Here is a 55,713-nt window from a genome sequence, read left to right as displayed (position 1 = left end):
CCCGCGCCGTCGTCGACGACGAGGACAAGCCATGGCGGTAGAGGAACGCGACCCTCACTCGGGTTACCTGACCACCGGTCACGAGTGGAACGGCATCAAGGAACTGAACACACCGGTGCCGCGCCCCGTCTACCTTTTCCTGGCCCTGACCGCCCTCTTCGCCGTCGTGTACTGGGTCCTCATGCCCGCATGGCCTGTCGGGCGGACCTACACCAAGGGGCTCCTCGGCATGGACCAGCGCACGAGCGTGACGAGCGAATTGAAGCAGGCTGCGCTTGAGCGATCCGCCTGGATGAAGCGCATCGAGACGGAAGCGCTCCCGGCGATCCAGGCGGATGCCGGTCTCATGCAGCGCGTGCGGGAAACCGGGCGCACGCTGTTCGCCGACAATTGCGCCGCTTGCCATGGCCGGGAAGCGAGGGGCGGGCCCGGCTTCCCCGACCTGACCACTTCATCGTGGCTATGGGGCGGCGACCCGGAGACCATCGCGGAAACCATCCGGGTGGGCGTCAACTCCGCCCACAAGGACAGCCGCGTCTCGCAGATGCCCGCCTTCGGCCGGGACAAGATGCTTGAGCCCCGGCAGATCGAGGACGTCATCACGTATGTGCGCTCCCTGTCCTCGCAGCCGAGATCGGCGCCGGCGGCGCAGGTCGAAAGCGGCCGCGATCTCTTCGCCGCGAACTGCGCCGCTTGCCACGGTGACGACGCGAAGGGGATCGGCGCCGGCGCGCCCAACCTGACGGACTCGTTCTGGCTTTACGGCGGCGACGTCGAGTCGCTGCGCCGGACCCTGACGCAGGGACGCCAGGGCCACATGCCGACCTGGGAGGCCAGGCTGACGGAGGCCGAGCGCAAGCTGCTGGCGCTGTACATCGTCGATCTTCGTCGGAAGGAGCAGCCGTGAGTACTGCCTCCCCGCCTGAGCGTCGCCCGATCAGGCTTTCGGTCGCGATCGCCGTCGCGATCGGGTTCGCGGTCGTGGCCGGGGCGAACGCGCACCTGGTCTATGTGGCCCTCACGTCGGAGCCTGGGTGCGTCCCCCACGTCCGGAGCGGCGAGTCCGCGCCCGGGCGCGCCTTTGGCGCCGCGCAGTCCGCCTGTACGCCCTCGCGCTAACGAGTAAAGCCCATGACCCTCCTTCCGGCAACGCAGCCGCCTCTCCCCCGCCTGCGCCCCTTCGAGCGCCACTTGCCTCCGACGCGAGCGTGCGCTTGGCTCGCCGGCGGTTGGAGCGACCTCTGGGCCGCTCCTTGGCCGAGCCTTGCATACGGCTTCGCGATCTTCTTCGCGTCCGCGTCGCTCGTTGGCGGCATGCTTTTCTCCGGATGGGACTACATCCTGTTCCCCGCTCTGGCTGGCTTCATGGTCGTGGGCCCGCTGCTCGCGACGGGCCTCTATGAGAAAAGCCGGAGGCTCGAGGCGGGCGAGCCAGTCCGGCTGGCCGATCTGCTTCGCGTGCGCGCGGCGTCGGGGGGACAGATCTTGTTCGTCGGGGTGCTCTTGTGCGTTCTGTTCCTGCTCTGGATGCGGGCCGCGGTCATCGTCTATGCCCTGTTCTTCGGGCTGCGCCCCTTCCCTGGCTTGGGCCACGTCACCGCGATGCTGTTCACCACGCCCACAGGTTGGACCATGCTGGTCGTCGGCTCGGTCGTGGGTAGCCTTTTCGCGTCATTCGCCTTCGCCGTGAGCGTCATCGCAGTTCCTATGCTGCTGGCCGAGCAGGTCGACGCGTTCACCGCCATGGGGCGGAGCGTGGCTCTGGTCTGGAACAATCTTCCTGTGATGCTGGCCTGGGGCGTCATCGCCCTCGCAGTCTTTCTCCTCTGCGTCGCGAGCGGCATGGCGGGTCTCGTGATCGGTTTTCCGCTGCTCGGGCACGGCACGTGGCGCGCCTACCGGGACGTTTGGTCACGGTCCTGAGCGTGCTGCCGATCTTGGCCACTTGCCGCCGCAGTGGCCGCCTGCGCCGCTTTCCTGACTGAGTTTCACGAGCATCCTGGGGCAGGTGAGCGCGGCGTTGAGCGTCCGGTTCACCCCGTGCCCGAAGCTCCGCCAATCGCACGCCATGGAAGGAGCCGTTTGCGCCGGTTGGCCAAGAGCCACCCATGACAACTTGCGACCGAGGCACTAGCTTGCCTGCGGGCGGGCCGCGTCGGTGTGCTGCCATTCGCGGAGGATGCTGATGGACGCGCCCGGCCAACCCGGAATCCCGCCGACCTGGACGAGCAGCGCGAAAGACATGGTCGGGACAGCGCTCGGCCCCTCGCGGCTGTGGTTCACGATCGGCTACGGCATCGTCAACGAGGTGTACTACCCTCGGGTCGACAGCCCCCAGATCCGCGATCTCGGCTTCATCGTCAGCGACGGCGAAGGCTTCTGGATAGAGCTGAAGCGCAACGCCGACTACATGCTGACGACCCCGGGCCCGGGCGTGCCGGCGGTCCAGATCCTTCACCGCCATCCCCGTTTCGAATTGGCGCTCCGCATCTGCCCCGACCCGGACAGGGACGTGCTGCTGATCGAAGCGCGCCTGACTGGCGATGATGAGCTCGGGCTCTACGTCCTGCTCGCGCCGCATCTGGGGGGCACCGGGTTCGATAACACCGCCCGAGTCTTCATGAACCGCGGCCGCACCGCCCTGTGCGCCGAGCAGGGCCCGTTTGCGCTGGCGCTTGCATGCGCCGATTCTCAGACGCAAGGCGACGCTTGGGGCCGCGCCAGCGCAGGCTATGTGGGGGCCAGCGACGGATGGCAGGATTTTGCCCAGAACGGCCGCATGACCTGGGCTTGTGAGCGCGCCGGGCCGGGCAACGTCGCACTTCTCGGTGAGGTGAAAACCCGGTCGGCGGTTCTCGCCCTTGGCTTCGGCCGGGAAGAGGAGGCCGCCGCGACGCTCGCCATCTCCGCGCTGCTCCGGCCTTTCGACATCGTGTGGCGTCGGCACGTGCGGGAATGGGAGCGATGGCAGGCCGACAGCGTCGATCCCGAGCGATGCCCCGACGAGTTCGGAGAGGCCATCCGGGTGGCTGCCATGATCCTGCGCACGCACCAGGACAAGACCTACCCGGGCGCCATGGTGGCCAGCCTCAGCATCCCATGGGGCAGCAGCACCGACGACACTGGCGGCTACCACCTGGTCTGGCCCCGCGATCTTGTGGAAAGCGCTGGCGCGCTGCTCGGGCTTGGCGCCGAGCGCGAAGCTCGCGACGTCCTCCGCTACCTCATCGCAACGCAGCACGTTGATGGCAGCTGGTCGCAAAACCAGTGGCTGGGTGGCCGGCCTCATTGGTCCGGGATCCAGCTCGACGAAATCGCCTTTCCGGTGCTGCTGGCGCACGCTCTCTCGGAAGCCGACGCGCTCGACGGCATCGTGGTCGAGGAGATGGTCCGCCGGGCGCTGCGCTTCGTCGTCCTCAACGGCCCTTGCAGCGACCAGGACCGCTGGGAGGAGACGCCGGGTATCAACGCGTTCACGCTTGCCGTCGTGATCGCCGCGATGGTGTGCGGCGCGGATCTGGCGAACCTCAAGCATCGGCGGGACCTGCTGCTGCTGGCCGATGACTTGAACGCCCGCCTCGAGGATTGGCTGGCCGCCTCGGACCCTGACCTCTGCGCTCGCCACGGCGTTTCGCGCTACTATGTGCGGTGCGCTCCGGCGGCGGTGATCCAGGTCCATGACGCCATCACGAGTCCGGTTCCCGTCCGCAATCACGCGGGCGAACACCTGGTGCCGGCTTCCCAGCTGATCTCGACGGACGCCCTGCAACTCGTTCGCTTCGGCCTGCGCGCGCCGGACGATCCTGTCGTGCGGGACACGCTGACGTTGATCGACGCGCTGCTCAAAGTGGAGACGCCATCCGGCCCGTCTTGGAAGCGCTACAACGGGGACGGCTACGGGGAGCACGAGGACGGCTCGCCCTTCAACGGCACAGGCATCGGACGGCCCTGGCCGTTGCTGACCGGCGAACGGGGCCATTTCGAATTGTGCTCAGGAAATTTGGAAGGAGCCCGGGGCCTTCTCCGGGCCATGTTGGGCATGGCCGGCCGGTGTGGCCTGATCCCCGAGCAAGTTTGGGACGCGGCGCCTTTGCCGCGCTTCAACCTGCAGGCCGGCAAGCCGTCGGGCTCGGCCATGCCGCTGGTGTGGGCCCACTCGGAATTCGCCAAGCTCGCGCTTGGGCTCAGGCTGGGTCGTCCGATCGATCGCCCTGAAGCCGTCTGGCTTCGCTACGGTGGCCGTACCCCGGTTTGGGAATGTGCGCATTGGACACGCCGGATGCCGGTGGCGACGATGCGCCGGGGCCAGGCTCTCCGTTTCATCTTCGAGGGTCCCACACTGGTGCATTGGAGCAAGAACGACTGGTCGGCCGCTACCGACGCTGTTTCCCGCTCGGCCATGCTCGGCTTGCACGTTGTCGAACTTGGTCCCGAGGAATTGGGCGACGCAAGCTTTATCGTCTTCTCGGTGCAGGATCTTACGAGCGGAGAATGGACGGACGCCGACCGGCGCCTGAGCATCACGCCAAACGCACCCTGTCGACGTGGCTAGAAAGGATCTCCTGGCTGCGCGGGCCCGGCGAATTGCGGAGGGGACGGACCATTCAGCTCCGCTTCGTTTGCAAGGAGCGAGGGGCAGGACGCGAGCCGCCTGATGCGGGCCCCTGGCAGGCAGGACCTCTTCAGGGTGCGTCAGCCACGCTGGTCACTTGGGGTAAGACGCCGAGATGCCCAGGACGCTGTGTCAGCCGAAGCAGAACGTCTTCTGGCGCGAACAGCCGGGGCCGAGTCCGAACTACCGCGTGATCGCCGCAGTCGGAATGGCGCTGGCCGTTGTGGGCGGCCTCACTCGGCAGAACGCGTCTTCTCGCGCAGCTGCTCGATCTCCTCGGGCTCTTGGTCGTCGACGTGGGTGAGCTGCGAGTTCATCTCGCCCCGGGCGCGAAGGATCTCGTCGAGTTTGGCGTGGATGGCCTGAGTGTCGCGATGCTCCGAACGCTGGATGAACAGCGTCATCGCCCAGGTCGCGGCCGTGGCGATCGCGTGCCACTCGAACAGCGACTCGCGCGAAAAGATCAGCCAAGCCGCCACATAGGCCGCAAAGAGCGCGAACGCGCCCGGCCGGGCCAACCACGTGCCGGCGCGGGTCATCAAGGAACGAGGCGAAGTCATCCCGCCCAATCCAGGCTGGCCCGGACTGTTCCGACCGCGGCGCTCCCAATGGCGTGATCTCCCGGCTCGGGGGCAGGGTCCAGGCTCAATCCTGAAGGATTGCGGGGGGAGCCAATTCTGCCGCGCTTGTAAGGCCCAGGCGCCATCCTCAGCCTCGCCGCGCCACAGCGTCGATGCCACCCGGGAAGCCATCCTCCATAGAACGCCGATTACCGGGATTGCGGAGGCTCATCGCACGCTGATTTCCTCCCCCTGGGCCTACCCTGCCACCCAAAGCCTCAAAGCGGTGGCTGGACGATGACTCTTGCAAGCCTGCCGGGTTCTAAACTGGTTCTTAACCTGCATCAGTCATTTCCCTGCCAAGTTGTAGTTTAGCGGGGACACCCGCAAGGATGGCAAGCCATGCGGCTCATCGTCGGCACAATCCTCGTCTTCGTCTGCGTCTTCGGCAGCTACGCGGTTATGGGTGGCCACCTCGAGGTCCTTTGGCAGCCATTCGAGTTTGTGATCATCCTCGGCGCCGCGATCGGCGCCTTCATCATCGGCAATCCCGCGCCGGTGCTCAAGGCCGTGCCCGCCATGATCGGCACGCTCGTGAAGGGCCCCAAGCACAAGCAAGAATGCTATGTAGAACTGCTGGCGATGCAGTTTTCCCTCTACAAGCTTGCGAAGCAGAAGGGCATGACCGCGATCGAGCCGCACATTGAAAATCCGAGCGAGTCGACCCTGTTCAACGCCTTCCCGACTTTTGCATCCAACCATCATGCGGTCGAGTTCGTCTGCGATTACATGCGTATGCTGACGATGGGCGCCGACAGTCCTTATGAGATCGAAGCTCTCATGGACGAGGAACTGGAGACGCACCACCAGGAGCAAGAGCGCATCGTGGCGGCCATGCAGTCGCTCGCCGATGGGACGCCGGCGCTCGGCATCGTCGCCGCCGTGCTCGGCGTGATCAAGACGATGGGGGCGATCTCCGAACCCCCGGAGGTGCTGGGACATCTGATCGGTGGCGCGCTGGTCGGCACCTTCTTCGGCGTCTTCGTCGCCTATGGCTTCTTCGCGCCTATGGCGGCTTCGCTTAAGAGCACCTTCGAAGCGGAATCCAAGTACTACCTTTCGCTCAAGGCAGGCCTTCTCGCCCATATCGGCGGTCAGCCGCCGGTGATGTCGGTCGAATTCGCCCGCAAGGCATTGTTCAGCGAAGTCCGGCCGACCTACAGCGAAGTGGAAGCGGCCATGGCCGATCTCCCCGCCACCGTTTGACCCCATCGCCAGCAGGATCCTCGATGGCTAAGTCCACCCAGCCGATCATTATGGTCAAGAAGGTCAAGAAGGCCGCTCATGCGCACCATGGCGGGGCCTGGAAGATCGCCTATGCGGACTTCGTGACCGCCATGATGGCGTTCTTCCTGCTGATGTGGCTGATCAGCATGACGACCAAGGAGCAGAAGACCGGCCTGGCGAACTACTTCTCGCCGCCGAATGTGAGTCCCACCACCAGCGGCTCTGGCGGCGTCCTGTTGGGCACCACCATAGACAAGGCAGGCGCCAAGGCGTCGGATCCCCGCGACACGCCATGGAGTCCGAATCGCGCCAGCGCCCGCGAGGTCAGCCGCCCGACCGCCAGCGACCGTGAGGTCAGCGACCCGGCCGCCAGCGACCGCGAGGTCAGTCGCCCGGCCCCCAGCGAGCAGGCCAACCAAAGCGCCGCGGCCAGCATCCGGCAGGCGCTTCAGAAAATGCCCGATTACGCCGAGGTGTCGCGAAACATCGTGATCGAGTCCACCAAGGAAGGATTGAACGTGTCCCTCACGGACCAGGACGGCCGCTCCATGTTCCCCGAGGGCTCGGTGAACCCCTACGAGCGCACCCGTCGCGTGCTGGAGACGCTCGCGCCCACCCTGCGCCGGATGCCCAACCGCCTGTCAGTCACCGGCCACACGGCCGCCGCGCGCCCGGGCTCGCGGGCCATCGATTCCTGGGGCCTCACCGCCGGGCGCGCGATCGCCGTGCGCGAGATCCTGTCGGGCGCCGGGTTCCCCGGCGACCGCTTCACCTTCGTGGCGGGACGCGCCGAAACCGAGCCGGTCTTCCCCGACAATCCTTACCTCGCGTCAAACGGACGGGTGACGATCACGCTGATCAACGAGGCGCCAGCGCTGTCCCCGGGCGCCTTTCGCTGACGACAAGGCGCTTCGGCCGCCTCAGAGTCGCGCGCTGCTGGCTTTTATGGTGGGGCTCCTGCGGAAGATTGAGCTCGCCGGAGTTGTTCTGCGAGCCGCTCCAGAGCTGCGTCGTCCGGTTCCAGAGTGCGCAGCCGCTGGGCGTGCTGTATCGCCGAACGAACATCTCGGTTTTGCAGGGCGACCTGGAGCAGGGCGGATTGCAGATCAACGGCCCACGGCGAGATCGCGGCGGCCGCCCGCAGGACAGCCAGCGCGTCGTCAGGCCGTCCGGCTGACTGCAGCCCCAAGGCGTACACGAAACCGAAGCGGGGCTGGGCGGGAGCGAGCTCGTATGCCCGCCGGAGAGGCTCCAGAGCCTCCGGGAGACGGTGCTGGCGAATAAGAGCCAAGCCAAGCGCATGGCGGGGCTCTGGAGCGTCCGGGGCGAGGCTGACGGTCTGGCGCAGCAGCAGTTCGGCGTCGTTTTCGCGCCCAAGGACCCGAAACAGGTCCGCGAGCCCCACGCGGGCCGCGACGGCAGGCCCCAGCCGCATCGCGGCCCGGAACTCGCTCTCCGCACGGTCCGGCTCCCCTATCTGAGCCAGGAAACGGCCCAGGTTGGCCCGGCTTTCCACCCGGTCGGCGTTGAATCGTTCGGCGCTGTCGTACTCGGCGGCGGCATTCGCGAAGGCTTGGCGACCCACTTGGTCGGCGGCCGGCGCGCCGGCGAGCGCCGAAGCGGCCTCGATGCGCACCGCGCGGATGGGATCGGCAAGAAGGCGGCCCAATACGCCCCAGCGCCGCTGCTGGGGCAAGCTGGCCGCAGCCTCGGCGGTGGCCAAGCGAACGAGGGGATCCGGGTCCCTCGCCGCGCGCCCCCAGGCGGCTTCCACCGTGGCCGCCGGCCAGGCTTGCAGCAGCGCCAGGGCGGTGGCGCGCGCGACCGCGGGCGAGCCCGGTTTCTCGGCGGCGTCCAGCAGCAACGATCGGGACTGCTCTGAACCCGTGCGCGCCGCGTGGAACGCCGCCGCGTAGGTCTGAAAGCCCTTACGCTCCGACCCATGCCAGCGCTCGACGGCCGCCGCCGCCCAAAGAGCGGGTTTATCGGCGTGGCATCCCGCGCACGCGCTGGGAACGCCGAGCGATGCGGTCAGATCGGGCCGGGGTACGCGAAACCCGTGGTCATGCCGTCGATCCACCACCATGTAGGTGCGCGCCGGCATGTGGCACGCGATGCAGTCAGGCTGCCCGGCGTCCGTGTGGCCACTGTGCGCCGCGGTCGCGAACCGGGCGGGCGCGTGACATTGAGCGCACACGGAGGACCCGCCAGCCTTGAGCCGCCCGGAATGGGGATCGTGGCAGTCGCTGCATATGACGCCCTTGGCGAACATCTTGCTTTGCTGGAACGAGGCGAGGTTGAAGACCTCGTCCTTCATCACGCCATCGTCCTCGAACAGGTCGGGCGTCAGGAACACCGGCCGGTAGAAGTCCATGAGGGGCTGCCCCGGGGTCCATCCTTCGGCGAACTGTCCCCGGCGCGAATGGCATGTGCCGCACGTCTCCATCTCGTCCGCAGCGGGACGGGGGACGCCCTGGGCTGGGCTGCCCGTAACCGGATCGGGAGTCCAGTCCGGCTGCGGCCGGCGCGCGGTCGCATGGGCGAAGCCCTTGCCGGTCACCTTGTTATCGCGTCCCCCGGTCGCCCACCCGACGTGGCCCGCTCCCGGACCGTGGCAGGCCTCGCAGCCGACGCTGATCTCCGAGAAGGTCGTTCGAAAGGTGTTCGCGGCGGCGTCATAGCCTTTGCGCACCGCAGTCGAGTGGCAATCGGCGCACATGTAGTTCCAGTTTTGCTGCGGTCCCTTCCAGTGCAGGAGGCTGCCCGCCACAATCACCTCGTCCGGATAGAGATTAAACCAGCGCTGCCCGCCCTGGTCCTTGGGTCTCGAGTCCCACGCATAGGGGAGCGCCTGCAACCGCCCGTCGGGCGACCCGACCAGATATTGCTGCAGCGGAGCGACGCCGAAGGTGTGGCCGATCTCGAAGACCGCGCTCTTGCCGTCCGACTCCTGGATCTCGACGAGAAAGCGCTCGCCGTCTCGGAAGAAGCGCGCGCGGGATCCCTTATGTTGGATGGTGACGTCTGAGAAGTCGCCCAGAACCGTCGCGGCAGTCGCCTGCTTCATGGCTTCGGCGTGATGCGACTGCGCCCAGGCCGTCGCCTCCGGAGCGTGGCAGCCCGCGCAGGCGTTGGATCCTGCGTAGCCGGCCGGAGCCTGCGCGCTCAGGGCGCCGACGCCCCCCGGCAGCCGAAATGGCGACGTCTGGCCGTGCACGGCAAAGACCAGCAAGGTCGCGGCGAAAGCCGCGAGGACGCCCCAAAGGCATCTCAGGTTGTGGGAGGGCTGCACCGGTCGCCTCGGGAAACGGAGCGGGCGAGCCATCGCCCGCTCCCGTGAGAGCCTACGGCTACTGCGGCGCGGGCTGCAGGTGATGAATCGGCCTTCCGTCCACCGCGACCGCCTCCGCGTTCTCCAGCTTCTTGATGTCGGCTTCAGAAAGCTGAGGTCGATCCACCTTCAGAGTCAGCCTGACCAGCTTGGCGGTCAGCCTGAACGGCGGCGTGTAGTCGGCGTCATTGACGCCGGTCAGCGTGTCAGAGCCGATGTCGAAGCTCTCGTCCCACTGCAGGATCATAGGAAGGGTGCGCGGCAGCGCCTGGGTGTCGACGACCTTGCCGTCGACCTTGAGCACCCCGGCGCCGGACCGGCCCAGGCCACTCATGTTGTTGAAGGCAAGCGTACCCGCCCCCAGGCCATCGTAGCGGAAATCGAACTCGATCGTGTGCCGGCCGGGGCTCAGGGGCGCTGGTCCTTCCCATTTCACCCGCTTGAGGTCGACCAGGTTCCACAGGAACACGGGCTTGCCCTGGAGCAGATAGAACCCGTATCCCGCAAAGCGCCCCCCAGAGGTCACGATCATGCCTTCGGCGCCGCTTTGCGGCACGTCGAGTTCAGCTGTGATCGTGTAGGAGGTGTTGAGGAGTGATGGGGAATCTCCTTGCGGCAGCCCCACCATGGGATGGGTGTAGACGAATTCCGTGCGTCCGGCCGTGATGTTCGGCCGCGGCGCCACGATCCGGGCCGCCACGGACGCGTCCATCGGGAACACGCCGTGCTTGCGGGCTTCCTCGATGAACCTCGCCTTCATCTCCTTGACCTTGTCGGGGTTCTCGGCCGCAATGTTCTTGGACTGGCTGAAGTCCTTGTTCAGGTCATAGAGCTCCAGCACCTGGTTGTTGAGCGGGTCGGGGTTCGCTTCGCCGAAGGCTTCCCAGGGCGCGCGGTTCACCTGCGTGCTGATCAGCCAGCCCTCGTGGTACAGCGCCCATTGGCCCATCATCTCGAAGTACTGTGTCGTGTGCCGGGTCGGCGCCTTGGCGTTCTCCTTGTCGAAGGTGTAGGCGAAGCTCGTTCCCTCGATCGGCGCCTGCCGTATCCCATCGACGGTGTCGGGCGCGCGAATGCCGGCAACCTCCAGGATGGTGGGGACGACGTCGATGACGTGGGTGAACTGCTCGCGAATCCCGCCCTTGTCCAGGATCCGCGCTGGCCAGGAGATCGCCATGTTCTGCCCGATGCCGCCGAGTTTCGAGGCGTTCTGCTTGAACCAGGTGAATGGCGTGTCGAAGGCCCAGGACCAACCAGCCGACATGTGGTTGTAGGTCTGCTCTGTGCCCCAGACGTCGTACCACTTCATCTGGTCCTCAACCGGCATCATGTTGACGCCGTTGAAGAAGGCCACCTCGTTGGGGGTGCCGAGCGGGCCGCCCTCGGCGCTCGTCCCGTTGTCGCCGTTGATGTAGATGATCAAGGTATTGTCGAGCTTGCCCATGTCCTGGATGGCCTGGACGACGCGCCCGATCTCGTGGTCGCTGTAGGCGACGAAGGCGGCGAACACGTCCGCCTGCCTGACGAAGAGCTTTCTCTCCTGGTCGCTCAATTCGTCCCAGTTCTTCAGGACCTTGGAGGGCCAGGGCTCGAGCTGCGTGTCCTTCGGGATAACTCCGAGCCGCTTCTGATTTTCAAAAATCTGATCGCGCAGCTTGTTCCAGCCCGCATCGAAGAGGTGCATGGCGCTGATCCGGTCGACCCACTCCTTGGTCGGGTGGTGCGGCGCGTGCGTGGCGCCCGGCGCGTATTTCATGAAGAACGGCTTGTCCGGCGCGGTCTGGTTGAGGCGATTGAGGTATTCGATGGCGTCGTCCGCCATGCCCGTGACCAGGTTCCAGCCCGGCTTGCCCCCGAAGGGATAGATCTGCGTGGTGTTGCGGAACAGGTTCGGCTGCCACTGGTTCGCGTCGCCCCCCACGAACCCGTAGAAGTATTCAAAGCCCATGCCGGTGGGCCACTGGTCGAAGGGCCCGGCCTGGCTCGCTTCAAATGCCGGCGTGTTGTGGTCCTTGCCGAACCAGGAGGTGGCGTAGCCATTGTCGAGCAGGATCCGCCCGACCGTCGCTTTGTCCTTGCCGATGATGCTGTTGTAGCCGGGGAACCCTGTCGACTGCTCCGAGATAACCCCGAAACCGACCGAGTGATGGTTCCTCCCCGTGATCAGGGCGGCGCGGGTGGGCGAGCACAGCGCCGTCGAGTGCAGGTTGTTGTAGCGCAGGCCCTCGTTGGCGATGCGGTCCAGGGTGGGCGTCGGGATGACCCCGCCAAAAGTGCTCGGAACGCCGAACCCAGCGTCGTCCGTGATGATCAGCAGGACGTTCGGAGCTTGCGCCGGCGGCACGATTCGGGGCGCCCACCACGCCTTGGACTGGAGCGCGTCGTTCCGGATGACGCCCCCGAACTCCGGGTCGGGCGCCGGAAGCTGGCGTCCATCAATGGTTCTTGTCGCGTCGGGGGACCCTGGCGGGGGCGGCTCTTGCGCCGACGCTGCGCCCGGAGCCAGCAGGATGGCGCCCCACAAGGCGAACACGGCCAGCGTTACACCACGTAGCCCTACACTGAGGCGGTGCGTCATGCGCCACTCCCTTGGCCCGAGATGAGGGCATCGCGGTCGCGAGTCCCCGGTTTCTGAACTCAAGAAGCTGGGCTCACAGTCGGCTGTCGTGCATACCCGCAGACAGGCCTGCTGTGGTCCGGGCCACGCGCGCTCACAAAAGCGCAGGCGGCGCGATTTCCATCATGCGGCTTGGAGGATGGCCGCATGTCTCCCGCACCAAGCCGTTTGCCGCTCGGAGACTTGGGTCAGTATTGCGCCAGCGTTGGTTGGCCATACTGACGAAGATCAAGCGATATGGTTAGACCGATGCTCCTGGCGAGTCCGGCCGCAGCAACCCGGGCAGCCGCATCTGGAAGCCCCAGCCGGAGGCGGCGCCGATCAGGTAGCTCGGCGCCCGCGGCGGGCCCGGCCGAGCGGCCGCCGCCTCGCGCGGCGGCTCGGCCGCGATCTCTTCAGCGGGACCGCCGTCGGGTCGGGCCGCTGGTACATTTCCTGGTACAGGCACGGCAAAACGCTCCGGATGGGCGTCCGCGGCGCGTCAAGAAGGCCTGGTTTCGCAGGGCTTTGCCGGTTTCAGGAGATGGGGAAATTGGCGGAGAGGGGGTCCGCCAAACTAAGGCTCGCCATCGTCCGCTGACAATCACGAACCGATGCCTACATTGCGGAAAACGCAACAGATTTGATTGCACTTCGTTCGCGTGCCACCGTTGTACCTCGGCCTGAGCCGCCCCATGTAGTGGGGCCGGAAGTGGGGCCGGATCAGGCCCAATGGCGGGGTTTCTGATGGCGCGGGTGTTGCACAGGCTGACCGCGAGACAGGTCGAAACGCTCGGCGCTGGGCGGCATTCCGACGGGGGCGGCCTCTACCTGGAGCGCGACGGCGAGGGCCGTTCGCGTTGGCTGTTCTTCTGGACGGCCAATGGGAAGAGGCGCGAGATGGGCCTTGGCCGAGCCGGGAAGGGTGGGGTCACGCTCCACCGCGCGCGCGAACTGGCCGCCGAGGCCCGCATGCTCGTCAAGGAGGGCAAGGACCCGATCGAGGAGCGCCGGAAGCGACAGGCCGAGAGCGCGACAGATACGCCCCGCGTTCCCACATTCGGCGAAGTCGCAGATGCGTTCATTGCCGGGAACGAGGCATCGTGGCGCAACCCGAAGCATCGCCAGCAGTGGCGCAACACGCTCCGGGACTACTGCGGTGAGCTTCGCGCCCGACCCGTCAACGAGATTACGACCGCCGACGTCTTGGCCGTCCTCCAGCCCATCTGGCTGGCCAAGCCAGAAACTGCCTCCCGCCTGAGGGGCCGAATGGAGCGCGTCCTCGCGGCGGCCACAGCGCAAGGCCACCGTTCCGGGCCAAACCCAGCCGCCTGGCGCAACCACCTCGACACACTACTGCCGCCGCGGCACCGGCTTTCTCGCGGCCATCACGGAGCCATGCCCTATGCCGAACTGCGCAAGTTCGTAACGCGCCTGCACGAACGGGGCGGCATCTCCTGTCTCGCGCTGGAGTTCCTCGTCCTCACGGCTGCGCGCACCGGCGAGGTCTTGGGAGCGACCTGGGCGGAGATCGACTTCGACCGCAAGCTTTGGATAGTGACCCCTGGCCGCATGAAAGCCGGCAAGGAGCACCGCGTTCCCCTCGCGCCCCGCGCAGTCGAGATCCTCCGTGAGATGGCGAAGCTTGGAGGCGATGCAGCATCGCACATCTTTCCAGGACGCCGGAGCGGCGGCGGGCTGTCCAACATGGCTCTCGACATGCTGGTCCGGCGGCTCGGCCTGAAGGAACGCGGCCTCACCGTCCACGGCTTCCGCTCGTCCTTCCGGGACTGGGCGGGTGAAGAGACCGAGTTCGCCCGTGAGGTGATAGAAGCAGCGCTGGCGCACGTGGTCGGAGATCGGACCGAACGGGCCTATCGGCGAGGGGATGCCCTGGAGAAGCGGCGGAAGCTCATGGAGGCTTGGGCGGCCTACTGTGCGCTCCCGACCACGCAGAAGCCCGGCCGTCCTGACCGCACGCCACCCGGGCCGCTCTCGTAGAGGCTGTGGCAAAACCCGAACTGCCCCGTGACAGACGCTTGGCCCGCGTGACAGGCGGCCACGTACTCTGTGTCGCCGACCCCAACGGGGCCCGGCGGGACCATACGGTCAAGTAATTGAAATTCCTTTGGCTGTCACAGCTGTCACGGCATAAGCGACGCCGATACTTTCAGTACCTGCGGCGTGGCAGGAAGCGTGACAGAAAATCGGATGGATCTATTTTGTTTTACCCTCTTGTCGCATGTAAATCCATGCATACGTGTGGCTCATGGCCGTTGCGGCTCGCGAGCGATCGCGATGGATACTTTGTCGGCGACGTGCCGATAACCGGGAAATAACCCATGAAGTACGCAATCAGCGTGAAAGAGGTATGCCGAATGTTGTCGCTCGGTCCCACCAAGGTGAACGAGCTGCTCAAATCGGGCGAACTGCCCTCCGTCAAGATCGGGCGGCGTCGCTTGGTCTGGGTAGAAGACGTTCACAGGCTCGTAGCCAAAAATCGCTCAACGGGCCCTGATGATGACTTGGAGCCGATGGTGCCCGCGTGAGCCGGCGTCGGTTCCCGAAGCCGAACAACCAGGGAAAGACGAAGGGTAGCGGCCGATACGTCAGGCTCACGCACGAGGTCCTGAACTCATCCGCCTACCTCAGCCTGACCCCGGTTGCTCGATCCGCCCTTGTGGAAGTCAAGCGCGTCTACAACGGGCGAAACAATGGCGCCCTGGCGGTTTCCGCCAGGGCCCTTGCCGAACGGCTTGGCGTCTCAAAGGACACTGCCGCCAAGGCGCTCCGCCAGCTGGTTCAGCGCGGCTTCCTGGAGGTCGTCGCTCCCAGTTCGTTCGGCTGGAAGGCCAAGCGTGCGGCCGAATATCGGCTGACCGATGAGGCCTGCAATCTGAGCAACCAGGCTCCCAGCAACGCCTATCGTGCCTGGGCTCCAAACCGAAACACGGTCCGATCTGACGGTCGCGCTGACCCTCTGGCCTGACTGTACTCCCTCACCCCGGCGGCTCCGGCCTGCTTGCAGTCCCTGTCGTCTGACTGATCAGCCGTTCTGGACGTCATGCACGGTCCGCCGTCGGGGACACATCTATATCTACCACGCCGGGGTACCGGGAGGCGGCATCGAACGGTCGGATTACCGAGCGATCCGCGCCTCGCAGCGGCGGCCTGCCAGCGCAGGGTGTCTGCTGGGCCCCAAGACGATCCGAAGTCTGCGCCAAACCGTCATTTTGCCGGTTCCAGGTAAGGCATCATGGTGCCGCTGTTGTTCGTTGTTATTCGCTGAACATCTATTACCCGGTCTCTGAGTACTTGGGCATTGATGGCGTCCGATCCCGAAGCTATTATTTGCATGACCACCCGGAGCAAGGACAACCAGCCTTGGAAGTCAGAACTCAGACCTACATGACGCGAGTTCAAGCTGCGGAATACATTGCCGCCCGCTGGGGGCTGCAGTGCGCCCGCGCGACACTGGCCAAGCTGGCGGCAGCGGGAGGCGGTCCCGCGTACAGCCGCTTCGGGCGGTGTGCAGTCTATCGGCCGGAAGACTTGGATGCCTGGGTTCGGGCTCGCCTTGGCGCGACCAAGGAGGGAGTGCGATGACCGCTTCCAGTCACGTTCCGCCGGCCACTGGTTCAGATCGAGGCCGCTGGACCATTCGGTCTGGGTTTAAGGGACTGACTTCCGCGACCCCCGCTCTGCCTCTCCCGTGGACCTCTCCTCCAAGCTGGGCCAGCTCCTGCCAAGCCCTCCTCCAAGCCGAAGCCGCCGCCTACCTGCTCCGTGGCGTCTGGCCCATCCCCTACCGCAAGGGCCTGCGCCGCTGCCGGCACCTCCTCTGCCCCGTGTGCCACGCCGACCGCATGCGCGCTTACCGCCGCATGGCCGTCGATAGGCTCCAGCGCGCCGCTCGCGAGGGCTACGGCCTGTGGCTCCTCACGCTGACGGTTGAAGGCTTCCCCTTTGGCCGCTTGGCGGACCAGATCCGGATCACCACCGACCTCCTCGGGCGGGCTCGCGACGGATCGCCTTACAAGCGCCTGAGGCACGAACATGGGGTGGCGGGCTTTCTGCGAGCCCTTCACGTTACGCACGCCAATGGACGCTGGCACGCTCACCTCCACCTCGTCGTGGCGGCGAAGAGCTTCAAGTCGGCCCGCATTGCGGCTGAAGCGATCTCGTCCCGCTATGTGCGCCAGCTGGAACGGCGGGGCTACGCCGTCTCGAAGGCTACGACGGACGAGCGGATCGTCCATGACCCGCGAGGGTTAGGCGCGTATCTGGCTCGCTCCTGGTCGCCATCCGATCGCGGATCTCCCTTCTCCCTCCTCGTGGCGGCCCTGCATGGGGATGGCCGCAGCTTGGCGGCCTTCGAGGAAGCTTCTCACGCCCTCTCTCGCCTGGCCCTCCTGCGCGGCAATGGCGTGCTTGGCCGTGCGGAGGACGCTCGATGAGCGCCAACCTTCTGAGCCTGGATCAGCGGCTCACGCCCCTCACTGGCGGCGAACCCTCGTCACCCCTGTCCCCCGCAAAGGACCGTCCTGCTCCTCCTCAGGTTCGGGTGGGGCAGGACCAGAAAGGACGCCTCACATACGGGCTCATCGAGGGCGCTGATCCTGAACCTGCACGCGCGCAGTTGAGGGCCCTCTTTGGGACCAACTCTGACGACTTCGCGCAGGCGCAGCTGGACGCCCTGTTCAAGACCCTCTCCACCGGCCTGGGCCGTCCACCCACGGAAGCGGAGATGAACAGCGCGATCGCCCTCGTGGCGGGGGTCGAGCCGCAGAATGAGGTCGAAGGGGCTCTCGCGACGCAAATGGCGGTCGTTCATGCCGTGAGCCTCCGCCTCGCCGGGCGGCTCATGAGCACGGACCCGCTTCATGCCGACTTCGCCTCGGCGGGAAACATCGCCGCCAAGTTCTTCCGCGCCTTCGGGCGGCAAGTCGAGGCCCTCGTGCGCCTCCGCCGCCCCACCGCCCAGCTCATCCGCGTCGAGCGCCTGAACATCAATGAAGGGGCGAACGCCATCGTGGGAACGGTCACCACGAGGAAGGGGGTGGCGAGCTGACGTGACCCCCACGAGGCATCCGGGCGGCCTCCACTCGCCCGCTCCAGCAACCAGAGAAACAGGATGAAAACCACCCCGACAACCAGCTCCAGCACCAATCCTCGGCGGATCGGCCAGTTTTCCGATGACGTGACCTTCTACTGCCACTGCCTCGCGATCTCGTTCGGCTTTCCCCGCTCGCTGGAATTTCAAGAGCAGCCGGGCCTGAAGGCCGAGTGCCTGTTTAAGGCCCTTGAAGCGCACGAAGCGGACCAGCTCACCCAAGAGCAGGAAAAGCTCTTCAGCCATGTCAGCCGGCTGGAGGTCTGGCAGGTCGCCGATCGCTTGGCCCGCAGGGCCGAGAAGCAGGCCCAGGCCAGCAAGGCGGCGTGAGCGAGAGGGGCTGGTTGTTTTTCGGCGGCCAACCCCACCGAACCAATAATGGAGATCTAAGGTGACCGAGAAGATGACGCTCAAGCACGCCTGCCGGAAGATGTTCAAGGCGGCCATCGTTCTGCAGCGCGCGCTTGAGGACGACACGTATGAGCCGTTCTGCCCAGGAGATGGCAAGGCATTCAAGTTCGCCATCGAGGGCGACAAGAGCCTAACGCGTCTCGAACGAGACGCGGCGAAGGACTACGCGGAGGCCGTCCACGAGGTGGCCGTCGCGATGCTCACGACCTACCGAGAGGAGGTCGAACACGTCCTATACGGCAAGGACGATCTTGAGCAGCACTTGGACTACTTGGACGCGCGCAGAGCGGCGGCGAGCACCGACGAACGAGAGCAAGCCGAAAGCAGGAGTTCTCCTCTTGACGACGACTTGCCGTTGTAGGAGGGCGCAGTGACCACGTATCGAGAGTTACGGCGGGCGACCCGCCGGGCTGGAATAAAACTGCCCCACATTGCGCGGGCTATCGACAAGCAGCCTGGGGAATTGGTCCGAGCATGCGGGCCGCTCCTTAGGCCTGAGAAGCACCGAGCTGACGCTCTTCTGGCTGCCCTCAGATCACCTGCCCAACATGTGGAGCCGGCGCTCGCCGACATCGAGTTACCCGTCCAGCAAAATCTCGACGCGGTACTGCCCGTCGCCGAAGAGAGAGATCACGTTGTCCTCGCTGGGCCGGCGTACACGCCCGGCGACCTGATCCTTGTGTCACTCTCCGAAGTGAAGGAAGAGGCCATTGAGTGGTTCTGGGAAGGACGCATCCCGATTGGCCACGTGACTGTCATTTCGGGCGATCCGGGCCTCGGCAAGAGCCAGCTCACAGCCATGCTTGCGGCCGCTGCGACTGCTGGCGTGGAACTCCCTGGCGGGTCGGACCTGCCCGTCGGGAGCGCCATCCTGCTGAACTGCGAGGACGGCGTGACGGACACCATCAAGCCCCGCATCGCTGCTGCTGGGGCGGACATCAGGCGCGTGCACGTAATCACCGGCACGGCGGCGACCGGCAGCGCTCATCGTCAGGTGGATCTGCACCAGGACATCGAGAGGCTCGGCCAGGCGCTCGAACAGCTTGGAGACGTGCGCCTCGTCGTCATCGATCCCATAAGCGCCTATGGCGGCCCCAAGGGCATGAATGAGGGCACGTCCGTGCGCGCCCTCATGGGGCGGCTGCAACAACTGGCGGCCAAGCATCGGGTCGCGGTGGTTCTCGTCACGCACCTCAACAAGCGCGGCGGGCGGAACGCCATCTCTGCCGTGAAAGGATCCGGCGAGCTGATCGCAGCTGCCCGATCCGCCCTCCTGGTCGCGCAAGATCCTGATGACGAGGATCGCCGCTTGCTGCTGCCTCAGAAGACGAACCTGGCACGCACGCCAGGGCTCGCGTTCGAGATCGTGGGCAAGACGGTCGGAGAAGGCATCCGGACATCCTGCGTGGAGTTCCTCGACACGCCCGTCCTTCACACGGCCGACACAGTCGGGAAGAGCCAACCCACGGACCGACTGTCGAAGGTGGACCAAGCATGCGACTTCCTGCGGGAAGCCCTTGCTGATGGTGCGCGCCCGACCTCAGAGGTCGAGGAGGAAGCCCGCCAATTGGGGATCTCGGGACGCAACCTGGAGCGCGCCCGAGCGGCCCTGGGCATCAGGTCGGAGAAGGCAGCGATGAAGGGCCCCTGGCTCATCTCGCTGCCGAACTCCGTCAAGAACGCCGAAGACCGCCATGGCGATGTTGGCGGCCTTCGCGAGAGTTGGCGGCCTTCGGACGGCTCGCAGGCGGGGGAATAAGCCATGTCGATCGACAACCAGCCTGCCCGCCTTCGGAACGCGCCCCGTTGCGGCGCCCGGACCCGCTCAGGCGGAACCTGCCAGAAGCCAGCCCTTCGTGGTCGCCCCCGATGCCAGATCCATGGCTGCGGAAAGGGCGCCGGCGCGCCCAAGGGCGAGCGCAACGGGAGCTACAAGCACGGCCGCTTCACGGTCGAGAGCGAGGCAGAGAACGACGCCCTGCGGGCCATCCTCAAGGCTTTCCCGAAATCCTGACTAAACCTGCCCGCCAGAACGGGCCGCCAATGGAGCACGTCGTGACAGAGCAAGCCATCGTAGAACGTCCCACGCCGGAAAGCATCGCCGAAAGCCTGATAAGGGCCTACGCGGCTCTCGTCCAAGACGAGATGCGAGAAGGAGAAATGCCCAAGCCCACGAGCCATACGTTATGTGATCTGGCCTGCGCCTGTGTTCGCGAACTCACTATGGCGGAGAAACTTGACCCGGAACGCGTCTTCGATCTGATGCGGCACGCATTTAACTCGAAGCTGAAAGAACGGCTCGAAGAGGCCGGTGACCTCTTGCCGGAACACATGCTGCCGCGCCTGCCCGAGTTGAAACGGGTCCCGCCCGCTCGCAATGGGGAAATTCTGCCGTGCGTTTACGAATGGGCAACGTCGCGCCACTGGCGGCGCCTGGTCCCTCGGGGCGAGGAAGCGCTGTTCCATGGGAGCCGATACGGCCAGTCTATGCTGGACGATAATGCGATGTATCGCTCACCTTCGGGCTTCCCGGGCGTATTCTTGACGCGGTCCGTCGATGTCGCCGCGCACTTTGCCCTTATGGAAGGAAGAGACGATGCCGAGCCTCTGGGCTGCATCCTCGTCCTCAATCGGCGAACACTGAAGCAGCGTTATAGGCTGGAGCCCCGAGATGAGGGGTGGTGGGATGATCTGGGCGGCCGTCCGAATGGGATTACAGAGTGCGAAGAAGCCGTCTGGGCCACGATCACGGATTTGAGCCGGCACCTCCTCGGCGTAATCTGGATCCCGCCTCATGCGCCAGAGGCCGCGTGGTTCGAAAGCGCGGGTGAGTGCAAACAGCGGCTTTTTGCGAGACAGCATGACATCGCAGAGCTCAAGAGGGCTCGGCTCAATTTGCTCAAAGTGGCCGGCCGGCTTCGAGTTAATCGAAGGTCGGATCAGGCTGCATGATGATGCTCGCCGGTCCTGCAAACCGGTCCCGTTCGCCACCGGTCACTCAGGCTGATGTTACCTGGGCACAAGGCCACCACTTTGGCGGTGCTGGCCCGCCACCTATGTCGTCACCACTGGATGGCGAAACCGATTGAGTAGGCGGTCGTCAATTGCGGCGAGGCCGCACCCAATCAGGGCAATACCAACGAAGTGTCGCGGATCGAGCCGCTCGCCGAGCGCCAGCGTGCCGAGCAGGATGGCGGAAATCGGGATCAGGAAGGTCACGAGCAGCAGGTTGGTCGCCCCGGCCGTGGCCAGAATGCGGAAGTAGAGAACGTAGGCGAGCGCGGTCGAGAAGGTCGCGAGGCCGAACACCCCCGCCCACACGGCGAGGTCGGGAACGGGCAGCGTCAACGGCCGGTCGAAGAACAACGCGATCGGGAGGAGCATGACGGAGGACGCCGTGACCTGTCCTGCGGCCGTGGCGAGAGGCGGGACTTCCATCCGCCCGAACCGCCTCCCGAAGACGCCCGCGAAGGCATAGGACAGGGCAGCGCCAAGCACGGCGACCTGAGCAAACCCCGATGCGGCCACGTCCGAGAGCACGGCGGGGCCGACCATGACGACGACCCCGACCAAGCCGACTAGAACGCCAACAAGACGATTGCCCGTCATCTTCTCATCGGCTGTGAGGAAGTGGGCCACCACGACAGTCCACAGTGGCGTAGTGGCGTTCAAGATCGCCGCCAAGCCCGACGCAATGTGGGTTTGCCCCCACACGATCAGGCAGAACGGGACGGCGTTGTTAAGGAGCCCCATGCCGAAGAAGGCGGCCCATACGGGTCTTGTGTAGGGCATCCTCGCCCCCACCAAGCGGATGACCGCGTGGAGGACGATGGCCGCCAGCCCAACCCGAAGCAGCACGAGGGTCAGTGGCGGCAGCGCTTTGATGGCCACCCCCGTGAAGAAGAACGAGCCGCCCCACAGGATCGAGAGGGCGACCAGCATGGTCCATTCAGTGGAGGTCATGCCTCGGATTTGGGGTGATTGCATGGGGCTCTCCTGGGCGAGCGGCGGGAAGTTAGACGCCGCTCCCAGAGCCGACATCCCGTTTCCTGCTATGGTCGTCGGACGAGCACACCGCCGCGTGGCGGTCCGCTATGACAAGCTGGTGGCGAGCTTAGCCTCTGCCGTGGCGCTCAGCGTCGTAATCCCGTTCTGGTGTTCATCGAGAACCGCCCGTCAGGTCCGCTTGGGGTGGTAAGCGGTACTCCAGAGATCGCCGCCTTCGCCGTCGTACAGACGGGCTCGTCAAGGCGATGTCGCTTGACAGCACCTCGGCCCCGCGCTCTGATCCCCGGCCTGGGGGTTGCGGTCCCCTCAAGAGGCTACGGCCGAAGCATCGCGTCCAGGTTCGCTTTTTCAAGCCGGGGACGCGTCATGCCTTCTGTAAACTCCATATCCATCGACAAGCTCGCCCGCCTTATCGGCACCGCCGCCTGCCCCACAATCGTGGACGTGCGGACGGACGAGGACTTCGACGCCGAGCCCTTCCTGGTGCCCGGCTCGGTGCGCCGCTCGCACAAGGACGTGGCGGCATGGGCGGACGCCTACGCGGGCCATTCGGTCGTGGTCGTCTGCCAGCAGGGTCTCAAGCTCAGCCACGGTGTCGCAGCTTGGTTGCGGCACGCCGGCGCGGCCACAGCCGAAAGCCTGGACGGCGGCACCGAGGGCTGGGGACGGGCCGACCAGCCCCGCGTAATCGCCGACAAGCTACCGCCGCGGGACGGCCTCGGGCGCACCGTCTGGGTCACGCGCGAGCGACCCAAGATCGACCGGATCGCCTGTCCCTGGCTGATCCAGCGCTTTGTCGACCCAGCTGCGGTCTTCCTCTACGTGAAGGCCTCCGAGGTGGCTGGCGTCGCGAGCCGCTTCGACGCCACGCCCTTCGACGTCGAGGACGTATTCTGGAGCCACCGGGGCGAGCTCTGCTCGTTTGACGTCATGGTTGAGGAACTCGGGCTTTCGAGCCCGGGGCTGTCGCACCTCGCCCGCATCGTGCGCGCCGCCGACACCGACCGGCTCGATCTCGAACCGCCGGCCGCCGGCCTCCTTGCGGCGTCACTCGGGCTGTCCCGCAACTTCGTCGACGACCTTGAGCAGCTCGACGCCGGAATGGTGCTCTATGACGCCTTCTACCGCTGGTGCCGAGACGCCACGGACGAGACGCACAACTGGCCCACGAACCGGCCGGGGGCGTGACCATGGACGCCGTGGTCGACCGCGCCGGCGCCGCGACAGCGCCTCCGGCCCACCCCTCCTTCCGCGAGGCCGTTGTCGTCTGGGCCAGGGTCGCCGCCCTGTCGTTCGGTGGTCCCGCCGGCCAGATCGCCGTCATGCACCGCATCCTGGTCGACGAGAAGCGCTGGATTTCGGAGAACCGGTTCCTGCACGCGCTGAACTACTGCATGCTCCTGCCCGGCCCCGAGGCCCAGCAGCTCGCCACCTATGTCGGCTGGCTGCTGCACGGGCGGCGGGGCGGGGTGGTCGCCGGCGGCCTGTTCGTCGTGCCGGGCATCGTCGCCATCATGGCGCTGAGCTGGATCTACGCCGCTTTCGGCGCCGTGGGCTTCGTCACCGCCCTGTTCTTCGGCCTCAAGGCGGCCGTGCTCGCGGTGGTGCTGGAAGCCGTGCTGCGGGTCGGCTCCAAGGCGCTGAAGAACCGGCTCATGATCACGCTCGCGGCCGCCGCCTTCGTGGCCATCTTCTTCTTCGGCGCGCCGTTCCCGGCGATCGTGTTGGCGGCGGGTCTCATCGGCTTCGCGGGCGGTCGCGCTGGCCTTCCGCAGTTCGCCGTCGGCGGCGGACACGGCCCCTCGAAGGGCAAGGCCGGGCCGCCCGTCGCCTACCTGCTGGCCGACGACGGCTCGGGCCCTGAGGCGCCGAGCCGGGCCAACGCGATGCGGGCCGCCGCCGTTGCGGCGGCGCTCTGGCTGGTCCCGGTCGGCGCGCTGCTGCTGGCGCTCGGGCCCTCCGCCACCTTCAGCCAGATCGCCCTGTTCTTCTCCAAGATGGCCATGGTCACCTTCGGCGGAGCCTACGCCGTGCTGGCCTACGTGGCCCAGCAAGCCGTCGACGCCTACGGGTGGCTGAAGCCCGGCGAGATGCTGGACGGGCTCGGCATGGCTGAGACGACGCCCGGCCCGCTGATCATGGTGCTCCAGTTCGTGGGCTTCATGGCGGCCTTTCGCGACCCCGGCGCGCTGCCGCCCATGCTGGCGGGAACCCTTGGCGGGCTGCTCGCGACTTGGGTCACCTTCGCGCCCTGCTTCCTCTGGATCTTCCTAGGGGCGCCCTACATCGAGATCCTACGCGGCAACAAGGCCCTCGCAGGCGCGCTCTCGGCCATCACCGCGGCCGTCGTGGGTGTCATCCTGAACCTGGCGATCTGGTTCGCCATCCACGCCCTGTTCCGGCAGGTGGAGCCGGTGCACGCCTGGGGGCTCGACTTCGACAGGCCCGTCTTCACGAGCGTGGACCCATGGGCGCTGGCGTTGGCGACCGCGGCGGTCATCGCGATGTTCCGCTACAAGGTCGGCATGATCCGGACGCTGGCGGCCTGCTCGGCGGCCGGAGTGGGGCTCTACTTTGCGGGAGCGATCGCGTGACCCGGCGCGCACTCGCGGCGCTCGCCGCTCTCCTTATAACCGCACCGGCCTCTGCCCAGACGGTGACCTTCGAGCGGTTGGGGATGGGCGAGGTCCCGGCCGGGTTCCAGATCGGGCTCACGGGGGACGGCCTTGTCGGCCTGTGGACCACGGTTCGCGACGGCGGAGCCGCGGGCGGGGTCGCCTTTGAGCAACGGACGCCGGACCAAACGAGCAACAGGTTTCCTCTCGCCATCTACTCGCTTTTCAGCGCCAAAGACGTGGGCGCGACCGTACGCTTCAAGTCGGTGGCCGGTCACGTCCACCAGGCTGCCGGCCTGGCCGTGCGCGTCATCGACGAGAACAACTACTACGTCGCCGTTGCCGACTGCATCGCGAACAGGATCACGCTGAACCGGGTCGTGGCAGGGCGGCTTGAGGAGATCCAAGGTGTGGTGCAGCCCGTCGCGACCGCGACCTGGCACGAGCTTGGACTGCGGGCCGCGGGCGACGCCTTCACCGTCTCGTTCGAGGGAGCCGAACTCTTCACCGTCCGCGACACCGCGTTCGGGGTGGCCGGCCATCTGGCGCTGTGGACTGAGGCGGACACCATCGCGCGCTTTGACCGCATCTCGGCGAGGATGGCGCCATGAGAACGCACTGGCTGCTCTTGGCCGTCTCCGGCCTCCTCGTCTGCTCCGGGCCCGCCCAGGCGGAGGACGGCTTCCGGAAGCTCGGGGCCCCCGAGATCCGCCGGACGGTCCCCGGCATGGAGTTCACCGACGCGGTGCACTGGGCCTACTTTTTCCAGCGCGGCGGCCGTTTGGGGGCGGTGGCGATGGGCCGACGCGGCGCCGGACGGTGGCGGCAAGACAAGGATCGGCTCTGCCTGACCCGGTCGGATGAGGCCGAGCGCTGCTACGAGGTCTGGCGAGCGGGGGAACGGGTTCAGCTGCGGGAGGACGGCCCCTCCATCCCCGAAGAAGGGATCTTGCAGCGCCCTTCGAGCAGAAGCTGAGGCGGGCCGTGCAGCACGTCACCACGATAGGGCGTGGACTGGACCTCCGGCTGGTGGCCGCGGATGCATATTTGGTCGCGCGGCTCTATTGGGGGCGGGCGTTGCGCGACTTCGGCGACGGGTTCGTGGCGGCGCTGCTGCCCGTGTACCTCACGGCCCTCAAGATCGCCTACGACCTGCTGCTGCTCTGGACCTTCCGCCACGTGCGGCCGCCGGAGGAGCAGCCTGGCCGCCATGCCTAGAGGGGCGAACCCAGGGGGCGAACAGGAGAAGCGCCATGCGCCGAGCCATCGCAGTCTTTGTAGCGTCCGCCGCGATTCTGACCGGTTCCGCCGTCCTGGCCGCGCCCGACTGGGGCGCCGTTGGAAAGGCCCTCGGGCGTGAGGGCTCCATGCAGGGCGACGTCTACCGGGTCGGCTTGCCGCGCACCGACCTCAGGGTCCGGGTGGACGGCGTCGAGATCAAGCCGGCGCTCGCGCTGGGCGGCTGGCTCGCGTTCCGGCCCATGGGCTCAGAGGCCATGGTGATGGGCGACCTCGTGCTCACGCAGCAGGAGATCAACCCTGTGATGGCCAAACTTTCCGAGAGCGGGATCACGATCACTGCCGTCCACAACCACCTGCTGCGGGCGGAGCCCTTTACGCTCTACATGCACGTCGCCGGCCGCGGCGACCCGGTGAAGCTCGCGGCCGCGCTGCACGAAGCGCTGGCGCTCAGCGCAACACCCATGGCGCTCACCACGGCGGCCGCGCCTGCGACAGCGCTCGACCTCGACCAGGCGGCCATCGAGAAGACCCTCGGCCAGAAGGGCAAGGTCAACGGCGGCGTGCTGCAGTTCTCGGCGGCGCGGGGGCAGCCGGTCAAGGACGAGGGCATGGACGTACCGGAATCCATGGGATCCGCCATCGGCATCAACATGCAGCCGACCGGGGGCGGCAAGGTCGCTACGACAGGGGACTTTGTTCTGACAGCTGACGAGGTGAACCCGGTGCTGAAGGCGTTGCGGGCCAACGGCATCGAGGTGACCGCCATCCATAACCACATGCTGGCCGACGAGCCGCGGCTGTTCTTCATGCACTTCTGGGCCAATGACGAGGCTGGCAAGGTCGCGACCGGGCTTCGCGCCGCGCTCGACAAGGTCAGCCTGGCGGGCGGCGCGCCCAAGGCCGGCATGGACCCGCAGTGCAAGGAGGTCGTGGCGGCGCAGAAGCAGCACAGCGCGGACGAAGTCGCCAAGTGCGGACAGCAGCAGGAGTAAGCTTCGCGTCCGGCCATACCAGGGCCTGCGTCCGGATGGATGCGTCCGGCCGGCACATCTTAGCGGGCTGCGGGTCCCGGCCCGCTCGGGGCGTTAGCGTCAGCCGACCTTCTGGCGAATGTCCAGTCGCTTGGCAAGCGCACGTGGCGGTCCTGGTGCATCGAACTTCGGCCGCCCAATCCGGCGCAAGCAACGGCTGCTCGGTGGAAGAAGGCGCCGGCTCGCGCTAGCGAGAACCAATCTGGGGGGCTCAGCACCACAGGAGAGCACGATGCCCGCAAAACCCATATTGATCGCCTCCGCAGGAGCTCTGGCGCTCGGAGCCGCCGCTCTGGTCGCGTTCGCGGCGGACCAGAGGCCGGATTTCACCGCCGGCGGCCAGCCGATGACTCAAGAGCAGATCGTTCAGAAGATGCAGTCGGAGGGCTACTCCAACGTCCAGGTGCAAAGACAGGGCGCGAACCTCCTCATCTCGGGGCAGAAGAACGGGAAGACGGAGAACATGACCGTCAATGCCCAGACCGGGAAGGCCGTCGCCGAGGACGACGAGGACGACGACTAGCTGGCGGCTGGAACGACCTCTCGCGAAATCTGGAGAGGGGCGGCGCCGCGGGGTGGATGGCCGCTGCCGCCCATCGCGAGCCGGCCAGGGAGGAACGATTATGCAGAGGCTGAGCGTCAGGTGCGGGCCAACACGCTTGCGGGCATTCGCGGCAGCGCTGGCCGTACTCCTTCAGGCTTCCGCTGCGGGAGCGCATGACACCAAGACGGACGGGGATCCGTCCAACGACTGGCTTGAGGGGATCCGGAACGGGAGCGGGGCGCTGTGCTGCGGCAACAATGACTGTCGTCCGATAGCCACCAGCGCCGTCACCCGGTCTGAGGGCGGCGGTCTTGAGGTGCAGATCGGCGAACAGCGCTACCAGGTGACGGGAGACAGCGTAATAGGCAGCCTCAGCCCTGACGGCAGAGCCTGGGTGTGCCCGCATGTCCGAGCAGACCCGGGGGGCTACGGCTACGAGATCACAGGCACCCGGTGCCTCTTCCTGTCGCCGCAATTATGAGTGCTCGCGAGACGCCCCACCTGGTCCGGTGTGTCCCCAAGGAGGTCGCCATGGGATGGGCAGCAACGAGGACGCCTTCACAGACGACGTGCGCGTGCGTCTGCGCGCTCGGCCTCATGCTGTACGCCGTTGGAGCGCAGGCGGCTGAAGGCCTCGTTCTGGAGGCACGGATTCCGCTCGGTCCCGTCGGGGGGCGCATCGACCACCTCGCGGTTGACCTGGCTGGGAAACGCCTGTTCGTGGCCGAGCTCGGCAACGACAGCGTCGGCGTCGTCGACATCGAGCAGGCCAAGGTCGCCGCCGGAATCGCCGGCCTGGCGGAGCCCCAGGGGGTGGGCTACGAGCCCTCGACGGATACGCTTTACGTGGCCAACGCCCGGGACGGCTCTGTGCGCCTGTTCGACGGCAAGACCCTGGCGCCTTCCGGTCGGATCGACCTCAAGCAGGATGCGGACAACGTCCGCATCCGCGGCGACCGCGTCGTGGTCGGGTATGGCGAGGGCGCCCTCGCCGTCATCGACCCGAGGGACAGGGCGAAGAAGGCCGTCATCGAGTTGGGCGGCCACCCGGAGGGGTTCCAGCTGGACGCCTCCGGCCAGCGGGCGTTCGTCAACGTTCCCGACCGGGGCGAAGTCGCCGTCGTGGACATCCAGTCCGGGCGGCGGGCCGCGAGCTGGCGGACGGGCGAGTTCCGGGCGACCTTCCCGATGGCCTACGGCGGTGATCCCGCAGGTCTGGCGATTGTGGCCCGGAAGCCGGCCACCCTGCTGCGCTACGGGCTCGACGGCTCGCTTTTGTGGCGGAAAGCCACGTGCGGGGACGCCGACGACGTCTTCTACGACGCGCGCCGCCGCAGGTTCTATGTCAGCTGCGGGGAGGGCTTCGTCGACGTGCAGCCGGACGACCCGAACGTGGCTCCCGCGAGGATCGCGACCTCGAAGGGGGCGAGAACCTCGCTTTTCGTCCCCGAGACGGACCGGCTCTACGTCGCGAGCCCTGCATCGGGAGGACAGGCGGAGCTGCTCGTTTTTCGGCCGGCGCCCTGAGGCGAGCGAGGACGGGAGGAAACCCATGACTTACGCCATGAAGCCGCTGGGCTGCGACCCCGCCCGCATCAAGGGCATGTCGGAGCGCATGATCATCAGCCACTACAAGAACAACTACGGCGGCGCGGTGAAGCGCCTGAACCTGATCCAGGAGCGGCTGGCCGACCTCGACTACGCCGCGGCGCCCGGCTTCCTGCTGAACGGGCTCAAGCGCGAGGAGCTGATCGCCACGAACTCGATGATCCTGCACGAGCTGTTCTTCGACGGGCTGGGTGACGCCAGCGAGCCCGGGCCCGCCCTGAAAGAGGCGCTCACCCGGGACTTTGGCTCATACGAGCGCTGGCGCGCCGAGTTCGTCGCGACGGGGAAGGCGCTCGCCGGCGGCTCCGGCTGGGTGCTCCTGTGCTGGTCGCCGCGCGACGGCCGGCTCGTCAACCAGTGGGCGGCCGACCATTGCCACACCCTGGCCGGCGGCGTCCCCATCCTGGCGCTCGATATGTACGAGCACTCCTACCACATGGACTACGGCGCCAAGGCGGTGACCTACGTGGACACCTTCATGGAGACGATCCGCTGGGGCAACGCCGACCGGCTCCTGGCCGGGCTGACCGCAGCCTCCGCCGCGAGGGGCTGACGGCTGACTGCGGCCCGCACCGGGCCTGAACCCCGCGCCCGGCGCTCCTCGCGCTGAATAAAGATCGCGCCGCGATGGCAAAGTCGGGCGGCGATCCGGGCCTCCCTGCCGAACCCTGGGCCGGGTTGGCAGCCATACGGGCGAGCCGGCCCCTCGCGGGAGTTGTCACATGGAACTCGCAGCCGTGGGCCAGGGCGCCCGCGCCTTCCTCTATATGGAGCGCTACGTCATCGAGGGTGCCAAGACCTACAGCCCGCTCGCAAGTCGGACCGAGGCCGCGGTGCGCTACCAACCGGAAAACGAGGCGCCGTCCTTCGGTCTCGTCACAGTCTGCGCCCCACGGGATCGCGTCTCGCTGTTCCAGGCCGATCCGGTTCCTGGGCTTCTTCGCCACTTCGTCAGGCCGGAAGGGGTGCTGTTTCCTGTGCATCCTGCAACGTGGAGGAACGACGCCGCCGAAGGTATTGAGGACATCCGCGCCTTACCGCCGAGCACGCCCATTCAGGTGGCCCCGACCGCCTCGACCAGGACGGTGCTCGCCTTGGAGCAACTGCAAGGTGTTCCCGATCACTACATCAAGCTCCACTACCCGGTCCGGATCTCGCGCTTCAACCGGGAGCTTCGGCTCAAGAATATCCACAACAGTGTCGCCGTGTGCTCCGATCTCGCGCACGTCCTGTTCGACAGCTTCGCCTATCTGCCGGACTCGCTGGGCGTCGCCCTCGGCGCCGGCGGACGGGCCTGGGGATTTCTGGTGCGAGAGGCGCGGGCCCGGCCCTTTGTTGCCGGAAGGTTTTTGATCCCGTGCTTCGCCTTGTACGCCGGCGACCTGAAGCACCCCGAGTCGCCGCCTCTCCTGGTGCAGATGATCGCCAGGCTGGGCGTCGACCCGGTTCCATTCGTCATCGACCGCGTGCTCGGCCCAATCGTCGCGTGCTGGGCGACGGTCGCCCGCGAACGCGGCATCCTCCTGGAGTCGCATGCGCAAAACACGCTGATCGAGGTCGACCGGGACATGGTCCCCCGGAGAGTGGTCCATCGCGATCTGGACGTGTGGATCGACCCCGGGGCGCGGCGGCGGGCGGGTCTCGCCATGCCGTTTCTCGGACGTGGCATGGCGGCCGACACGGACGAGGAGGTCCAAGGCCATTACAGCCTCGTCTACGACCAGTTCCTCGGCCATCACTTCTTCGACTACGTCCTCGTGATCCTCAAGGGCTACTACGGAGCCGACGAGGAGCTGGTGCGGGCGCGGGTGCGAGAGATCTTCCGCCGCTTCTTCCCGGACGCGGACAGGCTCTTCCCCGCCGGGACCATGTTCAAATTTCGGAACGGCGCCCCGCCGGACTCAAAAGCCACGCTCGAAGACATGCGGCAGGCGCCCGGCTGGCGATAGCGACCCTGTAATCCTGGGGGCGGGAGGCGGGGAGACCGTGGCCTAGCGCGGTTCGTGGCCGGGGCCCGGGCTGCCGCTTGACGGATCCCCTCCGGGGGGATAGGTGCTGCCGCATGATGCACCCCAGCCACCCCGACATCATCGCCCGGCTCAAGCGGGCCCAGGGCCACCTCGCCTCCGTGATCGGCATGGTCGAGGCCGGCCGCCCCTGTCTCGACCTCGCGCAGCAACTGCACGCGGTCGAGAAGGCCGTCGCCAACGCCAAGCGCGAACTCATCCAGGATCACATCAACCACTGCCTGGAGGACGCCATTGGCCAGGGCGGCCGCAAGGCCAAGGAGGCGCTGGCCGAGGTCACCGCCATCACCAAGTACCTGTGAGGACGCCGATGCTCGGCAAGGCGAGGAGCTGGCTGGGTTTCGGCCACGACGACCATCATCAGCATGGCCACCACCACGGCCACGGCCATCATCACGGCCATGGCGACCACGGCCACACGCACGGGGTGATCGATCCGACCATCGCCACGACCTCACAGGGGATCTGGGCCATCAAGTGGTCCTTCGTGATTCTGGCGGTCACGGCCTTCCTGCAGGTTCTCGTGGTCATCGCGTCCGGCTCGGTCGCGCTGCTGGCGGACACCATCCACAACGTCGCCGACGCCACCACGGCCATCCCGTTGTGGGTCGCCTTCCGCCTTGTGCGCCGGCGGCCCACGGCGACGTTCACCTATGGCTACGGCAAGGTCGAGGACCTCGCCGGCATTGTCATCGTGCTGATCATCTTCGCGAGCGCGCTGGTCGCCGGCTACGAGGCCGTGAACAAGCTGCTCCACCCCGAACCGATCCGGCAACTCGGCTGGGTGGCGGCGGCCGGCGTGGTCGGCTTCCTGGGCAACGAGGCTGTCGCCGTGTTCCGCATCCGGGTCGGCCGGCGCATCAACAGCGCCGCGCTCATCGCGGACGGCTACCACGCCCGCGTGGACGGGCTGACGAGCCTCGCGGTGGTGCTGGGCGCCGCAGGCGTCTGGCTTGGATTCCCGCTGGCGGACCCCATCATCGGTCTGCTCATCACGCTGGCGATCTTCGGCATTGTTTGGCAGTCCGCGAGCTCCGTCGTGCGCCGGATGATCGACGGCGTCGAGCCGGGGCTCGCGGCGGAGGCGCGCCACGCCGCGGAGCACGTTCCCGGCCTGCAGGGCCTGCATGATCTCAAACTCCGCTGGCTCGGCCACCGCCTGCACGTCCAGGCCACGGCCCTGGTCGACCCCGGAATGAGCCTTGTCGAGGCGGAGCGCGTCCGGACCGATCTGGAGCGCGAGCTGGCCGCGCACCTGCCGGCCCTCGAAGCGGCCCATATCGCCATTCGGCCCGCTTCAGAGGCGGCCGAGGCGGCGCATACAAAGGGGCATGGGCACCATCATGCGCCCGAGCCTTTTGTGTTCGCGACCGCGCTTGTAGCCGGCCGGCTGGAGATCGTCGACACGCCCGCCGGCGAGAGGATGCGCCTGCGCCTGGATCATCCCGCGCCGGGGATGGATGCCAGGGTTGAGATCCTGCGCCCGGGCGGACGCGTCGAGGGGCTCGCTTTGCGCGCCGAAGGCTCGGAGGACGTGTTCGAGAGCGAGGCGGCCCCCGAGGAGCCGCATGAGTTCGACGCCACGCTGGCGCTGCGGTTCCACGGCCGGGAGGAGCAGCTTCCGTTCCGGATGGTCGAGCCACCGGGGCATCACCACTAGGCAGCGCCCCTTCAAGAACACTGCTAGCCAGCGTCGTGTCTGGTAACGATAGTCGGCCCGCTGCTCTCGTACTGATTGCGGCCCCCGAATGCCCACCAAGGCGCCACATGCTGCTGTCGTACACGCAGAACCTGGAAGATTATCACCTTGCCCTGGCCTTCGCTGGCCAACCAGGGGGCTTCTATATCGATGTCGGCGCAGGCCATCCCGTCGCCGACAACGTGACGCAGTTCTTTTATGAGCGGGGTTGGCGGGGCATCGTGGCGGAGCCGCAGCCGGCCTTGGCGGCGCTCTACGCCAGGTTGCGGCCCCGGGATGTCGTGCACCAAGGCCTGGTCGGCCGACACGACGGCGAGGCTCGTTTCCACCAAGTCGACCGCCTGCACGGATTCTCGACCACGGTCGAGGAGCACGCCCGCGGCGCGGGCGCCTTCGGGGTGACCTACGAGACGCACACGCTGCCCTGCGCGACGCTGGCCACCCTCTGCGAGCGGCACGGCGTCACCGCCATCGACATCCTGAAGATCGACGTGGAAGGCGCCGAGGCGGACGTGCTGGCCGGCAATAACTGGTCGCGCTTCCGCCCGGTCGTGGTGGTCGCGGAAGCAGTGACGCCGGGCGCGGGAGAGCGCGCCTGGGACGAGTGGGAGCCAGCGCTGCTGGCGCAAGGATACCGGTTCCGCCTGTTCGACACGCTCAACAGGTTCTACGTCGCCGAGGAGCGCCCGGACGTCTTTGAGCGGCTGCCCGCCGAACGCGCCGATTGGAGTGCGGCGACTCACATGTATGAAATCGGTCGTGCGCCCGAGAACCCCGGTCATCCGGACCACGCCCTCGCCAGAGCATTGGCTCAGGGCATGTGGGCCGATCTTCCGCACATCTCCCCGGAAGCGCTCGCCCGCATTCTGGTGCGAGGGCGAGGCTGGGAGTTCACTCCCGAAACGGTGGCGAAAGCACAGGCTGAAATCGACACGGACGCTTTCCGGGCCGCGCTGGGTCGGATTGCGTGCGGGTACGACGGAGGCCAGATCACGACACCTGATTTGTGGGCAGTGCTCGGCTCCGAGTACCTGAAGCTCGGGTTAGGGTCGAATGCCGACCCCACCCTCAAGCTGACTGAGGCCGGACCCTTGCATGGTCTTGCAGCTACTCATCCTCGGGCAGTCCGGTCGATGCCGACCACGAGTGGATGAGAGCTTTCCCGCGCTTCGGCACGTCGCACGAGAGGTAGACGGATCGACAAGCTCCGCAGAACGCAAGCTGCCACAGGCGATCGAAATGTCCGAGCGTCGTGTTGATGACGCAAGTGATAGAGGGCTTCACGGCGATGATCCCTCCCACCCCGTTCTGGTCGTCACGCGCCTCAAGTTCCTCGTCCAAGGATACCTGCAAGGAGGCTTGGCTGATCCCCTTCAGCGGCTCATGGAGGCGCCCGTAGAACTGGATGTAGGCCGAGTGCGGGCTGCCCCACTTGATTGCGTAATTCGTGCCGAGACGGCATTCGCTGCGCTCGACGATCAAATACCGAGTGACGCCTTCGGCTCGGCGTGGCCGCTTGGGAGGCATGGTAACGCCCTTCGCTCGCAGTGCATCAAAGCCCCCACCGGATGAGCGTAGCCTTTGGGGGCGTCACGTAGGGGAAAGAGGAGGTGGCGGACGCGATCGAAGGCCAGATCAGCGTTTCGCTAGACGAGCCAAGGTCGACCTTGACGCGCCAGTTGCCGCGATGATCGCCGACCATGGCTGGCCGCCCCGAAGCATCCGTAAGATCGCGTCGTTTCGGCTCTTGTTTTCCGGGCGACCCTTGTAACGTCCCTCGGTCTTCGCTTTGGCAATCCCCTGCGCTTGGCGGCGTCGCCGGTCCTCGTAGTCCTTCCGCGCAATCGCTGCCAACATGTCCAGCATCATGGCGTTGATGGCGGCGAACATACGCGCCTGGATCTCGTCGGCCGCGCCGGCCATAATCCACGAAGTGGGCAGGTCCAACGCCACCACGCGGACGCCCTTCTCGATGATTAGGGTTTTGAGGCGCTCCCAGTCATCAGCGTTGAGACGTGAAAGCCGGTCGACCTGTTCGACCAAAAGGATGTCGCCCTTCCGGCAGTCCCGGAGCAAGCGGAACAACTCAGGGCGCTGCAGCGACGCGCCGCTTTCATTCTCGACGTAGACGCTCGCGACCTTCAGGCCATGCTCATCGGCGAAGCGCTCCAGATCAGCGCGAGCACGTTGCGCGTCCTGATCGGCTGTCGAGGCTCTCAGGTAGGCTCGGACGAACACTGTCGTGCTCCCAGTTCGATTTGCTCAGTTCGAAATCTGGGGGTTCGATTAGAGTTCTGAAAGGGGCTCAAACCGAACCGGTAACGTGACCGGGCCGATGGTTCGGTTCAGGTATACTCAATTGAACTGAATAATTCGGTTTGGGTGGGCGTTTACCCGGCGTCCGTAGAAGGTCCGGAGAGGGTGGAAAGCAGACCTGCCTCCGGTTCCCTGGGAGCGGCCTCTCGCTTCGGCGCACTCCCGCAGAGCAGCCCGCGGTTGACCGCCGCCGTAACGGCCAGGATGTCGGCCGCCGAACGAGCTCCTCCGGGGTTGCTCCCCCGCTTACGTGAGCGTCATCTGGCTGCCCCCCGGCATTCGGCTACATGACCACGGCAATGATCATCGCCAGGAATGTCGCTGGCAAATAGGTCGTGCACCAGCCTGTATCCGCCGCCTGTGGCTGACGATCCTCAGCTCGCCCCCGTGACAATGCCGCGGGCGTCGAGCCTGCACCGCACGGCGGACTGGCGGACTTCGTAGCCTCCGGCCCGCGCATATAGGACCCTCATGCGGAGCGGCGCCACCCAGCCCTGCCCCGCCCGCTCGCGCTCGCCGGACCCGACCGCCTCGACAGCAACCGCCCCGTAGCGCTTAGCGGCGCGCGCCACGGCGGCCCGGCAGGCCGAGACTGTGCCCGTTGGGACGTTCCCGGAGGGGCTCATCGCGCGCCCGAGCGAGGACACTGCGTCAGGGTCCCCCCGCACCCATCCGAGATTGCCGACGCTGGCGAGAACCATGCGGCGCCCGCCACCCCTGGTCGCCTCCGATGGAAGCAGGCGCCTTGGCAAGACAATGTCACCGCCGTGGCTGTCGTCGACGCCGACCGGGACGAAGCCCTGCGCGTCTCGGGCCGCCGCGGCGGCGACTGACCCGCTGGAACCAGGGGCCGAGCCCGTCGCAGACACAGACCCCGTGGCCCCGCTCGCCACGCCCGAGACGGACCCGGTCACTCCGGAAACCGCCCCACCCACGGCCCCTGTGACGCCGCCGACTGCGCCGGAGACGGCGCCCCCGACCGATCCGGATACTCCTGAAACGGCGCCCGCAGCGTTGCCGACAGCACCCCCCACGGCCCCGGACACGCCGCCAACGGCGCCGCCCACCGAGCCGGCGGCGTTGCCCACCGCGCCTCCAACGCTGCCGCCTGCGGCGCCCACCGCGCCCCCAACAGACCCGCCAGCTGAGCCGACCGCCCCACTAACGGCTCCTCCCACCGAACCGACGGCGCCCCCGACCGCGCCGCCCAATCCACCGCCGCGTCCGCCGCCACTGCTTCCACCTCCGCCGGCGCCGGACGAACCTCCCCCGCCGCCCGCGACCTCCGCATGGGCGGCGGAAACGAGCAACGCGAAGACAATCAAATGCGCAACTCTTCTCATGGGTGAAACCTCATTGGACTGGCTCGCTGGAGGGCCTCAGGGATTCGGGAAGCTCGATAGGACGATCCGAGGCGGGCCGGGACGGCCGCCGCTGCGTCAAGCGATGGGTGGGGTGGCGCGACCTCGCCGGAGGCTCTTCCAGCCGCGGGGCAGGCGTGGCGGGGTGGGCAGCAGGCCGCGGCTGCGGCCTATGTGCATGCGCGGCCTGTCGGAGCGTGGAGGCAGGTGGGGCCGCCGGGTGGGGCGCAGGCCCCGCGGCCCCGCCGGGCTGGTCGGGAGCGGGCTTGCTAGAGTCTGCGGGCGCAGAAGACACAGGGGCTGTGGACTCAGGCGCCGGGGCGGCTCGGGGCGCAGCCGGAGACGGGTCCAGCGGCGCAACCGAGGCGGGCGCCTCCGGGGTGGGAGCGGCAGGCGGGCCCTCGTCAAGCCCGGGAACGGCGGGCGCGATGAAGCCCGGCGGAGACAGGGTCGGGGCAGCAGGAACCTGTGGCGGGGCTGGCGGCACAACCGGCGGCGCCACAGGGGGAGGCAACGGCACGCTCACATCGACGGCCGAGATGGGAGCCTCGCGCCTCGCCGGCTGCGTGCCGCGCTTGAGCCAAGCAACGCAGCCGGTCGCGAGCACGGCGGAGAGCAGCGCCACCCCGGCGAGCGTCCGCCCCCTAAGGCGCTGGCGGGGAGGCCGAATGCGGATGATCGGTTCGGCTGTCAGGCCCGGCGCGCAGGCCCGCCTCCCCGCACGCCCGAGCAACGAGGGAAGCAGCGAGGCGAGGCGCACGGAGCCGGGATCACGCAACACGAGGACCATTGCGGCCAAGCAAACCGGCATGCCGCAGGTTCGTTCCTGACGATGGTGCCGGACAGCTGACCTTGGTTAAATCCGGCTTTGGGCGGAGCGAATGTTCCAGAGGTAAGCCTCGTCCCGCTCCTAATGCCCCCAGTTGAAGACCGTCTCGCCACAACCGTCTGCGGTGGAGCCGTTGGCCAGCCAGGGCTTGGGTAACGAGCTGGCCAGCCGAAACGCGGCCAGCACGCGCGCCATCGCCAACGAGAGAAGAGCAGAGATGGGTCTGTCCGGACGAAGCTCGACCTGGCGATTGCTGGGCCGGAGACGGGCTATTACTCAGAAGCGTGCGAGGCGCGCCGACACGCGAAGCTCGCTCATTGACGGCGGGAGCGGCGGATCACAGGTTGTGACCCGCCATGATAGTAAACCAAAAAGACGCTTCGCCCTTGCAACTGGCGCACCAGACAACGCCTCTCGGGCTCCTCAAGGCCCTGCGCAATGAGCTGCGGGATAAGCTCATGCGAAGCGAGCCCGATTTCCGCATCTACATCGCCCTTGACCAGGCCATAAAGGAAGTCACCGGAAGCCAGTCGGCCCCAGGAGCAGCGGCGCGCAAACCTCGTGTTACCGGGCAAAGGGTCTTGGCCCGGGAGCTTGTGGCCAAGGCCAATGTTCCCCTGAGCACTGCCGAAATCGTTGGCGAGATGCGCAAGCAGGGTCACGGGGTTTCCAAAAGCTCGCTTTCGTCGAACCTGTCGCAATCGTCCGAACTCCAGAGCGTTCGCTACGACGGACGGGCATGCTGGTGGCTTGCCGATCGCCGCATACCGCCTGAGGGGCGCAAGACCTAGGCCTTGGCGGGCGGTGTGGCATCTAAGCGGCTGCCCGGGAGTGCCGAGCAAGCCTGCTGGCCTTGACGAGCCGGAGCTGGTCCACACAGATCAAGGCAAGCGTCTCCAAAAAGGCCGTATGTCGTGCGGTGATCTCACGGGGAGCGGTGTCGATGATGCACACAGCCCCAAGACGCAGGCCCGGCGCGTAGATGATTGGAGCGCCGGCATAGGTGCGAATGTAGGGTGGCCCATCGACGAGCGGGTTAGGCCTAAAGCGGAAGTCCTTGGCTGCATCCGGCACAACGAGGACCCCGTCGGCTTTGATGACCTCCTGGCAGAAGGAATGGGCGCGAGGGGCCGAGCGCACCTGAAGGCCAACCGCGGCCTTGAACCATTGCTCGTCCTGATAGAGGAACGACACGGTCGAAATTGGAAACCCAAGCCCCTCGGTCGCCAAGAAGCAGATACGGTCGAAGGCAGTGGAACCCGTATAGAGGATGCCAAGGTCCTCGAGAGTTTCGATGCGTCTCGACTCAGGCATTCGCGCCCCCACACAATGGAGCTTACCTTGTCCATGAATCATTGATGGGCAGTGAACGTGTTGAGAACCGACCTTTAAGAAAAAGCGAGCAGAATTATCTGGCAGGCCGCCCAAGAGCCTGGCTAGTTTGCAAGCACTGGCCCCGCCATGACCGGGCGGGGCCGTTTGCATCTCGGCGAGTTAAGGCACCGCGCTGGCGCCCAGAAAAAAGAGTTGCTTGTGCCTCGCCGATGACTAGCGTGCGCGCTGCCTGTAACGGAGTGACGCAAATGTCCCCCACGAGCACAGAACAACAAACGGAAACAATCGACCTGGTTGCCGATATCGTCTCGGCCTATCTTTCCCACAACAAGCTGCAGGCTGCTGAGCTTCCTGCCCTGATCCAAAGCGTGCATGGCGCTCTTGCTGGCCTCGGACCGGAACCCGACCCGGCACCCGAGCCCCAGACGCCGGCGGTTCCAGTCAGGAAGTCGATCAGGCCGGACGCGATCATTTGCCTGGAGGACGGCAAGGCGTTCAAGTCGCTGAGGCGCCATCTCATGACCAAGTACGGCATGACCCCGGCCGAGTACCGGACCAAGTGGGGCCTACCGAAGGACTATCCCATGGTCGCCCCGAGCTACGCCGCGGCGCGCTCAGCCTTGGCCAAGGGCATGGGCCTTGGACTGGACCGCAGGAAGCAGCCCGAGCCGGTTCAACCGCCTGAGCCCGCCAAGGCGCCGGGTAAGCGGGGGCGTTCGAAGAAGGTGGCCCAGCCCGCGTAGTCGCCTTCACTGGCGGAGGGGCTCAGGCAGGCATACGGCTTGGGCTTCTCCCGACAGGACGGGGAAGCCAGCTCATCCCTAAGCGCCGTGCAAGCGTCATCGCGGCGTCGGACATTGACGAACTTCGTTCTGGAACTTGGTTCCATGCTCTTCGGTTTCGGCTGCCATGAGTGAACCTTCTGGAACGGCGAGCAACTTGCGGGAACGTGCTCAGCGATGCCTCGAACAGGCGCGCCTGGTGAGCGACTCGACCGATAAGGCGATGCTGCTGCACATGGCCGAGATGTGGCTGGACTTGGCGCGGACGCGCGAGCGGGGCGAGTTGATCGGCGCGGGGCCGGATATCCCGAATGAGGATTCCGTGACGGCCCCGAGGATCACGCACTCGCCCGAGGACCGCTGACACCGGCCGTTCGCCACATTCCGACGAGCGGTGCACGAGATGGCCGCCCAGACGCTCGGCTGGCCTTCGAACCGTCTTGCCCCGAGGGCGACAGGGCCGGCGACGACCCCGGCTAGGTGAGAGCGACGGCCCCTCCCTTCGCAGGCTAGCTTCACCTGCGGGCGGTTCGGGAGCAGCTTGGCGAGCTTCCTGGGGTTCTAGTGAGCGGACCATTAGGCGAGCGACGCCACCCCAACCGACTCGCGATTTACACCCTGAAGCTCCAACGCTCACGGGATCAATTTGCGGCCCGATATCGCTTCAGCCTCGGGCGCGCTCGCGAAGGAAGGGCTCGACCGTAGAGACCAGCCCGTCCGGCATGATCATTTGTGCGCCGCGTTCGTAGGTCAGATAGCGCCAGACCCATTGCATGGTTACGAACAGCCGCTTGTCAAATCCGACGAGCAAGTAGACATGCACGAGCGCCCAAAGTAGCCAAGCCACACGCCCTCGCAGATGGTGCTTGCCGAAGTCGAACACCGCCGCATTGCGGCCCACGACCGCCGCGTTCCCCTGGTTCTGGAAGAGGAACGGCTGGTCCGGAACCCCCCCTAGTTTTCCAAGGACGCGCCCGAGGTACTCGCCCTGCTGTTTTGCAACCTGGGCGAGGGCGGGCAACGGCTGGCCGTCCTGCAGGCAGAGAGCACAGTCGCCGATAGCATAGGCGTCGTCCCGCCCCGCGATGGCCAGGGTCGGATCGACGCTGACCCGGCCGGCCCGGTCGAGCGGCCCCCCGGGCGCCCGGTGATGCTGGTCGCCCGGATCCCGGCCGCCCCAGACCACGGCGCCGCAGGGCGTCTCCCGCCCAGCGATCACGACCGAGCCCGGGCGAACGTCGTCCACGCTTGCGCCCGCGAGCACCTTGACGCCCAGTCCACGCAGGCGCTCGGCGGCGTACGTCGCGCCAGCTCTTCAGCAAAGGCGGCAAGCAGTCGCGGTCCCTCCTCGACGAGCAACGTGCGCGCCGAAGCGGGGTCGATGTGCCGAAAGTCTCGCGCCAGCGTCCACCGGGACAGTTCCGCGATCGCACCGGCCATCTCAACGCCGGTCGGGCCGCCGCCGACCGCAGCCTGCGCGCCCTTGAAGTGCGACTGTGGCCACTCACGGGCCGTGGTCCGGGTTTCGCGCTTCGTCAACTAGAGGCGCGACGGATCGACTTGGCGGGAAGCCGTTGGAAGGTCTGCTGCCGCACCCGGTCCGAGATTATTCGAGGGCGCCCAGCGTCGAAGCTTGAACCCAAGCGCCCGCGTGCCGGAAGCCTCTCAATTGTTCTAAGACAGCACGGCATAGCTCCCAAGCTACCATGAGACTTGCTCAATGGGGCCGCTTAAGCGAAACGGGCATTCCCCATCGGTTGGAGGCGCGAATGCCCCACCACTCTCGTGTTCTGCTCGTCGAGGACGGGCTGCTACTCCGCTTCATGATGGCGCAGATGCTGGAGAACACCGGCTTTGTGGTCATCGGCGCGGGAGATGCCGATGAGGCGCTCTCTCTGCTTGAGGCTGACAGCTTCGCCATCGTAGTGTCCGATATCGACATGCCCGGCGAGATGGATGGCGTCGAGCTGGCGCACGAGATCCGAAGCCGCTGGCCCGAAGTACCGGTGATCCTGATCTCGGGCGAGGAGCTGCCGTCCCGCGAACTTCCTGACGGGTGCCCTTTCCTGCCCAAACCCGTGCCCGATCGGCTGCTTGTCGCGCTCATGAGGGAGATGATCGCCAGGGCATCGGGACATTAGCGCCTACGGTGCCGTTCGACGTTCTCACCGGCTGAACCTTCGGCGAAGGCTTGCTGCGAAGGCAAAAGAAGCCCGCCACGCGATGTCCTGAGCGCCAGGCGGGCCACTATCGCTCCCAAGGGCTGCGCCGGGTGCATCATCGGCGCACTTCGAGGGGCGGCATGGGCCGTAATGTGGGCCATTTCCGCGCCCGCGAGGATGCGCCCGAGGCAAAGCGCGTGGACAGCTTTGCTCCATGCCGCGGAACCGCGCGCTCGGTCTTGAAGCGGACCATGCTAAGTTTACGGGAACGGAACGGCTCCTCCGGCGCGGCGTCTATCCTCCGGTCATGAGATCCGGAGCCGGACGTGCCGAGAAGCTGGCTTACAACCGCCGTCGTTGCGTCCGGACTGACGCTCTGCGCCGCCGGAGCGCTAGCACAAGGGGACCAGAATCTTCTGACCCAATTGGTGGGTTCGCCCGTGGAGGACAGCGCCGGCGTCCCTGTCGGCGTCGTGCAGGATCTGTTGATAGACCAGGGAAGAGCGGCCGCCCTGGTTGTGGGCCTTTCTGGATCACTCGGAGTCGGCGAGAAGGATGTCGCAGTCGCCTTTCCGGGCGTTGCAGCGATCGCGCGGGATACGAGGGAAGCGGCCGAGCATGGCGTACGCGCAGCTGGTGAAGAGCCGTTGCGCGTCCGCCTGAAGGTCTCTCTCACATCGCTCGTGGCCGCGCCTGCGTTCCGCGCGGGTTCCGGCCCGTCGGCGCTTAGTCCCTCGTCCTCGTCGGGCGTGCCCGCGGGGGTCACCAAGGAACCCAAGTCCAGCACGAAGTCAGGTGGCCCCGGCTAGAGGGAGCGGAGCGGCATGGAAAAGATTGCTTTGAGCAGGCGGCAGATACTGGCTGGCGGCGCTGCGGCCGCTGTCGTTGCCACCGAGCGCCCGGCCTCGGCTCACAGCATCAAGGGCGAGGTCCCTTGGGCTCCGTCCCAAGCCGACGCGCCGCACGCTATAGATCCCGGCGGGTATATCTTTTTCACGCCCCAGGAGGCGGCGCTGATTGAGGCCGCCGTGGCGAGGCTTATCCCTGCGGACGATCTCGGCCCGGGCGCCAAGGAACTGGGCGTCCCGACCTTCCTGGATCGGCAGCTGGCTGGCGAGTATGGCCGCGCCGAGCGCTGGTACATGCTCGGTCCGTGGCGCCAGGGAAGCGACAACCAGGGGTATCAGTCCCGTCTCACGCCGGCGCAGCTCTACCGCTACGCCATCAAACAGCTCGATGCGCACGTCTCCTCGATCAAGGACGGCCGGCGCTTCGCAAATCTCGCGACCGAGGACCAGGACGCCCTGCTGAGCGACCTCGAGGCGGGCAAGGTCGACCTCGGCGGCGTGAGCGGGAAGGCCTTCTTTGACCTGCTGCTGCAGAACACGATCGAGGGTTTCTTCGCCGACCCGATCTACGGCGGCAACCGCAACATGGAAGCCTGGCGCATGATCGGCTTCCCGGGCGCGCGGTACGACTATCGCGACTTCGTCGCCAAGCATGGCGAACGATTTCCGCTGCCTCCGGTGGGCCTCCAGGGACGGCCCGCCTGGTCGAGCAAGGGGTGAATCCATGGCCCGCAAGCTCCCGAGCATCGACGTCGCCTTGGTGGGATTCGGCTGGACGGCGGCCATGCTCGCCCAGGAGTTCACGGACGCCGGTCTGAACGTGCTGGCGCTGGAGCGCGGAGTCTGGCGCGACACACCGACAGACTTCGCGCCGACCTTCATCCAGGACGAACTGCGCTACTACTTCCGTCACGAGCTCTTCCAGGAAGCCTCGCGGGAAACCCTGACCTTCCGCAACAACGGGGGTGAGACCGCGCTGCCCATGCGCCATCTCGGCTCCTTCCTGCCGGCCACCGGCGTCGGGGGCGCCGGGATCCACTGGAATGGCCAGACCTGGCGGTTTCTGCCGACCGACTTCGTGGCGAAAAGCCACAACGAGCAGCGCTACGGCAAGCTCGCCGAGGGCATGACGGTGCAGGACTGGGGCGTCACTTACGACGAGCTCGAGCCCTACTACGACCGCTTCGAGTACCTCTGCGGCATTTCCGGCAAGGCGGGCAACCTCAACGGGACCAAGCAGCCCGGCGGAAACCCGTTCGAGGGGCCCCGCAAGCGGGATTTTCCGAACCCGCCGATGGACATGACCTACGCCCCGATGCTCTTCGCCAAGGCCGCGCAGGAGACCGGCCATGCGCCCTTCCCGTGTCCCTCGGCCAACATGTCGCGCGCCTACACGAACCCGCTCGGAGTGCAGCTCGGCCCCTGCACCTATTGCGGCTTCTGCGAGAAATACGCCTGCGGCAACTACTCCAAGGCCAGCCCGCAGACGACGATCCTCCCTGTGCTCATGCGCAAGCCAAACTTCGAGCTCAGGACACAATGCGAGGTCCTCAAGGTGAACCTCGACAACACGGGCAAGAAGGCGACCGGCATCACCTATGTCGACGCCCAGGGCGAGGAGTGGGAACAACCTGCGGATCTCGTGATCCTCTGCGCCTTCGCGCTCCACAACGTGCGCCTGATGCTGCTTTCGGGGCTCGGCCAGCCCTATGATCCCGAAACGAACACCGGCGTGGTCGGGCGCAACTACGCGTACCAGATCACCAGCGCCGTCGACGTCTTCTTCGACGACAAGCTCACGAACACGTTCATCGGCGCCGGCTCCCTCGGGATGGGGATCGACGAGTACAATGGCGACAACTTCGACCACACCGGGCTCGGGTTTATCGGCGGGGGATACATTGCGCTTTGGACCACCAACGGGCGTCCGATCGAGACCCATCCCGTGCCGGAAGGCACGCCCAAGTGGGGGTCGAAGTGGAAGAAGGCCGTGGTCGACAACTACCTCAAGCAATGCTCGATCAGCACGCACGGCGCCGTGATGAGCCATCGGGGCAACTACCTCGATCTCGACCCCTTCTACCGGGACGTGCACGGTCGGCCGCTCGTGCGGATGACCTTCGACTTCACCGACAATGAACACCGAATGTCGGACTACCTCACCGACCGGGCCGCGGAAATCGCCAGGGCCATGCAGCCCCGCGAGATCAAGGTCTCGAGGCGCAAGGGGTCCTACTCGATCGTGCCCTACCAGACGACGCACAACACGGGGGGCGCGATCATGGGCGACGACCCGAAGACGAGCGCGGTGAACCGCTACCTGCAAAGCTGGCAGGCCCACAACGTATTCGTCATGGGTGCCTGCGCCTTTCCCCAAAACCCTGGCTACAACCCGACCGGCACGGTCGGCGCCCTCACCTATTGGGCCGCGGACGCGATCCGCAACCAGTACCTGAAGAGCCCGGGCCCGCTGGTTCAAGCATGAGGCGTCCACCATGCGCAGCGCCACCCCGTTCCTGATCGCCGGGCTGCTCGTGGCGACATCCGCCGGACTGGTGTTCGCCGATGGCGACCATGCCCAGATCGAGCGCGGCCGCTATCTGGTGTCCGCGGGGGATTGCTACGCCTGTCACACAGCCGACCCCTCCAAGCCCTTCGCCGGGGGTCGGCCGTTGCAGACGCCGTTCGGCGCGATCTACTCGGCCAACATCACGCCGGACCGGCAAACAGGGATCGGGGCCTGGTCGGACGACGATTTCTACCGCGCCATGCACGAGGGCGTTTCTGCCAATGGCGAGCGGCTCTATCCCGCTTTCCCCTATCCCTACTACACGCACGTGACCCGCGGTGACGTCCTGGCGATCCGCGCCTATTTGCAGACCCTCGAGCCGATCGCGAACGCTCCCCCGCGCAACAAGCTGCCATTTCCACTGAGCGAGCGCGCCGTGATGCGCCCCTGGAACTGGATGTTCTTCGACGACGGCGCGTTCCATCCCGACCCGTCCAAGTCGGCCTCCTGGAACCGCGGCGCCTATCTCGTGGAAGGGCTTGGGCACTGTGGCGCCTGCCACACGCCGAAAAACGTGCTCGGGGCCGACATGGACGACAAGGCTCTGGCCGGCGGCACGATCGAAAACTGGTTCGCGCCGAACCTGGGCGCCGATTTGCGGACTGGCCTCGGCGGATGGAGCGAGGCGGATGTCATCGACTACCTGAAAACGGGTCGCAACAGCCACGACAGCGCGACTGGGCCCATGTCGGAGGTGATCCAGTATTCGACCTCGCAATTGAACGACGAGGATTTGCACGCCGTCGCGGCCTATCTCAAGGACCTCCCGGGCGAAGCCGGACGGGTGCCGAGCAGCGCCTCAGGCCAGCAGACATCGTCCTCCGGGCTATCCGGTTCCGGAGAAGCGATCTTCCTCGACCAGTGCTCGACCTGTCACAGAAGCAACGGCGAGGGCACACCGACCGTCTTCCCGCCGCTCAAGGGCAACGCGAATGTGCAGCAAGCAGACGCGACGACCGTGATCCGCGTCATCCTGCAAGGTGCCCGGACGACGCCCACCGACGCGCGGCCGACGCCATTCTCGATGCCGGCTTTCGACTGGAAGCTGAGCGACGCCCAGATCGCGGCCGTAGCAACCTACGTCCGCACGGCTTGGGGTAATGTGGCTGAGAGCGTGTCCGCCGACGATGTCGGCAAGCTGCGACGGACGCTGCACGCCAAGGCGGAGTGATGCGGACGCTGCTTGGGCCTTTCCGACCCGGCCCAGGTGGAGTTTTGCGCCGAGCCTGACAGAGGATTGAATGCACGCCCCGGTAGAAGAGATCGTCGACTTTTGAGCTGAAGGATCTGAAATCCTAGGGATCTGACCTTTTAGGGCGAGCGACGCCATCCCAACGGACACGCTACACCCTGAAGCTCCCACACTCGCGGGATCATTTCGCGGCCCGACATCGTTTCAGCCTCGGGCGCGCCTGAAGCTGCGCGCCGAAGCGGAGGCGAACGCGTGGACCAACGGGCCGGAACGCTGTCCATCGAGACGAGCCGCAACCTGCTGCTGCGCCGGCTCGCCCCGCATGACAGAGACCTCCTGCGGCCCCATCTGGAGCCCTGCCTCCTCAAGAGCCGGCAGATCCTGCACCACGCCAAGCTGCCGATGCAGCACGTCTACTTCATCGAATCCGGGCTGGTGTCGGTGGCGGCGCGGGTGAGCCGCGACCGCTGGGTCGAGGTGTGGCTCATCGGGTCGGAGGGCATGACCGGCATTCCGATCGTGCTGGGCGACGACGCCGAGCCGCCGCTGCGCCGCATCGTGCAGGTGGGCGGCACGGCCTTGCGCCTACCGAGCGGGGTGTTGCGGCAGGCCATGGCCGAGAGCGCCTCGCTACGCCGAATGCTGTCGCTCTATGTCCAGGTGGTGCTGCTGCAGACCTCGCAGTCGGGCGCCTGCAACTCGCACCACACCCTCAAGGAGCGCCTCTGCCGCTGGCTGCTGCTGGCCCGCGACGGCCTCAAGGACAACTCTCTGCCGCTCACGCACAGCGTCCTGGCGCGGCTCCTCGGCGTGCGCAGGCCAAGCGTCACCAGCTGCCTCGGCGTGCTGGAGGAGATGGGCTCCATTCGCAACACCCGCGGCATGGTGACCGTCACGAATGCGCAGCGGCTCGAGGAGGCGACGTGCGATTGCCACCGCATCATCACGCGCGAGCAGCGCCGGCTGCTCGCGGGGTAATCCTATGCACGCGCAATCAGGAACTTGCGCTGCAAGTTGGCTAGGCGGCGAGGTGAGCTTGTCACGCGCGCCGTAAGGACCTCTGAGCCTCAATCTATCGTTAAGCATCTTCCGGCCGGCGTAGATGCGCACCCGCCTCGCTGGCGGCTGCGGCCAACCGGCGGGCCGTCTCCGCTGCAGCATCGGCGGTAAGCGCAACGGCCACGCGAGGGCCGGTCACCACAACCTCTCCGTTGTAGATCTCCACGTTCAACGGCGTCCGGTCCGTGTCTAGGTCGCTGGTTTCCATACCCGTCATCGGCGAGGTTCCCTAATTTCCTCGGTTAGCGCGGTCGGAACGTTATGGTTCCCATGGCCGAACGACCGACCGCCCTACTTAGATCCGCTGATGAAACCAAGATAAGCTCACGCTGGTTATCGCCCGGCGATATTCGGATGGGGGCAGGGATGGAGTTCAATCCTCGGAATAAGATCCTGGCCCAGATCGAGCCTGCAACGGCGTTGCGCGCCAGAGGACGGCTAGAAAGGGTCGCCCTGCACGCCCGAACGGTGCTCCAGGAGCCCGGGAATCTCGTCGAGTGGGTCTGGTTCCCCGACGACGCCTTGATCTGCGTGGCGTCCGAGACCGTCGGCGGTGAAAGCGTCAGCGGAGGGATGATCGGCTGGAACGGCGCTTACGGGGCTTTCGAGGCCTGCGGAAGTCGTCAGAGCTTCACCCGCGCCGTCGTGCAGATCTCGGGTCAGGCGTGGAGGATCCGGTCGCAGCACTACCGCGAGATCTTCGAGCAATCCGCCGGCCTGCGGGCCGCGGTTCACAAGCACATGGAAGCCTTGATGGTCGAGGCGCGGCAACTCGTGGCGTGCTCGGCCATCCATCCCGTCGAGAGCCGGATGTGCCGGGTCTTGCTGGACGCCTCCGCCCGCAGCCACGGCGGCGACGAGCTTTCGCTGACCCAGGCGTCCCTGGCCAACATCCTCGGGGTTCAGCGGACCACGATCGCGGTGACCGCTTCCGCGCTGCAACGGCGAGGGATGATCCTCACCGGACGGGGCCGCATGGAGTTGCTCGACCGCCGGCGTATCCAGGAGACCTGCTGCTCCTGCCGGGAGACCATCGCGTTCGCCGAGACGGAGATCTTCAGGTCGCATGCACAGGTGTGCGAGGGCTGAGCCAGGCTCCCGTTCGGGAGCGCCCGGGAATCTGGCGGGAAGGACCGGTCGCCGGGGCGGCGCCGCCAAGGGCTGGCCGGTGACGGTCGGCGGCTATCCCAGGTTCTTGGCCCGGTTAGGGTCGAGCACGTTCAGGCGCATCAAAGCCCCACGGAGCGCCTCGCCGTCGAACGGCTTCTCCAGCACGTTCACGCCTTCCTGCTCCGAGTGGGCGAGGCGGTCGACGTAGCCGCTGGTGAGGACGAGCGGCATGCCGGGCCGGAGAGCGCGGATTTCCGCAGCCAGTTCGTCGCCCTTCATGTCCGGCAGTCCCACGTCGATGATCACCGCGTCCAGATTGGGCAGGCGCTTCAGCTTCGCCAACGCCTCCCCCGCCGTCGAGGCTTCCTCCACGTGAAAGCTATCGGCGAGACTCAGAACCACCGTTGTCCTCACCAGGGGGTCGTCCTCCACCACCAGGATGCGCGCGCGGCCCTGCGGCCCGTCCTCGAGCAGCGCCTTCAGCTTGGTGTCGAGCTCGGCGGGCGTGAACGGCTTCGGGAGCAGGTTGTAGCCTTCCTCGAGCCGGCCATCCTTCACCAACGCGCCTCCCGCATATGCGGAGGTCAGCAGTGTCCTGAGACCGGGCTGCAAGCGGGACGCCACCTCTGCCAGCTTGCGTCCGTTCATGCTCCCGGGCAGCGCCAGGTCGCTGAACAACACGTCGAACTCCTGGCTCTGCATGCGCCGCAGCGCGTCGTCCCCGTCGGGGGCATCGGTCACCTCGTACCCGAGTTCCACAAGCGCTTCGTGGCTGAACTCCCGCACGCCGGCGTCGTCCTCGACCAAGAGCACGCGGGTCACATTCGGCATCGGATTTGAGCTCTCGGGCCTGCGCTCGACGGGGAGCTCATCAGGACCAGTCCAGCGCGGCAAGTAGAGCGTCACGGAGGCGCCCGCCCCAACCGCGCTGTCGATCTCGACCCGGCCGCCGGACTGGGTGACAAAGCCGTAGACTTGGCTCAAGCCCAGTCCGGTTCCCTTCCCGACGCCTTTGGTCGTGAAGAACGGTTCGAAAGCCTGGGCGAGAACCTCGCTGCTCATACCCGCGCCGGTGTCGCGGACCGTGATTGCAACCGCATCCCGAGCCTCACCATCTGCGCCGTTCGACGCCACATTCGAGGTCTCGATCACCAGCCGGCCGGCGCCCTCCATGGCGTCGCGCGCGTTCACCGCAAGGTTCAGCACGGCTGACTCGAGCTGATTGACGTCGGCGATCGTTCTCCAGAGTTCCGGGGCCAGGCGCGTCTCCACCCGCACTCCCTCTCCGAGCGTGCGACGCAAAAGGTCGCTCATCCCGAGCAGCAGCGCGTTGACGTCCACCGCCTTGGGGGTCAGGGGCTGGCGCCGCGAGAACGCCAGGAGCTGCTGGGTAAGGCCCGCGGCGCGCCTCGCGCCTTCCATGGCGTTCTCGGCCGCGCGGCGAACCCTCGGGCCGGACGGGTCGCGGCCGAGTTGGCGTTGCAGGACCTCCAGGTTGCCGATCACCACTGTGAGCAGGTTGTTGAAGTCATGCGCCACCCCGGCCGTGAGGCGCCCAACGGCCTCCATCTTCTGGACTTGCCGCATCTGCTCTTCCAGCTCGCGGCGGGCGGAGACGTCGCGCAGGCTCGCCAGCAGCGCCGGCTCGCCCTCCCAATCGGTGACAACGGCCCGCATCTCCACGTCGACGCGGTCGCCGTCCGGCCGGAGCAGGGAGATATCGGTGGTCTCGCCGACCACCAGCGGCAATCCCAGGTGGGATCCCACCATCTCTTCAGCCGAGCGTCCGAAGAGCTGGCAGGCCGAGGGATTGGCGAGAAGAACCGCGCCCTCGCCTCCGACAACGAGCAAGCCGTCCGCGTTGCGCTCGACCAGAAGCCGAAACTCGGCGGAATCGATCCTGTTGAAGCGGTTCGACATGAAAGCGCGCGCTCAGGACGAGGCGGGACCGGGATCGTCCTGTGCGGGATCCCCGAACACGTTTGGAGCGCTGCTCACCGCGACTCCGAGGTGCATGCCCTGGCCGTCGATCGCGAACTCCCTGATATCCTTGGAGTGCTCGCTGCCACGCATCTTCAGGATCATCAGGCCCCTGTTCATGGCGTGCTGCTGCTGGACGTAGCGCAGCAGGATGATGGAGTCCGTGAGGGTGGAGATGTGCTGCTCGCTCGCGCTCTGCCCCCCGACGAGCGACTTGCTCGTGGCGGTGCACAGGGCGGCTATCTCGTGCTTCTTGATGTAGGACGTCAGGCTGATGAGGAACTCGCGGAAGCCGGATTCGGGCGCGATGCGCTCCAGCGCCGAGAGGCTGTCCACCGCGATGCGGTCAGGCCCGAACTCTTCGATCAGGCCCTGGATCGTCAGCAGGTGGTCCGGCAGGCTCTGTGCTTCCGGATAGAGGCAAACCACCTTCAGGGAGCCCTGCGCCTCCATGGCCTCCAGATCCACGCCCCAACTGCCGGCGTTGCGGAACAGCTGGCCACGGCTCTCCTCGAAGCCCATCAGCAGCGCGCGCTCGCCCGCCTTGACGCCGCCCGCGAGATAGTTGGTCACGAGCAGTGTCTTGCCGGTGCCCGTGGCCCCGCTCACCAGGGTGACGCTGTCGCGAAAGAAGCCGCCGCCGCACATGGCGTCGAGCTCCGCGTTGCCGCTGGTCACCCGCTTGCTGCTGGAATGCTGCTCGAGCCTCAGCGAAGACAGCGGCACGGCCACGATTCCGCGCCCCGCCAGCATGGTGAATGGCGCCTCGCCCTCCACGTGGCGACTGCCGCGCATCTTCAGCACTTCGATCGTGCGGCGCCGCCGCTCGCGCCCCAGCACGTTCCTGAGGATCACCACGCTGTCGGCGACGAACTCCTCGAAGCGATGACGCGTGATCTCGCCGTATTCGCTGTTGCGCTCCGCTGTCATGAGGACCGTGAGGCCGGCCTGCTTGAGAGCGGAGCTGATGCGAAACAGCTCACGTCGCACAAGGGTCTGGTCGGCGATGAAGTGATCGAACAGCTGGGCGAGCGAGTCCAGGACGACCCGCTTGGCGCCGACCGCGTCCACCGCGTGCAGGACGCGCGCCAACAACGCCGAAAGATCGAAGTCGCCGACCACCATCTCGTCGCTGTCGTTCGGGCTCGCGTCGACGAACGCGAGCCGCCCGGCCTCCCGCCAGCCAGCAAGATCCCAGCCGAAGCCTGACAGGTTGGCCTCGATATCGGCGGGCGACTCCTCGAACGTGACGAAGACGCCGGCTTCGTCGTCGTGGGCGATGCCGTGGGCCAGGAACTGCGTGGCGAACACGGTCTTGCCGCTGCCCGGGGTGCCGCCAACCACGGTGGTCCTTCCGCGGGGCAGCCCTCCCATGACCAACTCGTCGAACGCCTCGACGCCGGTCTGAACGCGTTCGAGCGTCGGCGTGATCAATGGTCCCGGGCCGCTCATCGCTTCTCCTCTTCTGACCGGATGGCGAGGAAGCTCAGCACCCTGGCATGGTCACTGAGGTCACCCACGATTCGCCTGGGCGGGTGACGGGTCTCGTCGGAAAGGGTTGGCGTCGCCAGTATGCCCGCGGCTTCGGCGAGTCCCGGCTGTTCGAGGACATCGACGACCTCGATCTCGGCGATGGCGTGCGAGGCGGCCAGCAGCCGCAGACGGTTCTCGCGCGCCCGCTGCGCTGCGGCGTTATGGCCGGCAACGTAGAGCCGAAGTACCCGCCGTGGCCGTTCGACCGAATCGGTCACCGTCACCTCCGCACCCGGCCCAATCGGCTCGAGGGCTGCACCCTTATCCCGTGGACTGGCGAGCGACTGTCCGAAACCCTACACAACCCGAGTGCGAACCGAGCGTTATCCCGCGTCGTCGTTTCGTTCGTCCTACCCGCGCAGGGTGCAGAAAGAAGCCGCGCCATGGACGGAGGCGGGCGGACAGCTAGGGTAGACTTCGCGGACGCCGGTAGGCCACCGGGCCCGCTTCTGGCATGGGGTTCGCATGGCTGAGGAACAATCACGGGTCGGAAAGACGCGCATGTCAGGCTCGAAGGCCCTGGTTGGCGCTCTGGAGCGGCTGGCGCTCGCGCCCGACCTCGACGCCGTTACCGAGATCCTGAGGTCGACGTGCCGCCAAGTCGTGGGCGCCGACGGGATCGCCGTCGTCATGCGAGACGAGGATCGATGCGTCTATCTCGAGGAGGACGCCGTCGGCCCGCTCTGGAAGGGACAAAGCTTCCTCATGGAGGCGTGTGTGAGCGGCTGGGCCATGCTCAACCGGCGCACGGTGGTCATCCCGGACGTCGCCGTCGACGAAAGGGTCCCTCAGGAGTTCTACCGCGGGCGGTTCGTGCGAAGCCTGGCCATAGCGCCCGTCCGTCCGGACGACCCCATTGGAGCACTCGGCGCCTACTGGGCCCGGCCGCGCAAGCCGAGCGCCCGTGAGATCGGCGCACTGGAGACCCTCGCCCGGGCGGCAGGGTTGGCGATCGACAAGCAACGCCTTCTGAACGAACTCTCCCGTGCGCTCACTGAAGCGGCGCTGGCTCGCGACGAATTGCGCCAACGGCTCAGGAACGCCATGGCCGCCCTCGGGGCGCTGGCCACCAGCGAGCTTCCTGCCGAGCACGCCCACCAGCTCAACGCCCGCATCGCCGCGATCGCGCGCGCTCAGGAGCTCCAACAGACATCAGCCGGGAACGTGAACATTGGGGCCTTGGCCGAGGCCGAACTCGGAGCCTACGAGCCCGGCTCGTCCGGCCGAGTCGCGCTTTCAGGGCACCCCATCCTAGTGCCGCCACGGCAGGCGGCGGCAGTCGGCATCATTCTCAATGAACTCGCGGCCGAATCCCTGCAGCGCGGCGCCCTGTCTACACCAGAGGGTCGGCTTCAGCTAGAGTGGGAGGTCGATGGTGATCACATCGTACTGGAGTGGCGAGAGACGACCGGCGGCGGGTCCGTAGCGCCCGATCCGTCCGGCCAAGTGGGTGGCTTCATCGACCGCGTTGTGCAGTCGGAGCTAGGTGGGCGCATCAACCGCACCGTTGCACCTAATGGGTTTACGTGCAGCCTCGAATTTCCCGCCCAATAGCCAGGGGCCGGAAGACATCCCGAGGCACGACGGTTGCTGCTCGCGCGCAAGGCCATCCCCTCCTTTTCGGATCCTAATCAGCGACAAGTCGAGGACAAAGCCACGACAAGGTCACTTGCTCCGGCGCTGACGCGTGCTGCCCCGAAAGCGGCCATCGCTTGAAGAATGTTTTGCACGATCGACTCTGAAGAAGAGGGGAAGGCGGCGGTCGGCCCCGAAGACCAAGTCGCTCTCGACCGGTACTTCGCGCTTGCATGCTTCGAGATCCGGGACGAAACGCTCGAAAAGGTCGATCGCGAGAGCCTGTTGGAAGTCCATCAGCTCGCCTGAGCATTCGTGAGCCCACTGCACGAGCGCATCGAAGTCGCGCTCCCCCTTTTCCCTGATCAGCCCGAACACGCCGACTTCCTCCCCGATCATGTAATTTGAATTTCCAACCAGGTCGTGGAGAACAATCCTGAAAACGTGCTCGGGCGGGAAGCGTTCGACGTGACGGCCGACGCCCGCTCGCGAATAGTGATTGGTCATCTCATGCCGCAGCCGCACCGCCAGGTCATGCAGGTCGCCGCGCCGGTACTTTTCAAGAATTTGCGCGACCCGCGCCTTAATCAGTTGGTCCTCTGCCCGGTTCAACTTATCCCCGTAGCTGACGAGGGACTTGAGGAACTCGACACACTGCGAAGACAAGTTCCTGGCCAAGCTGATATATACCTGTGATGTAATCAGCTTTATCAACGAAGATGTTGCCTCCGAGCGCGCCTGAAGCAGCATTCGCCAGGTCGCGCCGATGTCATTCGCGGCTAGACAGGAGGCGAGGAACATCTCCCGGTGGTGTTTTGGTATTGCGTCGAGTTGACGCCGCGTGATCGCGATCTCTGTGAAGACGAACGGGACGAACGCTTTGTGCATTTGCGGCACTCGGTAGTAACCTGAGCACATTCATACAACCAGATGCTGATCCGCAAGTGTGAGCATCAGTCCAGCGCGATAATGGTCCCTTGGTCGGCCTCGATCACTACCCGCAGCGGCTGCCGCAGCTCGATCAGCCGAGCTTGTAGGAGCGACGCCGAGAGGTCGTCTGGCACCACGGCCCACGTGTCAGTGCTTCCCGGATGGTTGTCGCCCTCGTGGAACTCGATCCGCCCAGCCGCGCCAAGTCCACTGAGCTTCGACCCTAAGTCGAGGCGGGAGAGCAAATTCGCCGCCCTGGCCGCCGGGCACCACAACGAGCCTTCCACCATGGGCCAGCAGACGTCGGAAACGGGGGCTTCCAGTTCCTCTACTTCCATGGCACGACGGTTCATCGCAGTTGTCAGTTCGACAGGGTCGTCCACGTTCACGCCTTCTAGCTTGAGGATCTCGCGCCAGGTCGGGCGGTAGTTCAGGCTGGCTTGGTACTCGGGCCCGAGCGTAACGTACCCCCCGTCATAAATGTGCAAGTCTTGGCTCGCGGCAGGAGGCTCCAGCAGCAGGGGCCGCCCCGCGTCCTCGATCTTGCGGGCAAGGTCGCGAACCGACGGCACTCCGAATGCAGCCAGCGCAAGCTGGGCGAGAAATCTGCGGCGGGTGAACGGCATGCTGCTCCTCCAGTGGAGGACGCGGCCCGAGTGTTTGCCCTGGGGGCCGCATCCTGCTTACGCAGAACCACCGTGTCCGGGCGGGATCGGCTGGCGACGGCGGGGCCGTCTTCCTGATGCTGAGCTAGAGGTGGGAAGTCGCGCGCGATCTACAAGCAGCAGGTCGAGCTAGCGAAGGTAATTCGGACACTTCGCCTTGAGCCAGGCGAGCGACGATCCGGAGCGATAAAGGCTGTCCTTGCGTTTGCAGACCAGCCCCTCCAGGCCGAGTTCGCACGCGTGGCGGAACAGGTCCGGCCCTTGTTCGTCCAGGGCGTCCACGAGCGCGACACCGTCGGTGCGCGCCGCCAGCAGCCTGGCCAGTTCGTGGCGGCGCTCGACGAGCGGTAGGAGCCCCAGGTCGCGCCCATCCAACTCAAGCAGGTCGAAGGCCATCAGGACGGCGTGGAGGCCCGCCTGCTTCGACCGCTGCGCGTGGAAGTCATCCCGCCCATCCGGACGTTGGATCACCGCTTCGCCGTCCAAAATGCAGGAGGCGCAGCGAAGCCCTTGCAGCCCCTCTGCGATACGTGGCAGGCGCTCATACCAGGACAGGCCGTTGCGGCTCCACAGGTGCACGTTGCCTTCGCGCCAGTGGGCCTGCATGCGGTAGCCGTCGTGCTTCACTTGGTAGAGCCAGCCGCGCCCCGTCGGGATCACCTGAGACGGCGTGGCCAGCATGGGCGGGATGAACCCCTCGGGGGTCCTGCGATCACGGGCCAGGGGACGCGGGCGGAACGGCATTCAGCCCTCACGCCGAGCGTGCCGGATCGGCTCCATCAA

General features: G+C 66.5%; 55 protein-coding genes and 1 pseudogene (1 of these 56 running past the window's edge). 41 read left to right on the top strand and 15 right to left on the bottom strand.

The window, feature by feature from the left end:
* The 5 genes from SLNSH_RS06350 to SLNSH_RS06330 form a co-directional block, all read left to right on the top strand.
* On the top strand, positions 1-41 hold the 3' end of the coding sequence (locus tag SLNSH_RS06350; RefSeq protein WP_106335831.1) for a cbb3-type cytochrome c oxidase subunit 3. The gene continues 124 nt to the left of window position 1, outside the view; the window shows 41 of its 165 coding nt (coding positions 125-165); its start codon lies off the left edge, out of view; it ends in the stop codon at positions 39-41.
* Entirely contained in the window at positions 32-907 is an 876-nt protein-coding gene (ccoP, locus tag SLNSH_RS06345) for a cytochrome-c oxidase, cbb3-type subunit III (RefSeq protein WP_106335830.1), read from the top strand. The genes SLNSH_RS06350 and ccoP overlap by 10 nt, the downstream gene beginning before the upstream one ends.
* Positions 904-1,119 (top strand): hypothetical protein, encoded by a 216-nt coding sequence (locus SLNSH_RS06340; RefSeq protein WP_245422096.1) that lies wholly within the window; start codon positions 904-906, stop codon positions 1,117-1,119. Before ccoP ends, SLNSH_RS06340 begins: the two co-directional genes overlap by 4 nt.
* Positions 1,120-1,131: 12 nt before the next feature.
* Complete coding sequence (locus SLNSH_RS06335; RefSeq protein WP_106335829.1) at positions 1,132-1,923, top strand: DUF2189 domain-containing protein; 792 nt, start codon at positions 1,132-1,134, stop codon at positions 1,921-1,923.
* Positions 1,924-2,185: 262 nt separating this feature from the next.
* The gene (locus SLNSH_RS06330; protein ID WP_210202484.1) at positions 2,186-4,552 is read left to right on the top strand and encodes a glycoside hydrolase family 15 protein; all 2,367 of its coding nucleotides are present in this window, start codon (positions 2,186-2,188) and stop codon (positions 4,550-4,552) included.
* 293 nt (positions 4,553-4,845) lie between these two features.
* Here the strand turns inward: SLNSH_RS06330 and SLNSH_RS06325 are convergent, their stop codons facing one another.
* Positions 4,846-5,172, bottom strand: a complete 327-nt coding sequence (locus SLNSH_RS06325) for a low affinity iron permease family protein (protein WP_106335827.1) — start codon at positions 5,170-5,172, stop codon at positions 4,846-4,848.
* A gap of 402 nt (positions 5,173-5,574) precedes the next feature.
* On the opposite strand from SLNSH_RS06325, the gene motA reads away from it, so the two are divergent.
* Together motA and SLNSH_RS06315 are read left to right on the top strand one after the other, a co-directional pair.
* Entirely contained in the window at positions 5,575-6,438 is an 864-nt protein-coding gene (gene motA, locus SLNSH_RS06320) for a flagellar motor stator protein MotA (RefSeq protein ID WP_106335826.1), read from the top strand.
* A gap of 23 nt (positions 6,439-6,461) precedes the next feature.
* Positions 6,462-7,358, top strand: coding sequence for a flagellar motor protein MotB (locus SLNSH_RS06315; protein WP_106335825.1), 897 nt, complete (start codon positions 6,462-6,464; stop codon positions 7,356-7,358).
* 44 nt (positions 7,359-7,402) lie between these two features.
* On the opposite strand, the gene SLNSH_RS06310 is transcribed toward SLNSH_RS06315, so the two are convergent.
* Together SLNSH_RS06310 and SLNSH_RS06305 are read right to left on the bottom strand one after the other, a co-directional pair.
* Positions 7,403-9,784: a cytochrome c3 family protein gene (locus tag SLNSH_RS06310; RefSeq protein ID WP_106335824.1), complete on the bottom strand. Its 2,382-nt coding sequence runs from the start codon at positions 9,782-9,784 to the stop codon at positions 7,403-7,405.
* A 25-nt stretch (positions 9,785-9,809) separates the two neighbouring features.
* Positions 9,810-12,368: an arylsulfatase gene (locus SLNSH_RS06305; protein ID WP_106335823.1), complete on the bottom strand. Its 2,559-nt coding sequence runs from the start codon at positions 12,366-12,368 to the stop codon at positions 9,810-9,812.
* A gap of 750 nt (positions 12,369-13,118) precedes the next feature.
* Here SLNSH_RS06305 and SLNSH_RS06300 point away from each other — a divergent pair.
* The 10 genes from SLNSH_RS06300 (at position 13,119) to SLNSH_RS06250 (ending at position 20,862) form a co-directional block, all read left to right on the top strand.
* Complete coding sequence (locus SLNSH_RS06300) at positions 13,119-14,387, top strand: tyrosine-type recombinase/integrase (protein WP_245422094.1); 1,269 nt, start codon at positions 13,119-13,121, stop codon at positions 14,385-14,387.
* A 341-nt stretch (positions 14,388-14,728) separates the two neighbouring features.
* The gene (locus SLNSH_RS06295) at positions 14,729-14,935 is read left to right on the top strand and encodes a helix-turn-helix domain-containing protein (RefSeq protein WP_106335822.1); all 207 of its coding nucleotides are present in this window, start codon (positions 14,729-14,731) and stop codon (positions 14,933-14,935) included.
* A 131-nt stretch (positions 14,936-15,066) separates the two neighbouring features.
* Positions 15,067-15,375, top strand: a complete 309-nt coding sequence (locus SLNSH_RS06290) for a helix-turn-helix domain-containing protein (protein ID WP_158266702.1) — start codon at positions 15,067-15,069, stop codon at positions 15,373-15,375.
* Positions 15,376-15,988: 613 nt separating this feature from the next.
* Positions 15,989-16,843, top strand: a complete 855-nt coding sequence (locus SLNSH_RS06280; protein ID WP_158266701.1) for a protein rep — start codon at positions 15,989-15,991, stop codon at positions 16,841-16,843.
* Positions 16,840-17,457: a hypothetical protein gene (locus SLNSH_RS06275; protein ID WP_146140203.1), complete on the top strand. Its 618-nt coding sequence runs from the start codon at positions 16,840-16,842 to the stop codon at positions 17,455-17,457. The genes SLNSH_RS06280 and SLNSH_RS06275 overlap by 4 nt, the downstream gene beginning before the upstream one ends.
* A gap of 63 nt (positions 17,458-17,520) precedes the next feature.
* Positions 17,521-17,829: a hypothetical protein gene (locus tag SLNSH_RS06270; RefSeq protein ID WP_106335817.1), complete on the top strand. Its 309-nt coding sequence runs from the start codon at positions 17,521-17,523 to the stop codon at positions 17,827-17,829.
* 61 nt (positions 17,830-17,890) lie between these two features.
* Complete coding sequence (locus tag SLNSH_RS06265) at positions 17,891-18,271, top strand: hypothetical protein (protein WP_106335816.1); 381 nt, start codon at positions 17,891-17,893, stop codon at positions 18,269-18,271.
* 189 nt (positions 18,272-18,460) lie between these two features.
* Entirely contained in the window at positions 18,461-19,669 is a 1,209-nt protein-coding gene (locus tag SLNSH_RS06260) for an AAA family ATPase (protein WP_158266700.1), read from the top strand.
* A 3-nt stretch (positions 19,670-19,672) separates the two neighbouring features.
* Complete coding sequence (locus SLNSH_RS06255; RefSeq protein WP_106335814.1) at positions 19,673-19,924, top strand: HGGxSTG domain-containing protein; 252 nt, start codon at positions 19,673-19,675, stop codon at positions 19,922-19,924.
* A 41-nt stretch (positions 19,925-19,965) separates the two neighbouring features.
* Positions 19,966-20,862, top strand: a complete 897-nt coding sequence (locus tag SLNSH_RS06250; RefSeq protein WP_146140202.1) for a hypothetical protein — start codon at positions 19,966-19,968, stop codon at positions 20,860-20,862.
* A 102-nt stretch (positions 20,863-20,964) separates the two neighbouring features.
* Here the strand turns inward: SLNSH_RS06250 and SLNSH_RS06245 are convergent, their stop codons facing one another.
* The gene (locus SLNSH_RS06245) at positions 20,965-21,897 is read right to left on the bottom strand and encodes a DMT family transporter (protein WP_245422092.1); all 933 of its coding nucleotides are present in this window, start codon (positions 21,895-21,897) and stop codon (positions 20,965-20,967) included.
* Positions 21,898-22,284: 387 nt separating this feature from the next.
* Between SLNSH_RS06245 and SLNSH_RS06240 the strand changes: the two genes are divergently transcribed.
* The 13 genes from SLNSH_RS06240 (at position 22,285) to SLNSH_RS06175 (ending at position 33,838) form a co-directional block, all read left to right on the top strand.
* Positions 22,285-23,106 carry a chromate resistance protein ChrB domain-containing protein gene (locus SLNSH_RS06240; RefSeq protein WP_106335812.1) on the top strand — a complete coding sequence of 274 codons (822 nt, stop codon included), beginning with the start codon at positions 22,285-22,287 and terminating at the stop codon, positions 23,104-23,106.
* Positions 23,107-23,108: 2 nt separating this feature from the next.
* Positions 23,109-24,512 carry a chromate efflux transporter gene (gene chrA / locus SLNSH_RS06235; protein ID WP_106335811.1) on the top strand — a complete coding sequence of 468 codons (1,404 nt, stop codon included), beginning with the start codon at positions 23,109-23,111 and terminating at the stop codon, positions 24,510-24,512.
* Complete coding sequence (locus tag SLNSH_RS06230) at positions 24,509-25,144, top strand: hypothetical protein (protein ID WP_146140201.1); 636 nt, start codon at positions 24,509-24,511, stop codon at positions 25,142-25,144. The genes chrA and SLNSH_RS06230 overlap by 4 nt, the downstream gene beginning before the upstream one ends.
* Entirely contained in the window at positions 25,141-25,509 is a 369-nt protein-coding gene (locus tag SLNSH_RS06225) for a hypothetical protein (protein WP_106335809.1), read from the top strand. The genes SLNSH_RS06230 and SLNSH_RS06225 overlap by 4 nt, the downstream gene beginning before the upstream one ends.
* 8 nt (positions 25,510-25,517) lie before the next feature.
* Positions 25,518-25,751: a hypothetical protein gene (locus SLNSH_RS06220; protein ID WP_106335808.1), complete on the top strand. Its 234-nt coding sequence runs from the start codon at positions 25,518-25,520 to the stop codon at positions 25,749-25,751.
* 35 nt (positions 25,752-25,786) lie between these two features.
* Entirely contained in the window at positions 25,787-26,767 is a 981-nt protein-coding gene (locus SLNSH_RS06215; RefSeq protein ID WP_106335807.1) for a DUF1259 domain-containing protein, read from the top strand.
* Positions 26,768-27,038: 271 nt separating this feature from the next.
* Entirely contained in the window at positions 27,039-27,329 is a 291-nt protein-coding gene (locus SLNSH_RS06210; RefSeq protein WP_146140200.1) for a hypothetical protein, read from the top strand.
* 618 nt (positions 27,330-27,947) lie between these two features.
* Complete coding sequence (locus SLNSH_RS06200; protein WP_106335804.1) at positions 27,948-28,877, top strand: YncE family protein; 930 nt, start codon at positions 27,948-27,950, stop codon at positions 28,875-28,877.
* Positions 28,878-28,902: 25 nt separating this feature from the next.
* Complete coding sequence (locus tag SLNSH_RS06195) at positions 28,903-29,511, top strand: superoxide dismutase (protein WP_106335803.1); 609 nt, start codon at positions 28,903-28,905, stop codon at positions 29,509-29,511.
* A 169-nt stretch (positions 29,512-29,680) separates the two neighbouring features.
* Positions 29,681-30,907 (top strand): IucA/IucC family protein, encoded by a 1,227-nt coding sequence (locus SLNSH_RS06190; RefSeq protein ID WP_106335802.1) that lies wholly within the window; start codon positions 29,681-29,683, stop codon positions 30,905-30,907.
* Positions 30,908-31,020: 113 nt separating this feature from the next.
* Positions 31,021-31,287, top strand: coding sequence for a metal-sensing transcriptional repressor (locus SLNSH_RS06185; RefSeq protein ID WP_106335801.1), 267 nt, complete (start codon positions 31,021-31,023; stop codon positions 31,285-31,287).
* 8 nt (positions 31,288-31,295) lie between these two features.
* Complete coding sequence (locus tag SLNSH_RS06180; RefSeq protein WP_106335800.1) at positions 31,296-32,645, top strand: cation diffusion facilitator family transporter; 1,350 nt, start codon at positions 31,296-31,298, stop codon at positions 32,643-32,645.
* 107 nt (positions 32,646-32,752) lie between these two features.
* Positions 32,753-33,838 (top strand): FkbM family methyltransferase, encoded by a 1,086-nt coding sequence (locus SLNSH_RS06175; protein ID WP_106335799.1) that lies wholly within the window; start codon positions 32,753-32,755, stop codon positions 33,836-33,838.
* Here SLNSH_RS06175 and SLNSH_RS06170 read toward each other — a convergent pair.
* The 3 genes from SLNSH_RS06170 to SLNSH_RS25215 form a co-directional block, all read right to left on the bottom strand.
* Positions 33,792-34,166: a hypothetical protein gene (locus tag SLNSH_RS06170; RefSeq protein ID WP_106335798.1), complete on the bottom strand. Its 375-nt coding sequence runs from the start codon at positions 34,164-34,166 to the stop codon at positions 33,792-33,794. The genes SLNSH_RS06175 and SLNSH_RS06170 overlap by 47 nt on opposite strands.
* A 153-nt stretch (positions 34,167-34,319) precedes the next feature.
* Entirely contained in the window at positions 34,320-34,922 is a 603-nt protein-coding gene (locus tag SLNSH_RS06165; protein ID WP_106335797.1) for a recombinase family protein, read from the bottom strand.
* A gap of 452 nt (positions 34,923-35,374) precedes the next feature.
* Positions 35,375-36,088: a hypothetical protein gene (locus SLNSH_RS25215; RefSeq protein WP_106335796.1), complete on the bottom strand. Its 714-nt coding sequence runs from the start codon at positions 36,086-36,088 to the stop codon at positions 35,375-35,377.
* A gap of 1,458 nt (positions 36,089-37,546) precedes the next feature.
* Between SLNSH_RS25215 and SLNSH_RS24515 the strand changes: the two genes are divergently transcribed.
* Complete coding sequence (locus SLNSH_RS24515; protein WP_146140198.1) at positions 37,547-37,981, top strand: hypothetical protein; 435 nt, start codon at positions 37,547-37,549, stop codon at positions 37,979-37,981.
* A gap of 22 nt (positions 37,982-38,003) precedes the next feature.
* Here the strand turns inward: SLNSH_RS24515 and SLNSH_RS06150 are convergent, their stop codons facing one another.
* Entirely contained in the window at positions 38,004-38,504 is a 501-nt protein-coding gene (locus SLNSH_RS06150; RefSeq protein ID WP_158266699.1) for a GAF domain-containing protein, read from the bottom strand.
* Between the two features lie 269 nt (positions 38,505-38,773).
* Between SLNSH_RS06150 and SLNSH_RS06145 the strand changes: the two genes are divergently transcribed.
* Both SLNSH_RS06145 and SLNSH_RS24840 read left to right on the top strand, forming a co-directional pair.
* Positions 38,774-39,268, top strand: coding sequence for a Ros/MucR family transcriptional regulator (locus SLNSH_RS06145; RefSeq protein ID WP_106335794.1), 495 nt, complete (start codon positions 38,774-38,776; stop codon positions 39,266-39,268).
* Positions 39,269-39,506: 238 nt separating this feature from the next.
* On the top strand, positions 39,507-39,671 hold the full coding sequence (locus SLNSH_RS24840) for a hypothetical protein (RefSeq protein ID WP_158266698.1): 165 nt from the start codon (positions 39,507-39,509) through the stop codon (positions 39,669-39,671).
* A 300-nt stretch (positions 39,672-39,971) separates the two neighbouring features.
* On the opposite strand, the pseudogene SLNSH_RS06135 reads toward SLNSH_RS24840, so the two are convergent.
* A pseudogene (locus tag SLNSH_RS06135) lies at positions 39,972-40,598 on the bottom strand (NAD(P)/FAD-dependent oxidoreductase); the annotation flags it as partial.
* 478 nt (positions 40,599-41,076) lie between these two features.
* On the opposite strand from SLNSH_RS06135, the gene SLNSH_RS06125 reads away from it, so the two are divergent.
* The 7 genes from SLNSH_RS06125 to SLNSH_RS06090 all read left to right on the top strand — a co-directional run bounded on the left by SLNSH_RS06125 (position 41,077) and on the right by SLNSH_RS06090 (position 48,226).
* Positions 41,077-41,448 carry a response regulator gene (locus tag SLNSH_RS06125; protein ID WP_158266696.1) on the top strand — a complete coding sequence of 124 codons (372 nt, stop codon included), beginning with the start codon at positions 41,077-41,079 and terminating at the stop codon, positions 41,446-41,448.
* Between the two features lie 347 nt (positions 41,449-41,795).
* Positions 41,796-42,278: a PRC-barrel domain-containing protein gene (locus tag SLNSH_RS25695; RefSeq protein WP_106335790.1), complete on the top strand. Its 483-nt coding sequence runs from the start codon at positions 41,796-41,798 to the stop codon at positions 42,276-42,278.
* A gap of 15 nt (positions 42,279-42,293) precedes the next feature.
* Positions 42,294-43,037: a gluconate 2-dehydrogenase subunit 3 family protein gene (locus tag SLNSH_RS06115; protein WP_106335789.1), complete on the top strand. Its 744-nt coding sequence runs from the start codon at positions 42,294-42,296 to the stop codon at positions 43,035-43,037.
* A 4-nt stretch (positions 43,038-43,041) separates the two neighbouring features.
* Positions 43,042-44,802 carry a GMC family oxidoreductase gene (locus SLNSH_RS06110; RefSeq protein ID WP_106335788.1) on the top strand — a complete coding sequence of 587 codons (1,761 nt, stop codon included), beginning with the start codon at positions 43,042-43,044 and terminating at the stop codon, positions 44,800-44,802.
* A gap of 10 nt (positions 44,803-44,812) precedes the next feature.
* Positions 44,813-46,057 carry a c-type cytochrome gene (locus SLNSH_RS06105; protein ID WP_106335787.1) on the top strand — a complete coding sequence of 415 codons (1,245 nt, stop codon included), beginning with the start codon at positions 44,813-44,815 and terminating at the stop codon, positions 46,055-46,057.
* 273 nt (positions 46,058-46,330) lie between these two features.
* A complete protein-coding gene (locus tag SLNSH_RS06100; protein ID WP_106335786.1) occupies positions 46,331-47,056 on the top strand; it encodes a Crp/Fnr family transcriptional regulator in 726 nt (241 codons plus the stop codon).
* 447 nt (positions 47,057-47,503) lie between these two features.
* On the top strand, positions 47,504-48,226 hold the full coding sequence (locus SLNSH_RS06090; RefSeq protein WP_158266694.1) for a Crp/Fnr family transcriptional regulator: 723 nt from the start codon (positions 47,504-47,506) through the stop codon (positions 48,224-48,226).
* A gap of 93 nt (positions 48,227-48,319) precedes the next feature.
* On the opposite strand, the gene SLNSH_RS06085 is transcribed toward SLNSH_RS06090, so the two are convergent.
* Genes SLNSH_RS06085 through SLNSH_RS06075 form a run of 3 tightly spaced genes read right to left on the bottom strand, consistent with a single transcriptional unit; the run spans position 48,320 to position 51,978 of the window.
* Positions 48,320-50,167 (bottom strand): response regulator, encoded by a 1,848-nt coding sequence (locus SLNSH_RS06085; RefSeq protein ID WP_106335783.1) that lies wholly within the window; start codon positions 50,165-50,167, stop codon positions 48,320-48,322.
* Positions 50,168-50,179: 12 nt separating this feature from the next.
* Positions 50,180-51,679, bottom strand: a complete 1,500-nt coding sequence (kaiC, locus tag SLNSH_RS06080) for a circadian clock protein KaiC (protein ID WP_106335782.1) — start codon at positions 51,677-51,679, stop codon at positions 50,180-50,182.
* Positions 51,676-51,978: a circadian clock KaiB family protein gene (locus SLNSH_RS06075; RefSeq protein WP_106335781.1), complete on the bottom strand. Its 303-nt coding sequence runs from the start codon at positions 51,976-51,978 to the stop codon at positions 51,676-51,678. The genes kaiC and SLNSH_RS06075 overlap by 4 nt, the downstream gene beginning before the upstream one ends.
* A gap of 283 nt (positions 51,979-52,261) precedes the next feature.
* Here SLNSH_RS06075 and SLNSH_RS06070 point away from each other — a divergent pair, with 283 nt between their 5' ends.
* Complete coding sequence (locus tag SLNSH_RS06070) at positions 52,262-53,314, top strand: GAF domain-containing protein (protein WP_158266693.1); 1,053 nt, start codon at positions 52,262-52,264, stop codon at positions 53,312-53,314.
* Positions 53,315-53,425: 111 nt separating this feature from the next.
* On the opposite strand, the gene SLNSH_RS06065 is transcribed toward SLNSH_RS06070, so the two are convergent.
* The 3 genes from SLNSH_RS06065 to SLNSH_RS06055 form a co-directional block, all read right to left on the bottom strand.
* A complete protein-coding gene (locus SLNSH_RS06065) occupies positions 53,426-54,223 on the bottom strand; it encodes a hypothetical protein (protein ID WP_106335779.1) in 798 nt (265 codons plus the stop codon).
* Positions 54,224-54,288: 65 nt separating this feature from the next.
* Positions 54,289-54,891 carry a hypothetical protein gene (locus SLNSH_RS06060; RefSeq protein ID WP_106335778.1) on the bottom strand — a complete coding sequence of 201 codons (603 nt, stop codon included), beginning with the start codon at positions 54,889-54,891 and terminating at the stop codon, positions 54,289-54,291.
* Between the two features lie 168 nt (positions 54,892-55,059).
* Entirely contained in the window at positions 55,060-55,611 is a 552-nt protein-coding gene (locus SLNSH_RS06055; protein ID WP_158266692.1) for an ATP-dependent DNA ligase, read from the bottom strand.
* Positions 55,612-55,713 lie beyond the last annotated feature (102 nt).

Source organism: Alsobacter soli, assembly GCF_003004785.1.
Taxonomy (GTDB): Bacteria; Pseudomonadota; Alphaproteobacteria; order Rhizobiales; family Beijerinckiaceae; genus Alsobacter; species Alsobacter soli.
This window is presented reverse-complemented; position numbering and strand designations above follow the sequence as displayed.

What these genes read in the sequence shown, in the direction of transcription:
- SLNSH_RS06055 (WP_158266692.1), bottom strand. Translation starts at nt 55,611, where the DNA reads ATGCTGGCCACGCCGTCTCAGGTGATCCCGACGGGGCGCGGCTGGCTC.
- SLNSH_RS06255 (WP_106335814.1), top strand. Translation starts at nt 19,673, where the DNA reads ATGTCGATCGACAACCAGCCTGCCCGCCTTCGGAACGCGCCCCGTTGC.
- SLNSH_RS06060 (WP_106335778.1), bottom strand. Translation starts at nt 54,891, where the DNA reads ATGCCGTTCACCCGCCGCAGATTTCTCGCCCAGCTTGCGCTGGCTGCA.
- SLNSH_RS06270 (WP_106335817.1), top strand. Translation starts at nt 17,521, where the DNA reads ATGAAAACCACCCCGACAACCAGCTCCAGCACCAATCCTCGGCGGATC.
- SLNSH_RS06325 (WP_106335827.1), bottom strand. Translation starts at nt 5,172, where the DNA reads ATGACTTCGCCTCGTTCCTTGATGACCCGCGCCGGCACGTGGTTGGCC.
- SLNSH_RS06215 (WP_106335807.1), top strand. Translation starts at nt 25,787, where the DNA reads ATGCGCCGAGCCATCGCAGTCTTTGTAGCGTCCGCCGCGATTCTGACC.
- kaiC (WP_106335782.1), bottom strand. Translation starts at nt 51,679, where the DNA reads ATGAGCGGCCCGGGACCATTGATCACGCCGACGCTCGAACGCGTTCAG.
- SLNSH_RS06180 (WP_106335800.1), top strand. Translation starts at nt 31,296, where the DNA reads ATGCTCGGCAAGGCGAGGAGCTGGCTGGGTTTCGGCCACGACGACCAT.
- SLNSH_RS06190 (WP_106335802.1), top strand. Translation starts at nt 29,681, where the DNA reads ATGGAACTCGCAGCCGTGGGCCAGGGCGCCCGCGCCTTCCTCTATATG.
- SLNSH_RS06065 (WP_106335779.1), bottom strand. Translation starts at nt 54,223, where the DNA reads ATGCACAAAGCGTTCGTCCCGTTCGTCTTCACAGAGATCGCGATCACG.
- SLNSH_RS06275 (WP_146140203.1), top strand. Translation starts at nt 16,840, where the DNA reads ATGAGCGCCAACCTTCTGAGCCTGGATCAGCGGCTCACGCCCCTCACT.
- SLNSH_RS06240 (WP_106335812.1), top strand. Translation starts at nt 22,285, where the DNA reads ATGCCTTCTGTAAACTCCATATCCATCGACAAGCTCGCCCGCCTTATC.
- SLNSH_RS06145 (WP_106335794.1), top strand. Translation starts at nt 38,774, where the DNA reads ATGTCCCCCACGAGCACAGAACAACAAACGGAAACAATCGACCTGGTT.
- SLNSH_RS06195 (WP_106335803.1), top strand. Translation starts at nt 28,903, where the DNA reads ATGACTTACGCCATGAAGCCGCTGGGCTGCGACCCCGCCCGCATCAAG.
- motA (WP_106335826.1), top strand. Translation starts at nt 5,575, where the DNA reads ATGCGGCTCATCGTCGGCACAATCCTCGTCTTCGTCTGCGTCTTCGGC.
- SLNSH_RS06300 (WP_245422094.1), top strand. Translation starts at nt 13,119, where the DNA reads ATGGCGGGGTTTCTGATGGCGCGGGTGTTGCACAGGCTGACCGCGAGA.
- SLNSH_RS06105 (WP_106335787.1), top strand. Translation starts at nt 44,813, where the DNA reads ATGCGCAGCGCCACCCCGTTCCTGATCGCCGGGCTGCTCGTGGCGACA.
- SLNSH_RS06185 (WP_106335801.1), top strand. Translation starts at nt 31,021, where the DNA reads ATGATGCACCCCAGCCACCCCGACATCATCGCCCGGCTCAAGCGGGCC.
- SLNSH_RS06310 (WP_106335824.1), bottom strand. Translation starts at nt 9,784, where the DNA reads ATGGCTCGCCCGCTCCGTTTCCCGAGGCGACCGGTGCAGCCCTCCCAC.
- SLNSH_RS24515 (WP_146140198.1), top strand. Translation starts at nt 37,547, where the DNA reads ATGATAGTAAACCAAAAAGACGCTTCGCCCTTGCAACTGGCGCACCAG.
- SLNSH_RS06070 (WP_158266693.1), top strand. Translation starts at nt 52,262, where the DNA reads ATGTCAGGCTCGAAGGCCCTGGTTGGCGCTCTGGAGCGGCTGGCGCTC.
- SLNSH_RS06150 (WP_158266699.1), bottom strand. Translation starts at nt 38,504, where the DNA reads ATGCCTGAGTCGAGACGCATCGAAACTCTCGAGGACCTTGGCATCCTC.
- SLNSH_RS06305 (WP_106335823.1), bottom strand. Translation starts at nt 12,368, where the DNA reads ATGACGCACCGCCTCAGTGTAGGGCTACGTGGTGTAACGCTGGCCGTG.
- SLNSH_RS06115 (WP_106335789.1), top strand. Translation starts at nt 42,294, where the DNA reads ATGGAAAAGATTGCTTTGAGCAGGCGGCAGATACTGGCTGGCGGCGCT.
- SLNSH_RS06315 (WP_106335825.1), top strand. Translation starts at nt 6,462, where the DNA reads ATGGCTAAGTCCACCCAGCCGATCATTATGGTCAAGAAGGTCAAGAAG.
- chrA (WP_106335811.1), top strand. Translation starts at nt 23,109, where the DNA reads ATGGACGCCGTGGTCGACCGCGCCGGCGCCGCGACAGCGCCTCCGGCC.
- SLNSH_RS06125 (WP_158266696.1), top strand. Translation starts at nt 41,077, where the DNA reads ATGCCCCACCACTCTCGTGTTCTGCTCGTCGAGGACGGGCTGCTACTC.
- SLNSH_RS06280 (WP_158266701.1), top strand. Translation starts at nt 15,989, where the DNA reads ATGACCGCTTCCAGTCACGTTCCGCCGGCCACTGGTTCAGATCGAGGC.
- SLNSH_RS06225 (WP_106335809.1), top strand. Translation starts at nt 25,141, where the DNA reads ATGAGAACGCACTGGCTGCTCTTGGCCGTCTCCGGCCTCCTCGTCTGC.
- SLNSH_RS06110 (WP_106335788.1), top strand. Translation starts at nt 43,042, where the DNA reads ATGGCCCGCAAGCTCCCGAGCATCGACGTCGCCTTGGTGGGATTCGGC.
- SLNSH_RS06295 (WP_106335822.1), top strand. Translation starts at nt 14,729, where the DNA reads ATGAAGTACGCAATCAGCGTGAAAGAGGTATGCCGAATGTTGTCGCTC.
- SLNSH_RS06210 (WP_146140200.1), top strand. Translation starts at nt 27,039, where the DNA reads ATGCCCGCAAAACCCATATTGATCGCCTCCGCAGGAGCTCTGGCGCTC.
- SLNSH_RS06245 (WP_245422092.1), bottom strand. Translation starts at nt 21,897, where the DNA reads ATGCAATCACCCCAAATCCGAGGCATGACCTCCACTGAATGGACCATG.
- SLNSH_RS06090 (WP_158266694.1), top strand. Translation starts at nt 47,504, where the DNA reads ATGGAGTTCAATCCTCGGAATAAGATCCTGGCCCAGATCGAGCCTGCA.
- SLNSH_RS06200 (WP_106335804.1), top strand. Translation starts at nt 27,948, where the DNA reads ATGCTGTACGCCGTTGGAGCGCAGGCGGCTGAAGGCCTCGTTCTGGAG.
- SLNSH_RS06335 (WP_106335829.1), top strand. Translation starts at nt 1,132, where the DNA reads ATGACCCTCCTTCCGGCAACGCAGCCGCCTCTCCCCCGCCTGCGCCCC.
- ccoP (WP_106335830.1), top strand. Translation starts at nt 32, where the DNA reads ATGGCGGTAGAGGAACGCGACCCTCACTCGGGTTACCTGACCACCGGT.
- SLNSH_RS06175 (WP_106335799.1), top strand. Translation starts at nt 32,753, where the DNA reads ATGCTGCTGTCGTACACGCAGAACCTGGAAGATTATCACCTTGCCCTG.
- SLNSH_RS06085 (WP_106335783.1), bottom strand. Translation starts at nt 50,167, where the DNA reads ATGTCGAACCGCTTCAACAGGATCGATTCCGCCGAGTTTCGGCTTCTG.
- SLNSH_RS06330 (WP_210202484.1), top strand. Translation starts at nt 2,186, where the DNA reads ATGGACGCGCCCGGCCAACCCGGAATCCCGCCGACCTGGACGAGCAGC.